Source organism: Moraxella lacunata (genome assembly GCF_900453205.1).
Classification (GTDB): domain Bacteria; phylum Pseudomonadota; class Gammaproteobacteria; order Pseudomonadales; family Moraxellaceae; genus Moraxella; species Moraxella lacunata_B.
Genome location: NZ_UGQU01000001.1, coordinates 165,004 through 222,674, shown reverse-complemented (window position 1 = coordinate 222,674; position 57,671 = coordinate 165,004). Strand labels below are relative to the sequence as shown.

Here is a 57,671-nt window from a genome sequence, read left to right as displayed (position 1 = left end):
TTGTCTTGCAACGTTTTTAACTCTGTTTGCTCTTTTGAAGTATCATCAGATTTAACAGAGTCTAAAACTTCATCATCGGTATTAGCTGTTTGCACTTCATCAGCTTGTCTATTTGTTCCAACTTGCCAACCTGCTTTGTTCCAACTGTTAATCGTCCATGCGATTAAAACAAATAATATACCAATACCCCACTTCAACTTTTTAGGTATTTGGGTTTTCATGTTGTGTTCAGCACTTGACTTATAATACTGACCGTATTTTTTACCAAGACTGATAAAAAATTGGTCATCTGCCTTTGCCTTGATTGCCGATGATTGTGGGGATTTTTGAGCCTTATTATATTTGAACACATTTGCCTGCGGTAAATTTAAAGCACGTTCTACATAATAATGGGGGCTTGCCAAATCAAATAGATGACTATGGATATAATTGGGTGATTGTGTAATCAAATAGATATCAAGACCAGCATGTCTATGTTCTTCCATGCTACGCACTCTTATATCATTTGACAAAGCACCGCTTTTTTGTTTAATCCAATCGACCTTTTGGCATTCGTCGTACATAAAGACCGAGCCAATAGGCGGAACAAAATAACCATCTGGTGGGGGGGGTCGTCGGGATTATCTTGTTTACCGAAAAATATTTTTTCGCTTGGAATTGGCAAAACGTCTTTAAGCGGTGTTGCACCATCTTGATTTATGCCATGGATATTTGCATAAATTTGGCGACGTGGTTTACCCTGCTTCTCCAATTTATCATTTTCATCTTGTAATCTTAAAATCTCTCTAATTGCAAATTGCCCTTTTCCGTGACCATTTGCACCAGTAACTAATATAATAGGCATTATCTTATTCACTTATTGGATAGTTTTAATCTTTTGGGCGTCCCCTATCGGGTCGGGCTTTACGCTACAATCTTTGTTAGCTAATCAATTTATTTACTAACACTCTTTTCATTCTTTCTGCCGAGAAATAAAAATATTGTAATTAACTAATATTGATTATTAACAAAGTATTTCCACTTCAATCCCTGACGCATTCCATAATAATAAAATTTAAAAAGCAAAATTTTATTATTATGTAATAAAAAATGTGGTTACTTAACAAGTAACCACATGAATATTAAAGTGGCTATAACTTGTAACCAATTTAATATGTTCGGTTCGTTCATTATCTACCTTTACGCCAAAGCATGCCAACAATGAAACTGAATACCACAATACCAACAATCACGGTAATAAAAGTATTACCGACGGCATCAGTAGAAGTGGAAATGCCCTTAATGGCTTCGATTGCCTGCGTGGTATCAGGTCCAGCAGCCAAAGCCATTGGAGATGTTAGAGCAACTGCACCAACAACAGCAGATTGTTTTGCATATTTGCCAAGTTTGGCGATTTCAAATTTACGAGCATTCATATTTCAACCTTAATAACGTCGTCCAAGTATTAAGTTTGCAATGGCTCTAAAATGAAAGCCACTGACAAACACCAAAATCAAGCACAGACAAATTAAATTTGCCTGCTCTTGTGTAATGGCAAGCATGTCAATAGAATTTGAATACTCCTGCCATTGCTGACAGGTGTTTCCAACCAATTCTACACAAACATACTTAGCCATTAATCTTTTAAAACCTTATCTATATTGTGCTGACCATGTTTTTTGTAATATTCCACAAATTCTGGAACAGTAACACCAAACAATGGCAACCAACTAATATGAGACCTAAAAACATCATGAATATGATTATCAAGCGTGACAACCCACATAGCGAGTTTACGCTCTTTATCTATATTCATTGTGGGTTTGCTTTCTTGATAGGCTTAATATCAATAACGCAAACCTTTGGATTACCGAAGTTATCAAATCCTTGGGCAATTTCAATTTCACACTCCATGGGTAACTGCCCTTTTAGCTTGTCAAGACCTAGTTTATAATAATTACCTGCACTTGGCTTTTCGCCAACCTGATAAACAATGTCTTTAAAGCCAAAAGCAACCGTGCTATTGTCTTTTTCAGATTTCTCATCTTCAAAAGGTACATCAGCGATAATGTTTGTGGCATCAATATGCCACTCCTTACCACTGTCTTTATTTACGCCCTTGCGGTCGATACTTTCAATACGTTTAATAACAATTTTCATAAAATCACCTTATCGGCTTAAAGTTAAGCCACAAACCGCAATGGGGGCGGTTGTGGCGTGGGGTAAATGAATTTGTCAAACTCATAAAAGCTTGCAAATTCATCATCAAAATCTTTGTAATTGGGGTTCGGGTGCTGATTGGTAAAATCGACATTAATCAATCTGAATACTGGTATCTCATTATCAGCTTGAGTATCAATATTCTGTAAAAGAGCCTTTGGAATGCCTAAATCAACCAATGATTTGACATTAATCTCAAATGCTCTACGGTTGTAATCGTCCTTGACAGATTGCCAACCGCTCTGCTTTAAACGCATGTAAAAGTTATAGGCATTCTTAGCCTTGGTATGGCTAATCTTGCCCTTTTTGGTAATAGTAAACAACTTTTCGTAGCAAAGTTTCTTAATATGTTCGTCATCATTTAGGTGCATAACCTGCCCTTCCATCGCTTTTAAGATTGGATTAAACCAGTATCGCCACAAGGCTTTTAAAACATTCGGATTATTCTTTTGATAGCGTATGAACGCCCACAAATTTGTGGGAATACCCATCTTTTCTAAAAGCCTTGCTTTTGTTCGGCTTTCAAAACGGAGCAAGCCTTTTGAGTACTCCAAAAGTTCGTCATAAAAGATACTCTCCAAGTACTCGTATGACTTTTGGCAACCATTATTTGAGCGTTTAACCAAATCTTTATAATGCTCTTTTAGGTCGTTATGCTTACCATAAGCAACAGCAGTACCATGCCTTGACGTTGCACCACCCCAATAGACGGTATTGTAAAAATCTCGTCTATCGGTGTCCTTACGTCTAAAACCACTTGATACATTCCGCAAGAAATCTAGGGTTTTCGCAACTAAACTCTCATCGGCAAGACGAGCGGAGTAAGTGGCATCAATCCTTGATATCCTTGCCTTTGGAATGTCCAAAAAGCAATAAAAAACGGGGTAACATTCTTTGAGTTTTGCTATCATCTCACAAGCGAGCTTTTGGACACTTTCAGAGCCAAAAACATTGTGACCTTGGATGAACTTAGCGGACGCTTTTAACGCCACATAGGGCAAAGTATTTGCCACATTGTGGGATAAAAACTTAAACGCCATGCCACCAAATGATGACGGCAAACTCTCATAAGCATGCTTTTGGTCGCCTATCGGTTTTAACATTTTAGTTTCAATGTCAAACACGATAGCCCCATACCCTGTCAATCCATAGTGTGCGACTTCGCCGACAATATTCCACAGCTTACCGCCATTTTGATAACAAAACTGCGGTTGCATGGGAATATGGATTTCTAGGGTATCAAGCATTACTTATCCACATTGCAACGTACAAAGAGCTAAATGCAAAGCGAGATTTAGGCTTTACATAAAAAGGAATTCGGACGATAACATGGTCAATCATAGGTTGCCCCGTTAGTGTTCAAGGCACGCAGGGGCGGAAGATTTGCCATAAAAATCTGTTATGGCTTTAAAATTGGCATCGTTTATAAGTCTAGCAACATCATAATCTTGCACATCATGAACACGACCGCTATTGTTAGCGGTTAGAACACGGGCGATATATAACGACTGTTCAATGGTTAGTGTGATAGTAACTGGGAAACTTGGTTTTGTTTCTAACGTCTCGTCATCATCTGGACAACCAAATTCAACGTAGCCATTTTCAAAATCAATGGCGGTAACGTTTGGATTATCTAGAAATTCTTGAAAAGTCATCATGGGTTGCTCCTTGAAAGCAGTTACTATAAAAATTCTATAGAATTTAATATAATTCTATAGAATTATAGAATTATAGTCAAGTAAATTCTATAAAAATTTTATAGAATGTAGCAAAAACCATAAGGAGCAAAATAATGGCTCAAAGCGTTGCATTGAACGAATGGGAACAGCAAGCACTCTACCGAAAAATGGTAGAGTTAAACAACAAGCTCGCAGATAAAGACATGCGGGGAATATCAAAAGAAAGTACTTTGGTACACAGAATAATAGAATTATCGTTACCAAAGTTGGACGTATCAGAGAGCGGAACAATAATTTTGAAAGACTGACCAAAAACCCAAAAATGCGAAAAATTTTTCGCTAAAGTACACTACTAAAGTATGTGTACTCGCTCGCCCAATCAGTCGCCGAAAAGTCGCCTTCATGGGCGAGCTTGGGCAAATTTTAGGTGTGATATGCTAAACATATTTTGGTATTGTTAAATAAAGATAGATTTTAAGGTTTTCCGTTCGGACTGAGCTTGTCGAAGTCTAGGAAAACCGTTATGGTTCGACAAGCTCACCACGAACGGCTTTCTAGAAAAGTATACTCAATTAACAATACCATATTTTTGACCTACTTGCTTTGCATTTTCGTGATTTTTGGTGTTTGGATGATTGCCGAGATACGCTCAATCATCAAACTAAAAAAAGCACTGGAAAAAGACCAAGACAAGATAGAGAAGTGGTTTAGAGACTTGTTTAATAGATAAAACTTCGCATAATGCGACGTTATGTATAAATACGCCCATGCGATACGGAATATTATCGCATGGGCGTATTTTCGCAAGCTAACATAACGTAGGTATTATGCGAAGTTTTAAAAGGAATAAAAAAAGTAACTACAACAAGAAGTTATCCACAAGACCGCCCAAACACGCCCCAACAGACCCTAGCCAAAAGCCGACATGCGTTAGGGGGTTCGCTCGACTTTTGGGGGTCTGTAAGGGGCGTGGGCGTTCATGTGGATAACTTCATCACTTACGGACAAAGATAAGTTTAAGGCTCTTGTACGTGCCGACAAACACAAGTGAACCTATCATTACACTAATGCAGTCATCTACCCTAGCGATGTTAAGGTAGGCTGATACATCAGGATGTAATGCTGTGTTCATTTGCGTTATGGAGCGTACAAGATACGCATCTATCACGTGATTGATAAAACTTGCGGTTGCTAAGCCAAAACCTATGCTTGCAAGGATACGCCAGACGAGACCGCTAACAATAAAACCAATAACAGCTATAAGAGCTAAGGGCATTATAAATTCCTAATTACAAAAAAGCCTGCGGAAAGATAAGAAAATGCAAGCAACCAAGGGGCAATCTGTTCAAGCAAATTACAGAAATGATGAGTCGGTATAGGCTCTATAATCTGCTTGCCATTGATTGCAAATTTAAGTTCATGTTTCGGGCATTGTCCATCAAACTGTACTCGCTGTTTAAACAGCTCGTTTTCGTCCAACCCCAAATCAGATAAATTTGCCTTGGGTACTTGCTCTGGCGGTGGCGGTTCTGGCGGTTCTTGCTTTACCCAATCGATAAACTCACAGACTTTTGAAGCCCAGTCACAAAAGGCAGGGAGTTCAAAAGGCTTAGCATCCGTATTGTCAGGCTCACGACCAATGGGGGCTACATCGGGGGGCGTTGGCTGTGGCTGTGTTTCGGGGCTTGGACTGTCATCGGGTTGACTGACATTGCGAAGTGCTGTGTCAATGTCGTTATCATGTTCACCTTTTTCAATTTGTTCTATGATTGTTTCGTTTACTGTGTTGTAGTAATTGTTAGTGATGACGTTAGTTGTGCTATTGTCTTCGTTATTGATAACGTGATTTGCGATTGTGTCAAGTGGCATTGACTGTTCTTTCGTTGTTCCAATACGCTGAATGGAAGGAGCTGTAGTAATTGAAGGATTATCAGATGATATATATACATCATAAACAGAATCATTGTATGATGATTGCTTAATTGATGTGACAGATTTGCAAAGATTATTAGCCATAATCTGACAATTATAATTAGCGGCAGATTCTTTACTAGGATGAATTTTTTGGTGGTGGTCGAGCCAAAGATAACCATCGGGATGATAATATTTAATAGAATTATTATTTGGGTCAAGAACCCAATCTATTCCGTCGCCAAGCAAATCTACAACAGCATAAGCTAATGCAGCTGAATTGATACCACGAGCAAAACGCCCTGCTAATGTTTTAGCATTTGCTTTAATGTTAAAGGTGGATTGTTTTTTGACATTTGGGTGATTTGGGTCGTAAGGGACAACAGGGTAATTTTTAGCGACTGTGACAGTTGCACCGCCTGATTGTCTTTGTGTTGTTGTTGTCACGCCCCTTTTGTCAATATCTTTTTGTATTTTATTTAGCCTGTCATTTACATGTTCAGTAAATATCTTAAAATCTTCATTGGCATGAGCAAGCACGCTACACAGTGACAACAGGGCAAGCAGTGTGATGATGATTGTGCGGTTATAGTTCATAGCCTAGTACACCTGCGATGATGGCTATCCACATAAGTAATGCGGGTATGTAGATGATGATAATGCGTAGTATTGCTTGTAGCATGGGAGTTCCTTTTAGGTTGGGGTTTGTTTTTCTGGGCGTCCCCTTCGGGTCGGGCTTTACGCTTCAATCCTTTTTAGCTAATCAATTTATTTACTAACACTCTTTTCATTCTTTCTGCCGAGAAATAAAAATATTGTAATTAACTAATATTGATTATTAAAAAGATATTTCCGCTTCAATCCCTGACGCATTCCCAAATTCAAGTTTAGTTTTGAATTTGGGAATTTTCGTTTGGCATGGCTTTATGAACCCTGCCAACTTGATTTAGATAATATTCACATTCTTGTAATGTTAATATTATCAAATCGCCGTAGGTGTTATAAGCACTGCATGTAGCACCCATTTTCATTACTCCACGAACCTGTAAAGCAGGTTCTGATTTAATAACTTCATAATCGGGGGGTAATTGTTTATCAATTAGATAAATACGTCTATTATATTGTTCTAACGCCCTTTTGTCTTGCAACGTTTTTAACTCTGTTTGCTCTTTTGAAGTATCATCAGATTTAACAGAGTCTAAAACTTCATCATCGGTATTAGCTGTTTGCACTTCATCAGCTTGTCTATTTGTTCCAACTTGCCAACCTGCTTTGTTCCAACTGTTAATCGTCCATGCGATTAAAACAAATAATATACCAATACCCCACTTCAACTTTTTAGGTATTTGGGTTTTCATGTTGTGTTCAGCACTTGACTTATAATACTGACCGTATTTTTTACCAAGACTGATAAAAAATTGGTCATCTGCCTTTGCCTTGATTGCCGATGATTGTGGGGATTTTTGAGCCTTATTATATTTGAACACATTTGCCTGCGGTAAATTTAAAGCACGTTCTACATAATAATGGGGGCTTGCCAAATCAAATAGATGACTATGGATATAATTGGGTGATTGTGTAATCAAATAGATATCAAGACCAGCATGTCTATGTTCTTCCATGCTACGCACTCTTATATCATTTGACAAAGCACCGCTTTTTTGTTTAATCCAATCGACCTTTTGGCATTCGTCGTACATAAAGACCGAGCCAATAGGCGGAACAAAATAACCATCTGGTGGGGGGGGTCGTCGGGATTATCTTGTTTACCGAAAAATATTTTTTCGCTTGGAATTGGCAAAACGTCTTTAAGCGGTGTTGCACCATCTTGATTTATGCCATGGATATTTGCATAAATTTGGCGACGTGGTTTACCCTGCTTCTCCAATTTATCATTTTCATCTTGTAATCTTAAAATCTCTCTAATTGCAAATTGCCCTTTTCCGTGACCATTTGCACCAGTAACTAATATAATAGGCATTATCTTATTCACTTATTGGATAGTTTTAATCTTTTGGGCGTCCCCTATCGGGTCGGGCTTTACGCTACAATCTTTGTTAGCTAATCAATTTATTTACTAACACTCTTTTCATTCTTTCTGCCGAGAAATAAAAATATTGTAATTAACTAATATTGATTATTAACAAAGTATTTCCACTTCAATCCCTGACGCATTCCATAATAATAAAATTTAAAAAGCAAAATTTTATTATTATGTAATAAAAAATGTGGTTACTTAACAAGTAACCACATGAATATTAAAGTGGCTATAACTTGTAACCAATTTAATATGTTCGGTTCGTTCATTATCTACCTTTACGCCAAAGCATGCCAACAATGAAACTGAATACCACAATACCAACAATCACGGTAATAAAAGTATTACCGACGGCATCAGTAGAAGTGGAAATGCCCTTAATGGCTTCGATTGCCTGCGTGGTATCAGGTCCAGCAGCCAAAGCCATTGGAGATGTTAGAGCAACTGCACCAACAACAGCAGATTGTTTTGCATATTTGCCAAGTTTGGCGATTTCAAATTTACGAGCATTCATATTTCAACCTTAATAACGTCGTCCAAGTATTAAGTTTGCAATGGCTCTAAAATGAAAGCCACTGACAAACACCAAAATCAAGCACAGACAAATTAAATTTGCCTGCTCTTGTGTAATGGCAAGCATGTCAATAGAATTTGAATACTCCTGCCATTGCTGACAGGTGTTTCCAACCAATTCTACACAAACATACTTAGCCATTAATCTTTTAAAACCTTATCTATATTGTGCTGACCATGTTTTTTGTAATATTCCACAAATTCTGGAACAGTAACACCAAACAATGGCAACCAACTAATATGAGACCTAAAAACATCATGAATATGATTATCAAGCGTGACAACCCACATAGCGAGTTTACGCTCTTTATCTATATTCATTGTGGGTTTGCTTTCTTGATAGGCTTAATATCAATAACGCAAACCTTTGGATTACCGAAGTTATCAAATCCTTGGGCAATTTCAATTTCACACTCCATGGGTAACTGCCCTTTTAGCTTGTCAAGACCTAGTTTATAATAATTACCTGCACTTGGCTTTTCGCCAACCTGATAAACAATGTCTTTAAAGCCAAAAGCAACCGTGCTATTGTCTTTTTCAGATTTCTCATCTTCAAAAGGTACATCAGCGATAATGTTTGTGGCATCAATATGCCACTCCTTACCACTGTCTTTATTTACGCCCTTGCGGTCGATACTTTCAATACGTTTAATAACAATTTTCATAAAATCACCTTATCGGCTTAAAGTTAAGCCACAAACCGCAATGGGGGCGGTTGTGGCGTGGGGTAAATGAATTTGTCAAACTCATAAAAGCTTGCAAATTCATCATCAAAATCTTTGTAATTGGGGTTCGGGTGCTGATTGGTAAAATCGACATTAATCAATCTGAATACTGGTATCTCATTATCAGCTTGAGTATCAATATTCTGTAAAAGAGCCTTTGGAATGCCTAAATCAACCAATGATTTGACATTAATCTCAAATGCTCTACGGTTGTAATCGTCCTTGACAGATTGCCAACCGCTCTGCTTTAAACGCATGTAAAAGTTATAGGCATTCTTAGCCTTGGTATGGCTAATCTTGCCCTTTTTGGTAATAGTAAACAACTTTTCGTAGCAAAGTTTCTTAATATGTTCGTCATCATTTAGGTGCATAACCTGCCCTTCCATCGCTTTTAAGATTGGATTAAACCAGTATCGCCACAAGGCTTTTAAAACATTCGGATTATTCTTTTGATAGCGTATGAACGCCCACAAATTTGTGGGAATACCCATCTTTTCTAAAAGCCTTGCTTTTGTTCGGCTTTCAAAACGGAGCAAGCCTTTTGAGTACTCCAAAAGTTCGTCATAAAAGATACTCTCCAAGTACTCGTATGACTTTTGGCAACCATTATTTGAGCGTTTAACCAAATCTTTATAATGCTCTTTTAGGTCGTTATGCTTACCATAAGCAACAGCAGTACCATGCCTTGACGTTGCACCACCCCAATAGACGGTATTGTAAAAATCTCGTCTATCGGTGTCCTTACGTCTAAAACCACTTGATACATTCCGCAAGAAATCTAGGGTTTTCGCAACTAAACTCTCATCGGCAAGACGAGCGGAGTAAGTGGCATCAATCCTTGATATCCTTGCCTTTGGAATGTCCAAAAAGCAATAAAAAACGGGGTAACATTCTTTGAGTTTTGCTATCATCTCACAAGCGAGCTTTTGGACACTTTCAGAGCCAAAAACATTGTGACCTTGGATGAACTTAGCGGACGCTTTTAACGCCACATAGGGCAAAGTATTTGCCACATTGTGGGATAAAAACTTAAACGCCATGCCACCAAATGATGACGGCAAACTCTCATAAGCATGCTTTTGGTCGCCTATCGGTTTTAACATTTTAGTTTCAATGTCAAACACGATAGCCCCATACCCTGTCAATCCATAGTGTGCGACTTCGCCGACAATATTCCACAGCTTACCGCCATTTTGATAACAAAACTGCGGTTGCATGGGAATATGGATTTCTAGGGTATCAAGCATTACTTATCCACATTGCAACGTACAAAGAGCTAAATGCAAAGCGAGATTTAGGCTTTACATAAAAAGGAATTCGGACGATAACATGGTCAATCATAGGTTGCCCCGTTAGTGTTCAAGGCACGCAGGGGCGGAAGATTTGCCATAAAAATCTGTTATGGCTTTAAAATTGGCATCGTTTATAAGTCTAGCAACATCATAATCTTGCACATCATGAACACGACCGCTATTGTTAGCGGTTAGAACACGGGCGATATATAACGACTGTTCAATGGTTAGTGTGATAGTAACTGGGAAACTTGGTTTTGTTTCTAACGTCTCGTCATCATCTGGACAACCAAATTCAACGTAGCCATTTTCAAAATCAATGGCGGTAACGTTTGGATTATCTAGAAATTCTTGAAAAGTCATCATGGGTTGCTCCTTGAAAGCAGTTACTATAAAAATTCTATAGAATTTAATATAATTCTATAGAATTATAGAATTATAGTCAAGTAAATTCTATAAAAATTTTATAGAATGTAGCAAAAACCATAAGGAGCAAAATAATGGCTCAAAGCGTTGCATTGAACGAATGGGAACAGCAAGCACTCTACCGAAAAATGGTAGAGTTAAACAACAAGCTCGCAGATAAAGACATGCGGGGAATATCAAAAGAAAGTACTTTGGTACACAGAATAATAGAATTATCGTTACCAAAGTTGGACGTATCAGAGAGCGGAACAATAATTTTGAAAGACTGACCAAAAACCCAAAAATGCGAAAAATTTTTCGCTAAAGTACACTACTAAAGTATGTGTACTCGCTCGCCCAATCAGTCGCCGAAAAGTCGCCTTCATGGGCGAGCTTGGGCAAATTTTAGGTGTGATATGCTAAACATATTTTGGTATTGTTAAATAAAGATAGATTTTAAGGTTTTCCGTTCGGACTGAGCTTGTCGAAGTCTAGGAAAACCGTTATGGTTCGACAAGCTCACCACGAACGGCTTTCTAGAAAAGTATACTCAATTAACAATACCATATTTTTGACCTACTTGCTTTGCATTTTCGTGATTTTTGGTGTTTGGATGATTGCCGAGATACGCTCAATCATCAAACTAAAAAAAGCACTGGAAAAAGACCAAGACAAGATAGAGAAGTGGTTTAGAGACTTGTTTAATAGATAAAACTTCGCATAATGCGACGTTATGTATAAATACGCCCATGCGATACGGAATATTATCGCATGGGCGTATTTTCGCAAGCTAACATAACGTAGCATTATGCGAAGTAAAATATCGCTAATTATAGCATAGATTCACCCAAATTTCCATGCTGTTATTTTTGCCAAATCTTACGCTTTTTATCTATATCAAAACTCGCACATTTTTAATTATGTACGAGTTTAACTCAAAAAAGCAGGTGGTGTTTACCGCAAACTCTTAATCACGTGCATGACCACCCCCACAACCATCATATGGTCGCCATCTTTAAAACTAAAATTGGGATGTGGGTCAGCTTCGTTTTCTGAATGTAGCTCCAGTCGCCCATCTTTAAACTTGTGCAAGCGTTTAATGGTAAATTCACTGCCCAAATCTGCCATCACAATGTCAAAATGCTTTGGTTCTACCGAGCGGTCAATGATGAGCAAATCATCCTTATCAATGCCAGCATCCAACATTGAATAGCCCCCACATCGCACCACAAACGTATCACTCTGACGTCCGACCAGATTAATCTCTTCGCTTTGCCCGTCATTATAAGCAGGCAACCCTGCTGGTACCTTGGCAAGGCTCATCAGCACCGACATATCCGTGTCATCATTGGCGGGTATCATGGCATCAAGTGGCACATTAGGGCTTTTGATGACCGCTGAATTTGCCAATGTCTGCATCATGTTCTCAGTCATCTTATCAATCATCGGCACCAAAATACTCGGCACCCGTTTGACGACCGTCTTGATGGCAGATGGCTTTCGCCCTGCCCCTTTTCGCTTACCACCATGAGAGTTTTCGCTCGCCCCTTTGTCTTTGACATTGTTATTTGGCGTGGGGTCTGGGACGGTTTTTAAGATTTGGTCATTTTTGCTCATAAAATTGCTTGTCTTTTAAAAATTTTGTGGTATTATATCATCATCTTGATTTTTGTAACAGTATTCAAATAAAATTTTAGCCGATTTTTGTATACTTTCAAGATAATTCGTCAGTTTGTCCCACAGCATTAAACTGACGTCCTTTTTTGTATTTGATAGTGAGATTAGCGATGAGTACATCTTATGACATGGTTAATTATGACGCCACTCAGCACGTGGCACATTCACAGGGCAAAAAATCTTTACGCCCCATAAGAAATTATATCATACAACTAATTTGCCATTTATTGCAAGTCGTTATTGTCATTTGTCAGCAATTAGAAATGCTTTATCAAGACATTCGACAGTCGCTATTACATATCAAACAAGACATCACAGGTAATAATGTGGTATTTTACCATAAGAGCAGTGTTAAAAACATTCGCATAAAAACGCCCAAATTTTACCAAGTCAAACAAGGATTGCCCTTGGTTTATCAAGCGTTTAGCCTAACCTTGTTTGTCATGATAATATCCAGCGTGGCACTGATGTTTGTCAAAGCTGGGTTTTAAATTTACCCTTTTCAATGTCATTTCTTTTTAAATTAAAACTTTAACAATTCAAGCTTGTATAAAAAGGCGATGAACATTCATTGCCTTTTTGTTTTGCATCACTCATCTTAATTTACGTGAATTTGTTGGAAAAATAAAATTCACCTTGTATTACAAACACCAAAAATGGTACATTTTCAAAGCAGGCACGACCTAAGTTTGTATTTTTGCTGTTTTTAGACAATACCATTTTATTCAATATATCTCAAAAATCATTCACTTTTCTCATTGTATGAAATATGTTATCTTATTTAACCATACCTTATACCTTTGTTGATTTATAGATTTTTGTTATTTGAGAATAAACATGACAACAGCCGAACAAAGCATATCGCCACAAACCAATGCACAAACACAAAAACTCACTTGGAAAGCCTTCGGGCCTGGCATTCTTATGGCGTCCGCCGCCATTGGCGGTTCGCACCTTGTGTCGTCCACCCAAGCTGGGGCGTTATACGGTTGGCAACTTGCCATTATGATTGTGCTTGCCAACTTTTTTAAATACCCCTTTTACCGCTTTGGCACAGAATACGCCTACAAGACAGGCGACAGTCTCGTGGCAGGTTATGCCAAAAAATCCAAAGCCTATCTTTGGGCATTTTTTGGCTTATCTGTCGTGTCAGGCGTGATTACCACAGGGGCAGTCACTCTGCTCTGTGCGACTATCCTAGGCTTTATCTTGCCTTTTGAGCTAAACCCGCTTATCCTGTCCATCATTGTAATGACCGTCTCATGGGGGCTACTCATTGCAGGACATTATAAAGTTTTGGATAATATCTCAAAGTGGATTATTCTGGCATTGACGGTTGCCACCATTTTGGCGGTCATCATCGCAGGTATGTCGCCAAAAGAAGTCGCCCCTGATTTTGTGCCAATGTCGCCTTGGAATTTGGCATCTTTGGGCTTTATCATCGCTCTTATGGGCTGGATGCCCGCTCCGCTTGAATTTTCGGTCATTACGTCTGTGTGGACGTCCAAAAAAATCCGTACCGACAATCCAACCCCACGCCAAGGCATGATTGACTTTAACGTGGGTTATTTTACATCAGCAATTTTGGCATTATTTTTCTTAACGCTTGGCGTGTTTGTGCAATACGGCACAGGCGAAGAGATTGCTACCAAAGGCGGAGCTTACATCGGTCAGCTTGTACAAATGTATACAGAAACAATCGGTAGTTGGTCAAAAATTCTCGTGGCATTCATCGCTTTTTTGTGTATGTTTGGCACGGTCATCACGAGTGCAGACGGCTATGGGCGTACCAATGCCGAGAGTCTGTCGCTCATCAAAACAGGCACGACCGAGCTTACCGAAAAATACGTCATGCGTTGGACGACCGCTATGGTCATTGGTGGATTTATCTTGATTAATGCGTTTGCAGGACAAATGGCAAGCCTACTCAAATTTGCGATGATTAGCTCCTTTGTGTCCGCTCCGATTTTTGCCTACTTGAACTATTCTTTGGCAAAATCTGAGAATCTACTCACCCCAAAAATGAACATCTACGCCCTGCTTGGCATTGCTTTTTTGGCGGGATTTGCAGGCTTGTTTTTATTACAGTTTTTCGGGATTATTGGTTAAAACTTGCAAAAAAAACACATCAAAAAGGGCGACATCAATCGCCCTTTGTTTTTGCAAATACCCTGCTCTATTCCGTGCCAAACTCCTTACGCTTATTGGCAAAAAATCTATCTAGCCTATCCATCGCATCTTCTAAATCTATCAAATTGGGTAAAAATACAACCCTAAAATGATCAGGCTTATCCCAATTAAAGCCCGTGCCTTGCACCATCAGCACCTTTTCTTGGATAAGCAAATCCATCATAAAATTCATATCATTTTCAATGGGATAAACCTCTCTATCAATCTTAGCAAAGCAATAAAATGCCCCTTGCGGTTTGGTGCAACTGATACCCTTAATGGCATTTAAGCGATTCACCGCCATTTCACGTTGTTTGTACAATCGCCCTGTCGGTGCGGTCAGAGCTTGCATGGACTGATAACCACCCATTGCCGTCTGTATGGCGTATTGGGCTGGCACATTGGCACACAGTCGCATACTGGCAAGCATGGTCAAGCCTTCAATAAAATCGCCAGCATGGTCTTTTTTGCCCGACAGCATGACCCAGCCCGAGCGATAACCTGCAATGCGGTGTGATTTTGACAAGCCATTAAAGGTCAAAACCAGCGTCTTATCGGTAATCGTACACATCGGCGTATGCACGGCATCATCGTACAAAATGCGGTCATAAATCTCGTCCGCCATGATAACCAAGCCATGCTTGACTGCCAAATCAGCAATCTTTTGCAAGATTTCCTTGCTATACAATGCCCCCGTGGGGTTATTGGGGTTGATGATGACAATGGCTTTGGTTTTGTCGGTGATTTTGCTTTCAATGTCCACCAAATCGGGGTGCCAGTTGTCTTCTTCTACACAGCGATAATGCACCGCCCTACCCCCAGCTAGGTTGGCGGACGCTGTCCATAGCGGATAATCAGGCATGGGGATAAGCACTTCATCGCCGTCATCAAGCAGGGCTTGCAAGGTCATGACAATCAGCTCCGACACGCCATTACCAATATATACGTCATTAACATCGGTTGCCGACAGCAGTCCTTTGGCTTGATAATATTGCAAAATCGCCTTACGAGCCGAAAAAATCCCCTTAGAATCAGAGTAGCCAGACGCATTTTGCAAGTTCATCGCCACGTCTTGCACTATCTCATCGGGGGGCAACAGCCCAAAGGGTTCAGGATTGCCAATGTTGAGTTTGATGATGCGTTGCCCTTCGGCTTCCATGCGGTTGGCAGTTTGCAGAAGTTCGCCACGAATGTCATAGCAGACGTTGGCAAGTTTGGCGGATTTTTTTAAAGGCTTCATGGGGGCTACCTTGTGAGAATGGTTGTGTGAATTTGATAAATTATCTTGTAAATCAATATCTTGACTGGCATTATTAGCGGTTGTATTTGCCGATACATTGCCTGTCAAAAGATAATTTTCGGTCGTGCCTAGTACTTGGGCGACAATGGGGAGCTTACTACTTGTAATGCCGTTTTTATCGCATTCCCAATTGGCAATCGCCCCACGACTGACAGACGCACCGTGGGCGTTTAACTTATCGGCTAGGGCTTGGGCGGATAATCCTAAGGATTTTCTAAGCTGTTTTAGGCGTTCGCCCTGCGTGGTGGGCGTATTTGGTGGGTGGGTGTCGGTGGTCATAGTGGTCATTGCAAGTAAAAGTTGCAATTATCATACGCCTGTTTGGGGGATTTTGCAAGAGGTTTTAACAGCTGTTACAAAAAGCCAATTTGCCACCATATCAAATTATGCTACACTTGCCTTTTTAATTAGGAAAAACCATGCTATCTGATAACGTTTTAACCCCCGATGAAATCGCACAACTGACCGAACAAGATTGGCAAAACCGCCTAAGCCCTGATGAATACTACGTCCTACGCCAAAAAGGCACCGAGCGAGCTTTTACTGGTCTTTATACCGATGTGTTTGATAAGGGCGTATATCGCTGTAAGGGCTGTAATGCCAAGCTGTTTGACAGCGATAACAAATACCACTCAGGCTGTGGCTGGCCAAGTTTTGACAAAACAATCAGCGACACCGCCCTAACCGAAACGCTGGATTTATCGCACGGCATGAGACGCATTGAAGTGACTTGCACCAACTGTGGCGGACATTTGGGGCACGTTTTCCCAGATGGACCAAGAGAGACCACAGGCATGAGATATTGTATTAACTCAGCGTCCATTCATCTTGAAAATCAATAATTTTTTATAATTATCAATAATTTAGGAAAAGCTATGACAACCATTTACACCTTTACCGCCACCGATATTCGTGGCAATGTGGTTAATTTTGCCGATTTTAAAGACAAAGTGCTACTGATTGTCAACACCGCCAGCAAATGCGGATTTACGCCACAGCTTGCAGGTTTGCAAGAATTACACGCAAAATACCACGACAAAGGCTTGGTTGTCATCGGCTTTCCTTGCAATCAGTTTGGCGGACAAGAACCCGATGACGAAAATGGCATTGCAAGTTTTTGTGAGATGAACTACGGCGTGGACTTTTTGATGATGAGTAAGGTTGATGTCAATGGCGACAACGCCCACCCGATTTTTGAGTTTTTAAAAAACGAGCAAGGCGGAATTTTGACCGATGCAATCAAGTGGAACTTCACCAAATTTTTGGTCGGTCGTCATGGTAAGGTGCTAGACCGCTACGCCCCCGCCACCAAGCCTGAGAGCTTGGAAGATGACATCATCAAGGCATTGGCATAACAAGCAAATTTTATAGATTTTAATTTAATAAAAATCAAATACTTATAAAAAATTTTAAAATTTTTTGCAAAAAGTGTTTGACACCCACCAAAAAATCCATATAATACGCACCACAACGAACGACATACATAACAAATAAACATGGTTTAAATTGTTTATTAAAACAGTTAAGTAAGTTAAGTTCGGGCGGTTAGCTCAGTTGGTAGAGCGTCTGCCTTACAAGCAGAGGGTCAGCGGTTCGAATCCGTTACCGCCCACCATTTTAAATCTTTTATAGTAAAAAAGATTAGCGACCTTAGCAGCGGTAGTTCAGTTGGTTAGAATACCGGCCTGTCACGCCGGGGGTCGCGGGTTCGAGTCCCGTCCGCTGCGCCATTTTTAACTGGTTTTTCCAGTTTATCCCCTAAGTCTCCCCTGACTTGGGGATTTTTTTATGTCTTTTGCGTGTCTACTTATCAATCCTTTACCAATAAATTTTCAATAAAATCTTTCAAAAATCTAGGGCGTGCCTACCTTTGGTATTTGCAATGAAAAATGAGAAAAATCGCACGTTTTTCAAGAAAAACGCAGACTGATTGTCATTCTATCGGATTTTCATGCAAAAATTGGTTACAACATTAAATTTTTATCATTATTTCTAAAAATGTTATCAATGCTCAACATTCCCTATCATTTATTTTTTTACAAAATTTATCATAAATAACTTACTCTTTTGATAAAAATAGCATAAAATAGGCGGATATTTGTCCACTTTTTTGTGCTATTTTATCATGCGACATCGTACCCTTGACCCCTTTTTTCGCCGAATACTGATTGTTCTGTTTTGGGTGGTTTTTCTGTATGCCCTATATCTCATGCGTGCGGTGATTTTGCCTTTTGTGGCGGCGTTTATTTTGGCGTACATGCTAAACCCTTTGGTAACACGATTGGCTCGTTACATGAATCGCATGCTTGCCATTGTGGTGGTGTATTTTGCCAGCATTCTACTGACGGGGGCGTTGGTTGTGTGGTTTGTGCCCGTATTGTGGCAACAAATTACTTTGGCGTGGGAGTCGCTACCCTTGCTTGTAGAGTGGTATAACACCACAGCAAGAACATGGATAAGTCAGCACATGGGCGGACGTCCCATGCCGCTTGAAGTTGATGCCATCTCAAATACACTCATTGAATACGCTCAGAAAAATTATCAGGTGGCGGATGCTCAGTCGCTCATCAAGCAGGTGCTAAACTCAGGCATAATGGTGGCGAATAACATCGGCATACTTGTGATGGTGCCGATATTGACGTTTTATTTTCTCATCGGCTGGCAAAAACGTCTGGATGTGTGGCTACATGCCATGCCAAAACCGTCTCAGCCTAAGGTACTAGCCATTGCCAAAGACTGCGATACCACGCTCATGAACTTTATCAAGGGTCAGCTTAGCGTCATGTTGCTGCTTGGGGCGATTTATGCCATACAACTACAACTCATCGGACTAAAATTCGGACTGCTCATCGGTATCGGGGCAGGCGTGGCAAGTTTTGTGCCATATTTAGGTTTTGCGGTGGGGATTATTGCGGCGATTGTCGTGGGACTGTTCCAATTTGGTTTTGACCCCATTTATATCGGTCTTATCATTGGGGCGTTTATGGTCGGTCAAGCGATGGAAGGCTATGTATTACAACCCCTACTGCTTGGCGATAAAATTGGACTGTCGCCATTGTGGGTGATTTTCTCGGTATTGGCAGGAGCGTCCTTGTTTGGTTTTGTTGGTATGCTTATCGCCCTGCCCGTATCGGCAATTTTAAATGTCCTATTTCATCATGCGTACTGTGCTTATCTGGACAGTGATTGGTATAAAGGACAAAAACAGCTGACGTTGTGGTAAATTTTTAAACCACCATCGATTTTTAAAAAATAAATAATGGCAGGGTTTGTCTTTGCCATTATTTTTTGGGCGGTTATTTGGGTTTGGGTGGCAGATACGCTATAATAGGCGGTTTTTGCTACTGTACTGACTTAACTGATGAATATTTTTAACCACTTTACCAAAGACCAATGGTTCTCAAACGTCCGTGGCGATGTGCTGTCAGGGCTTGTGGTCGCCCTTGCTCTCATTCCCGAAGCGATTGCCTTTTCTATCATTGCAGGGGTTGACCCCAAAGTGGGGCTGTATGCGTCCTTTTGCATTGCGGTGGTGATTAGCTTTTTTGGTGGTCGTCCCGCCATGATTTCAGCAGCCACAGGGGCGATGGCACTTGTTTTGGCAAGTCTTGTCAAAAATCATGGACTAGAATATATGCTTGCCGCCACGCTACTGACAGGCGTGATACAAATCATTTTTGGCTTTTTAAAAGTCGGATATCTTATGAAGTTTGTCGCCCGTGCGGTGGTCGTGGGCTTTGTCAATGCGTTGGCGATACTGATTTTTATGGCTCAACTGCCTGAGATTTTGGGACGTGGCATGACAACTTATGCCTTGATTGCACTCGGGCTTGGGATTATTTATGCCTTTCCTTATGTTCCCAAACTTGGCAAAATCCTGCCATCGCCCCTTGTTACCATTGTCGCCTTGACCGTCATCAGCGTGATGATGGGGCTTGATGTACGGACGGTGGGCGACATGGGTGAGTTGCCTGATACGTTGCCTGTGTTTTTATTGCCTGACATTCCTTTAAATTTGGACACGCTGTGGATTATTTTGCCTTATGCGTTAAGCCTATCAGCGGTGGGTCTGCTTGAATCCTTGATGACGGCAACCATCGTGGACGAGATGACCGACACCACAAGCGACAAAAACCAAGAATGCAAAGGGCAAGGGGTTGCCAACATCGTAGCAGGGTTTTTTGGCGGTATGGCAGGCTGTGCGATGATTGGGCAGTCGGTCATCAACGTAAAATCAGGCGGTCGCACACGGCTATCCACGTTGTTAGCGGGTGTGATTTTGCTGATCATGGTCGTATTTTTGAGCGATGTACTAAGTGTCATTCCCATGCCAGCACTCGTGGCGGTGATGATTATGGTGTCCATCGGCACGTTTAATTGGCAGTCGGTCAAAGAGCTAAAAACGCACCCCTTGGGCTTTAATGTTGTCATGATTGCCACGGTCGCCATCGTGCTATATACCCACAACTTAGCCCTTGGCGTGGGGGCAGGCGTGCTACTTGCGTCTTTGTTTTTTGCCAACAAAATCGGTCGCTTTATGTCGGTGCAATCCTTGCCCACGCCAGATGAGACCACGCTTGCCTATGGCGTGGTGGGGCAGGTATTTTTTGCCAGTGCTGACCGATTTGTCGCTCAGTTTGATTTTGATAAGCCTGCTGAAGCGGTGAGCATTGATTTGACTTATGCTCATTTTTGGGACGTAACAGCCGTATCCGCCCTTGACAAAATCGTCATGAAATACCGCAAAAAAGGCGTATCGGTAGAAGTCCTTGGGCTAAATGAAGCCAGCAAAACCTTGGTGGATAAATTTGGCGTGCATGACAAACATGATGGCAAGGATATTATTTTTGAGCATTAGGGCGATATGACTTGCAAAACCGCTAAAAATTTGGTATATATAGCACATTTTTAAATCAGTTGAAAACCGCTGAGCGACTCTAGCAGACTTTGGGATACCAAGCTTAATGACCGACCTTTTTCAGTCCGCCCTAGACCTTGATGTACAAGAGGAATCTCGGCTTTCGGATTTTACGTCCGTGGGCTATCAAGCAGTCATTATCGCCACCCAAAAGCTCTGCCAAGGTGAGTTGCCTGAAATCTTTATTTATGGTAAAAAAGGCTCTGGCAAATCCCATCTCGCTCTCGCCATTTATAACGAATACACCAAAACAGGCAAAACCGCCATCAGTCTATCGCTTGACAAGATGATAGAGAGCGAGGGCGATGACGCGTCCGCCCTACAAGGCTTACAGCTGTTCGACCTTGTGATACTAGACGATGTCGAGGCGGTAGCACGCAGTCATGAATGGCAAGAGGGACTATTTCATCTGATTAATGAAGTCAGACGTGAACAAAAACAGCTCGTGTTCCTAGCCAACGACCCTGCTCGTGAGCTGGACATTAACCTGCTTGACCTACTCACACGGCTGTCGCTTGCCCCTGCCTTTAAACTGCCCGATGGCGACAACCCTGCCGACCGTGAGGCGATGTTAAAGTCCATTCTAAGACGTAAAAACTGGCGACTGCCCCCTGTTATTTTTGAGTATCTGGTCAGCGATGGTCCTTATAATGCCACAGACATGATGAGCGTGCTGGACAGTATCTCGCCCCTGCTCACACGATTGGCACGCACGCCCGTGAGCAAAAAAACCTTAGAAGACACCAAAAAAATCATCGATAAAGAAACTCTACTTTTGGAGTTGGGCGACTACATCGATGACATGGATGGCTAATTTTGCTTTACCGATTTTAAATAATTAGCATTTTCTCACTTTCTCCAACCCCACCCAATAGGAAATACCATGAAAAAATTAAGCCTACTGCTCGCTCTCGCACTTGCCATCCCTGCTTTTGCTGAGGTACGCCTGAACGTGGATGAGCACATCAAAGTGACCGCCATCAACGGGCAAGAGATTAAACACGGGGCTTTGCAACCACTCAAACGTGAGTTTACCCTTGACGCTGGTCGCCATGTCATTACTGCTCGCTATGACCGCTTATTTGACTTGCCCCGTGGCGAGCATGACTACCTAAAATCAGGTAACGTTACCATCACCGCCGACCTAGCGGACAACCAAACTTATCAGCTGGTCATGCCAAATCAGCCAAGCAACTACCGTGACGCCAAAGAATACGCCAAAGCCCCTACCCTTGCCATCAGCCAAAATGGCAAAGTGTTGGCTTCTGAGCAGACCGTAGAGAGTCGCACGGGCATTTTATCAACACTGGGCGACAGCATTGGTGGACTGTTCGGTCGTGATGATGCTACCCGAGCCAACCAAAAAGCCATCGCTGCCCTTAACCAAGCCCCCACGCAGCCCACCACCCCAACCATGGTCGCCCCCAAGGACAACCTAGACGGCTTTATGCAACTGTGGCTTAATGCCACCCCCGAAGAACGTGAAAAAATCCGCCAATGGGTTGAAAAATGATTTAGGTATTGTAAAAAAGCTGTCTTTGGACGGCTTTTTTGTTGGCTATCAACTGCATACGCCAAGGAGATGATTTTGAAATTAAGCAAAAAAACAATTCTCCATGGTTAAAGATGTAATGATTAACTTGATGTGAATTTTTATTCTAAATAAATAATTTAAAAAGGATTATGTTAAATAAAATAATTTCCACACCGCTTTAAAAGTTTGTTAAAATACAAAATATGTTATATTATGATGTAGCCATATCATGTCTGTTTATCAATTAAAAACTGCGTTTCAAAACAAACTTCGCCCCATCAGTAACACGCTGGTCAAACAAGGCTTCACCGCCAATCAAATCACCCTATCGGCGGTGATATTAAGCCTTATCATGGCTCATCTGATTGCCCGTCACGCAAAACACCATAAGGCTTATTGGTATCTGCTACCCACAGGGCTGTTTGTCCGCATGGCAATGAATGCCATCGATGGCATGATGGCAAAAGAACACGGACAAGCCAGTACGCTCGGGGCATGGCTCAATGAAAGTGGCGATATGGTCTCAGACACCGCACTCTTTTTGGGGCTATTGCCACACACCAATCACCCTGCCCATCTTGTCTCCATCACCGCCCTATCGCTAGCAACAGAGCTAACCGCCATCATGGCAACCCTGCTCACGGGCGAGCGTGCCAATCATGGACCCTTGGGAAAAAGCGACCGTGCCTTGGCACTTGGGATATTTGGACTGATAAAGGGGCTGGATAAAGAGCTAAGCCATGAACGCCTAATCCTTATCATCGCCCAATTGTTACTTATCAAAACCATCATCAATCGTGGCCAAGCCATCATTTGCCATCGCCCCACAAATCAACAGTAGTTTTGCAAGACCAACAAAGTTAATAAGGATTTATCATGCAACCCATCAGCACAGCAAATATTCATGAATATCACAGCACGTTTAATAGCTATGACGGCACGGCCATGTTCTATCGCTACTGGCTCACCGACAAGTCAGAGCATGTCTATGACCATGATGACGACCGTGATGACCTAAAAATCATCGTCATGCTCCATCGTGGGCATGAACACTCACAAAGGCTGACCGACATGGCTCATGCCTTCGTCAAACAGGGCTATCAAGTCTTTGCATGGGACGCACGGGGTAACGGACGTTCAGGCGGTGAGCGAGACCATGCCGAGAGCTTTGGGCAATTGGTGCGTGATTTAGATGAATTTTTAAAAGCCATCAAAGCCCAAACGCACGCCAATGATGAGCAGATTGTGCTCATCGCCAGTAGTTTGGGAGCGGTCATTGCCAGTGCTTATGTACATGACTACGCCCCCAACATTCGTGGCATGATACTCGGCACGCCTGCCCTTGCCATTCGTCTGTATGTCCCCTTTGCCCTGCCAGCACTCAAAGTCGCCAAAAAACTCGGGGTCATGTCTCGTGTGTCAAGCTACGTCAAAGCCCAAGTACTCACACACGACAAAGAAGCCCAAAGCCAATACCACGCTGACAAACTCATCTCATCAAGTATCTCTCGTGACCTGCTCATCGACTCCCTACAAACAGGGGCACGCCTGCTCGATGATGCAGGTGCCATCACCACACCAACCATGATACTGTGTGCAGGTCAGGATTATGTCGTGGACAAAGAAGCAATACGCACCTTTTATGACCGCATTCGTTCGCCCATTAAGCGTTGGGCGTATTATCCCAAAAGTTTTCATGCCATTTTTCATGAAGTCAATAAACAAGACGTCTTTGCCGACTGTTTGGCATTTACCGATGAGCTTTTTGCCAGTCCGCCCCAAACTGTGGACTTGACATCTGCCCACAACCCAACCACACACGCCCAAAGTTTTAGTAAAGACAAAGTCGATACACTCATGGCAAAAGGCTTTAACCCCAGTTTTGCCATGACCAAATTCATGATAGAACGCTTTGGACATGTCAGTGACGGAGTATCAGCGGGGGTAACACATGGCTTTGATTCGGGCGTGTCGCTAGATAAGGTTTATCAAAATGAACCACGTGGTAAGTTCGGTGTGGGCAAGCTCATTGATAATTTTTATTTAAATAACATCGGTTGGCGTGGCATTCGCATTCGCAAAGCTCATCTGTTAGAATTGGCAGAGATTGCCATTGACAAACACCTTAACGCACACCCCGACAAACAGCCCATCAAACTGTTGGACGTCGCCAGTGGTAATGGTTATTATGCGTTTGAACTTCTGCATAAATATCCCACACTGACCGCCACGCTACGAGATTATGATTCGCACAATGTCAGCGTCATGAAGGATAAAGCTGTCAAACAAGGTCTGTCATCACGAGCGACCATCAGCCAGCAAGACGCTTTTTGTGCTGACAGCTACCACTCATCTGATAACGACATCGCCATCGTCTCAGGGCTGTTTGAATTGTTCTCGGATAACACCCTTATCCAAACCGCTCTAAGTGGTATGCACCGAGAATTATCAGACGGCGGTTATCTGCTATACACCAATCAGCCGTGGCACCCCGAACAAGAATTCATCGGCAAGACCCTAAACAGCCATCAAGGCACAGATTGGGTCATGCGATGTCGCTCACAAGCCGAAATTGACCAATTGGTTGCACAGGCAGGCTTTAAAAAGATTGATATGCGAATTGATGCGTTTGGTATTTTTAGCGTGTCTTTGGCAATCAAGCTCCCGACTGACTAACCATGACCACAAGCACCACACCGCCCCTTACAAAGCCCCTTTACCGCCGAGCCTTACTCATGGCAGGCGGAGGGTTACGCTTTGGTTATTATTTGGGGATTTATCAGGCGTTGTGTGATACAGGCAGGCGACCTGATTTGGTGATTGGCAACTGTGGCGGAGCAATGGCAACCGCCCTGTTGTTAGAAGCCCTGTCCGATTCACCAGAGACAAGTCGGCAGTCGCTTATCACTGTGATGAACAGTCGCTTGCTTTATGAAAGTATCGGTAGCATTACTGACAAACGCTCTGATGGTTATGGGCAGTATCTCATGCCTGCCCTAAAACGTTGGTGTGGTTATCAACTCTCTCATCTACTTAACCGTCCTATCCGCCACACTCATCTGACGGACAAACTCATCGGCAACCTCACCCATCACGCCATCGGTCATGTGGACGGCGAAACACACACGCCCTGTTGGCGTTTTGATGAGCCCATCTCCAGGCCGTCCGCCACACACGTTCTGATTCTCGCCAGTCAGCTGAATCGTATTCACGCCCATCATCAATGGCAAGGACTACTGTGGACGTCAAACCCCCTGCTTTGGCAAGCCCTTGAAGAGCTAACCCCAACCAACATCATGGCACGCTACTCACCGCTCATTTGTGCCGATTATCATTTGACCAATCTGCCCTTGTCCGTCATGGTGCGTGCGTCCATCACAGACATGTATTATTTACCGCCCCTATGTCATGATGACCGCTGTCTTATGGGCGGAGTCATCGATTTGACGCCCATTGAGCTTGCCTGTCAGCTTGCCGATGTGGTGTATGCCGAACCAAAATCTCCCTTTGACCGTGTACTTGCCGAACCTGCCATTCATCACGTCTTTGGCTTTTCGCCCAATGCTCGCCTGCAAGATGTGCATGATTATATGGCAAATAACCCCCAAATACGCCATTTAGATACCAAAGATTATCGCCGTGTCCGCCCTTTATTTGACAAAAAACCCAGTCTTGGACAAGGGCGTATTTTGGCATATCATCATGATTTTACTACTTTTGTCCAAATCACTGCCGAGCAGTTTGCCTATGGCTATGATGTGGGACTGCGTTGTGATGAGTGAATTGAGTAATTATTTTAAGAGAAAGTTAAATTTTACTCTATAAATCAATTATTTATATTAAATTAAAAGGCATAAATAAATGAACACCCCCCAAACCATAATCATCTTTGGCGGTACGAGCGGTATTGGTCTTGCCCTTGCCAAATGGCACGCCCGTCAAGGCAATCTGGTTACGGTCATTGGTAGCAATCCCCACAAAGTACAAGCCATCTTAGAGCTTGACAACATCACCGCCATCTGCTGTGATGTCCGCTGTCGTACTCAGCGAGATGAACTCTTGAAACGGCTAGATACGCCTTTTTCTCAGCTGATTTATAGCATTGGTAAATATTATCCCGAACGCAAACAAGCCCTTAGTGCCAATGAAAGCCATGATATGCTCATGCTAAATTTGCAAGCCTTTCAAGCGGTGTTTGCTTGGGCAAGTGAGCGTCTGATTCACGAAAAACAGGTTCAAGCAAAACAAACCATTCATCACACCACGCCTGCCACGCCCACAAGCTTGGTTGCCATCTCATCTGTGGCAGGGCTATTTGATTTTCAAGGGGCAAGCCTATACGCTCACTGCAAGCGTGCGATGATACAAGACACGCTTGCCTATCGCATGGCACTTGCTCCATTGGGCATACAAGTCATCGCCATCGCTTGTGGTTATGTGGATACAGCGACATTAAGGCAGTTGCATGGCGGACGAGCGGATAAGCCCTTTTTAATCAGCGAACAAGAAACCGTCCATCAAATCATTCACGCCATCCATAACGACATCGCCCTACACATCTTTCCCAGACCCATGAAAGCCATCGTCAAGCTCCTGACCACCCTGCCTCGCCCCTTACTTGCCAAAATCATGCAATTACAGTACCACCATCAAGACCGCAAATAGTGGCACGCTCACCAATAGGCTGTCCATTCTATCTAAAAGTCCGCCATGCCCTGCCAGCCACGCCCCCATGTCCTTGACCTGATGACGGCGTTTGACGCTCGATTCTAACAAATCGCCAACAATACCGCACGCCCCAAGCGACACCGCCGGTAGTACCAACTGACCCATGCCAAAATCAGTCAAAACTCGCCCCACAGGCAGGCTTAGCACCATCATCAACAGCACGCCAAACACTGCCCCTTCAATGGTCTTATTAGGGCTAAGATTGGGGGCAAGTTTACTGGCAAACAGGCGATGACCAAAGGCTCGCCCCATGAGATATTGGCACACATCACAAACCTGCACCGCAAATAGGACAAACAACAGCACAGATAAAGGCTTGACAGTCAAGGCGAGCCACACCCACGCCAGCCCAAACAGTCCGACACAGCCCACAAATAGCCCATCACGCCATGTCCACACCTTAATCACTCGCCACAGCTCCCACAGGGCGATACCACTCATCAGCATGCCCAATGTCGCCACGCCATATCGCCCAAGCATAAAGGCAAGCCACAGCACTGCCAACAGCCAAAACCATGACCGCACTGTTTGATAAACTCCCTGACATTTGCCCAAGCATTTGATAAACAACATGATAAGCAAGACAACCGCCATTAAAAGTAATAATAAATATTCGCTCATGCCAATAACCTCCAAGCACGGTGCTTGCCATAGGACGACAGCACAGAATCCATCATCTCCTTATCCTGCACGGACAGCCGATGTGGACAAATGCCCTGTTGCAAGGCAAGCAGACATATCATCACCGCCACACTCCTAGATTGCCCCATCGCACATTGGCAGATAATGAGCGTATTAGGCTCGCCTGCTTGCTTGATACCATCATGTAATGCCTTGATATGATTCATGATAGAGTCATCAAAATACTGCAAATCCATCACGCCAAGATTGATATATTGCCATCTTGTTGCCATCTCATTATCCGCCAATAGCCTAGCATGGGCAAAATCAGACGCCATCTCCGCACAGACATCTATCCACAGTACCTGCCGATATCGCCCAGCGTGTTGGCTTAACTCATCTAACACATCATCAGGCAGATGACCGATTGCCATAATGGTAAACGCTTGGGTGTGAATCACTCGCCTGCCAATGTCGTGACACACAAAATGACACGCCCACGCCAGTCGCCACATGAGCTGATAAATGATGATAATGGGCAAACCCAACCCATACGCACTGGGGCGAAACGCACCAACATGATGTTTATCCGTCTCTTTGGCTAATAGAATAGTTATCCATGACGGCTTGGCATAGAGCCACGCCACCGAGAACAGACCCAAACAGCCATACATGCCCATAAGTTTTGCCATCATCGCCCACGCTGTACCTTGATAACCTGCCAAGACAGGCACGACTGCCCACCCCAAAAACCACAGCACCCCAAGCGTGATAAACTTCATCATCGCTCGCCCTGTGGTGTGTGGCAAGGCATGAAGCCATCGCTCCGCCACCAATGCCGCCACCGCAAGCCCAAGTCCTGCGACCACGTCCGCCACGTGATGTTGCCAAGTAAAAAGCGTTGCTCCTGCTATCGCTACACAGATAAGGCTTAGTCCCACACGATACAGACCACGCCACCGCCCTTGCACCACATGCCATAAACTCACCCCAAACAGCAGTGCATAGCAGGCGTGCAAGGATGGCAGTTGATTATAAGGCTTATCCACGAGCGACAACAGCTCATACGACCACCGCCACTGCTCCGACATGACAGGTCTATCATAGGCAAACATCAAAGGATAAGCATAAAAGCACAGGCACGCCACCAACGTCCCAAACACCAAACGGTGCAACAGCCGAGACAGCATGGCAGACGACACCACATAAAAACTCAGCACAAACAGTACAAAGGATAAACTATAAGGCACTATCGCCCACGCCACAAATGGCACGACATCATAGCGACTTGCCACCGTCCCCACCGCTGTTGGTGTGTGCGACATCAAAGCGTGCGTATAGGCATTGGTTAGGGGGTATGCCAGTCCAAATACCACCAATGCCTTGACAAGTGCCATCGTTCGCTGTTTTAGGTCATCATTCATGATTGCCAAATGTGTACAAATAAACTGCATTAAATGCCAAATTCATCCCAAAGTCAAGTAAAAATAGTCCAAGTAAAAACAAATCCATACCCATTGATACACCTATTTTACCCTATTTTAAAAAAATCCGACTGGTTGGTTTTTTATAATTTTTATAAAATTTACCAAAAATCTGACAATCATCTGTCCGACAAATTGATGAAAATTTGCCCAATTTCTTTACAAAATTTTCTTAAAAATTTTTATCCATCTCTTGACAAGCCTCAAAGCCTTATCCTGTCTTTTCTGTACGTTTTTCAAGTTTGGTTAAAATGACAAAATCACAGATTGGCACAAAATACAAGCTAGTATTTTAAAAATTTTTAGGCTATATTGTGCTACCTTAGAAATGCATTACTACATCTAGTGGTTAATTTTTAAATAGAAAAATCGCTAAGTCATTGAGATTTGGTAATTTTTTACAATTTACAACAAAACGGGTGATTTTATGACACACATCGACCAAATCAAAGTCAAAAAAAGAGACGGTACCTTTGAACCCATCAATCTTGACAAGATTCACAAGGTCATCACATGGGCATCCAAAGGACTTGATAATGTCTCTGTGTCGCAAGTGGAACTAAAATCCCACATTCAGTTTTATGATGGCATTGCCACCCGTGACATTCATGAAACCATCATCAAGGCGGCGGCAGACTTGATTTCAGCCGAAACGCCTGATTATCAATATCTGGCGGCTCGTCTTGCCATTTTTCATCTACGTAAGATTGCCTATGGCGACTATGAACCGCCACATCTATACGACCATGTCGCTCGCTTGACCGAAATGGGCAAATACGACAAGCATATTTTGGCAGATTATGACCGTGCCGAATTTGATGAACTAAACGCCTACATCGACCACGAACGTGACATGAACCTTGCCTATGCGGCGGTTGAGCAGATGATGGGCAAATATCTCGTCCAAGACCGTGTCACCAAAAAAGTCTATGAAAGCCCCCAGTTTTTGTACATTTTGGTCGGCATGTGCCTATTTGCCAGCTATGATAAAGCGGTGCGACTGGACTACGTCAAGCGTTTTTATGACGCTACATCCAACTTCTACATCTCACTGCCTACCCCCATTATGGCAGGCGTGCGCACCCCCACCCGTCAGTTTAGCTCATGCGTACTCATCGAATGTGGCGACAACCTAGACAGCATCAACGCCACCACGTCCGCCATCGTCCGCTATGTCTCACAGCGTGCGGGTATTGGCGTGAATGCAGGGGCGATTCGTGCGTTAGGCTCACCCATTCGTGGCGGTGAAGCTCAGCACACGGGCTGTATTCCCTTTTTTAAAATGTTCCAAGCGGCGGTTAAGTCCTGCTCACAAGGCGGCGTGCGTGGCGGGGCAGCGACTTTGTTTTATCCACTTTGGCATTTAGAAGTGGAAAGTCTGCTTGTCCTAAAAAACAACCGTGGCGTCGAGGACAACCGCGTCCGTCACATGGATTATGGCGTACAGATTAACAAAACACTCTACACCCGACTCATCAAAAACGAAGACATCACCCTATTCTCCCCATCTGATGTGGCAGGGCTTTACGACGCATTTTTTGCTGACCAAGCCGAATTTGAACGTCTCTACACCCTATATGAAAATGACGAGAGCGTTCGCAAACGCAAAATCCCTGCCCGTGAGCTGTTTAGTCTCATGCTCCAAGAGCGTGCTAGCACGGGGCGTATCTATGTTCAGAACGTAGACCACTGCAACACGCACAGCCCCTTTGACCCATCTGTCGCCCCTGTTCGCCAATCCAACCTATGCATGGAAATCGCCCTACCCACCAAACCGCTTGACAATATCAATGATAAGCATGGCGAGATTGCCCTATGTACGTTGTCCGCCATCAATCTAGGCAAGATTGACAAGCTAGAAGAGATGAGGGAGCCTGCCGAACTGATTGTGCGTGCCTTGGACGCTTTGCTTGACTATCAAGACTATCCTGTCATCGCCGCCAAAAATGGTAGCATGAACCGTCGTACACTCGGTGTGGGTGTGATTAACTACGCTTACTATCTTGCCAAAAACGGCACACGCTACTCGGACATGGGGGCGATTGGGCTAACCCACCGTACTTTTGAAGCGTTCCAGTATTATCTGCTAGAAGCATCCAACAAACTTGCCCAAGAAAAAGGGGCTTGCCCTGCCTTCGGCGAGACGACATACAGCCAAGGTATTTTGCCGATTGATACCTATAAGGCGGATTTGGATAACATCTGCAATGAGCCACTACACCTAGACTGGGAAGCTCTGCGTGCCAACATCAAACAGCACGGTCTGCGTAACTCCACCTTGTCGGCTCTCATGCCATCTGAGACATCTAGCCAGATTGCCAACGCCACCAACGGTATCGAACCGCCACGGGGCTTGGTGTCGGTCAAGCAGTCCAAAGACGGCATTTTAAAACAAGTCGTACCTGACATTGAGAATTTGGCAAATAAATACGAGCTGTTATGGCAAATGCCTGACAATAACGGCTACCTAAAACTCGTTGGCATCATGCAAAAATTCATCGACCAGTCCATCTCTGCCAACACCAACTATGACCCCAGTAAGTTTGAAGGCGGAAAAGTCCCCATGAAAATCATGATTCAAGACCTGCTTACCGCTTATAAACTGGGCGTAAAAACCCTATATTATCACAATACCCGAGACGGAGCAGACGACAGCCAAGGCGAGTTAGATGACGGCTGTGCAGGCGGGGCGTGTAAGTTGTGATTTTAAAATCAAGCCTATTAATTGATAGGCTTGATTTTTGGCTTTTTATAAAAAATGGACTCTGGTCTAAAAAGTATGCTAAACCCAACCATAGTTAATATAATGAAACACCAACTCAAATGCTTTGAAATGGTTTTCTAGCTTTTTAGAAAAACAGCAAGTTCTCCTAAATGCTCGCCTGACGAAGGTTCTCAGTCTGGTGTTATTGCCTTCAATACCCACAGTAAAGCGTTTACCAACTTGTTTTAAAGAGTGCTTAAAGGCAGTTAAAAAGCTATCCCAATCATCACAAGCAATTTTGTTGAAAGTAATGCCTAGTTGGGTAAGTTGTATTTTGAGTTTTTTGGCAGTAGCAAGGTTTCGTTTGCCCCACACAAAAGCAACAATCTCACCTGTGCCTTTGTCATAAGCATAGATGAGCCAAACTTTGTTTTTCTTGTTACCAACATAAGTCCAAAACTCATCTACTTCTAAGGTGTCGTAATGTTGTTGTTTGGGTTTGATTTTGTGGTTGCTGTTTGTGAGTACACTTAGCACCTTTGCTTTGCTCACTTGTTCAATTACCACAATATCTGCAATGCTACCACGAGCAAGCATTAAGCGTATTTTGTTGTCTATGTGCGAATAACAGCCCTTGTAGCTTAGTTCTGACTGTTGGACAAACTGTCTGTGGCAATTTTTACAAAAATAATTTTGTTTGCCATAGCTTTTTACGCCATTTTTCTTTATACTATGACATAGGCAACTTGGGCAAGTAATGGTAATTGTCGTCTTCATAACCGTAAATTACCACTGTTTGGTTAAGTTGTCTTTTTAGTTTTTGTTACAGCATACTTTTTGAACCACTGCCGAAAAATGAAAGATGTAGATACACTCCCATTATTTATAATACCCAAGATAAATACCGCAAATAAACCTATATAAAAACTAAAAGACTGCTCACCACAAGAATAAGCAGTCTATTACTCTTATGAGTGGTTAGGCTTTTTATATTAATACGGAGAAAATATAATGAAATTTATTATTATAGCAATATTAATGACTTCATTGTTATCTTGCGGTTATGATAAAACGGAGCATCATGTCACTTCAAAAATTAATGCTACTAATAAAGACGAGTACGACCGTTATGTCATACAAAAAATAAATGACATCGCAATAAATGGCGTCATTGATGATGACGAAAAAACGAAAAGACTGTTGTTGGACTTGGTGCCAGAAGCAGATCGCATGAATGATGAGAATGAAAAGTACAAAGCATTATTGCAAATATATACATTAACAGATGTTCATAAAGCCATAGATTTTATTGATGAAGTTCTTAGGAAAAACCCCGATCATTGGTTACTTATTTATAAATGCCAACTTATGAAAATCAATAATTACGACAATGATAAGGTAACAAATTGCTTTTCTTATATTGCCAAAAAAGCAAAAGAAGAAATTAAGAAAAATAACTATAACAAAAAAGACAATACCAAAGAAATTTTGTCTTACTATCTGTCTGAAATAGATGCTGGAAATATGGAGTATATTCAAAAATCAAGAGATTTATTAGATAAAATACCAGACCCAAAAAAAGAAAGATGAGTTGTATCAAATTTTTAATAGCCAAATAGATATTGAAAATTAACATTTGGTATTGTTCAATAAAGATATATGGTATTGTTAATTAATTATACCTTTGGATAAATTTGTAGGGGCAAATTACATTTGCCCTGTGATAAAGTGTTGATTTTTGGGCGAATGTGATTCGCCCCTACACGTCCAAATTTTAAAATATATTTTTATTTAACAATGCCAGATATATTTTTAAAATTTGGACGTATGGGACAAATTGCAATTCACCCAAAAGTCAATACTTATCACAGAGCGAATGTGATTTGCTAATAATAATTCCATCAGCCCAATGGCAGGCACACCCTAATTAGCAGGCTTAATTTTTAGCTTTTTATAAAGGGCTGGTGATTTATCTATAAATAAAAACAGGTCTTATCCGTCAAGACCTGTTTTTACAAACCATTGATTTATTCCATGATCCCTGTAATGTCCACAGGGTTATTTGCCACTTGCTGTTTTTTGGCACCGTCATTGCGTTTGGCTTGTAGCTCTTGTAAGTACTCTTCGGTAATCTGCCCCGCCACATAACAGCCGTCAAACACCGAGCAGTCAAAGCCATCAACACGACTATATTTAGTGTTATTCACCGCCTCCACCAAATCATCCAAATCTTGGAAAATCAATCGGTCAGCCCCGATAATCTCACGCACTTCATCAACCGTACGCCCCGATGAAATCAGCTCACTCCGCACTGGCATGTCAATGCCATAGACATTCGGGAAAATCACTGGTGGGGCAACAGACGCAAAAAAGACGTTTTTCGCCCCAGCATCTCGTGCCATCTGAATAATCTCATGGCAGGTCGTCCCACGCACGATAGAATCATCCACCAATAGGACGTTTTTGTTTTTAAATTCCAAAGGAATGGCATTTAGCTTTTGGCGGACGCTCTTTTTACGCATGGACTGCCCAGGCATGATAAAGGTACGCCCGATATAGCGGTTTTTGTTAAAGCCCTCACGGTATTTCACGCCCAAATGAGTGGCACATTCTAGTGCCGAGTTGCGAGATGTATCAGGAATGGGAATGACCACGTCAATGCCATGCTCATCACCCCATTCTGCGATGATTTTTTGGGCAAGCTTTTCGCCCATCCGCATGCGAGCCTTATGCACCGAGATATTATCGATGATACTGTCAGGACGGGCAAAATAGACATATTCAAAGATACAAGGCGTGTGCTTGATTTTGTCGGTGCATTGTTTGGTATACAGGTTATAATTTAAATCAATGAAAATCGCTTCACCGGGGTTGATGTCTCGCACCACTTCAAAGCCCAACGCAGTCAGTGCCACCGACTCCGACGCCACCATGTACTCCACGCCAGCGGGGGTCAGACGGCGACCATAGACCAGTGGGCGAATGCCGTTAGGGTCTCTAAACGCCAGCATGCCATGCCCTGCTATCATTGCCACCACGCCATACGCCCCTTGACAGCGGTCATAGACAGCTTGTAAGGCGGTAAAAATGTCATCGGGGGCAAGTTTGGTTTTAGTGAATTTTTGCAATTCATGAGCAAAAATGTTAAGTAGCACTTCCGAGTCCGAATCGGTGTTCAAATGACGGCGGTCATGCTCATAGACTTCTTTGGCAAGGGTTTCGGCATTGGTTAGGTTGCCGTTGTGTGCCAAGGCAATGCCATAGGGAGAATTGACGTATAAAGGCTGAGCTTCTGCCGTGCTTGATGTACCTGCGGTCGGATAGCGAACATGCCCGATACCAAAATTCCCCACCAAACGCACCATATGCTTATTTAAAAACACATCTCGCACCATGCCGTTGTCTTTACGCAGATACAGGCGGTCATCTTTTAGGGTTACTATCCCTGCCGCGTCCTGCCCTCGATGTTGTAACATGGTCAAGCCATCATATAACATCTGACCCACAGGCTCATGGGCACACACACCAATCACACCACACATAGTTGTTCACTCCAAAAGTTTGGCAACACGCCAATTAGGTTAAAAAGATTTAATGCTGATACAGATTTTTAACAAATTTTTTGCATTAAAAAATCCGCCCTATTGATACGGATTTTCTACTTGATTCCATGCTTCACCAAGCACTTCGGTCAATAACGCCTGTGCCACAGGGGCAAGGGGAAGTAAGTTTTGGGCGAGAATGGATTCTTGCCATTGGGGTAGTTTAATAAGCAAGGGGGATGCAATACTTAGGATAATCAGCACTTTTAACACGCCCTTACCTGCCCCCAAGATACCACCCAAAATGTTATCCAAAAAGCCCAATTTTAAAAATTTTAAGGTTTTTAATGCCAGCCACGAGATAACGTGCGTGATACTCACAATAATCAGCACAATCACCAAAAATGCCAGCGAAATCTGCAAGACTTCGTTATCAACCACACCCACGAACAAAGGCGAGAACTCTTTGGCAAGCGCTGACGCCACAATGAGTGCGACAAACCACGCCACCAGTGACATCGCTGTCTTAATCGCCCCTGCTTGAAAACCACGCCACAGTCCAACAAACACCATAAAGGCGATACCAATATCAAGAATACTCATGCTTTATTCGGCTCACCCGAAGTATTTTTGTCCAAGTCGTTATCATTCACGTCTTTATCTAAATCATCAGATTTATCCACCACAACCAAGGCACGCTCTTTGTAGTTGGCAATGCTTTGCACGCAGTCCTGCACGAGCGAAGGACCTTTATAAACCAGTCCTGAGTACAGCTGTACGGCGGTCGCTCCTGCACTCAGCTTACGCACCGCCAAATCGCCCGTGTCAATACCGCCCACCCCAATCAAATCCACCTTGCCCGACAGTCGCTCAGCAAATGCCGTTAGCACCAACGTGCTTTGATGACTAAGCGGTCTACCTGACAACCCACCATCTTCATGGGCATGCTCTTGGTCTTCGACACCCACCCGTGATAACGTGGTATTCGTGGCAATCAGCCCATCAATGTCAAAGTTGGTGAGATTTTTAGCGATGTCATCTATTTGGCTCTCGTTCAAATCAGGGGCGATTTTTAGGGCAAGTGGCACATAGTAGCCATGCTCGTTTGCCAGTTTTGTATGGCAAGTCTTGATGCCATCTAACAGATGAGCCAGCTCGGATGCCCCTTGTAGGCTTCGCAAATTGGCGGTGTTGGGGCTAGAAATGTTAATGGTGATATAACTGGCGTACGGATAAACCCGCTCCAAGCAGTACACATAATCATCCAAGGCATTCTCAACAGGCGTGGTCGCATTTTTGCCGATGTTAATACCAAGCACGCCTTTGTATTTGGCACGCTCAATATTGGCAATCATCTTATCCACGCCATCGTTATTAAAGCCCATGCGATTGATAATCGCCCCACTGTCCGCCAAACGGAACATTCTCGGGCGTGGATTGCCCGCCTGCGGTTGTGGCGTGACTGTACCAATCTCCAAAAAACCAAAGCCAAGCTCAGCCAAGGCGTCAATATACTCGCCATTCTTATCAAGCCCTGCCGCCAGTCCCACAGGGTTCATCAGGCTAATGCCCATGCAGTTGGTCGGCATTGACTGGCGTGGATAAGCAAACCCAAGCAGATGTGCTTTGTGCAATCGCTCTAAATTTTCAAGCGTCCATTCGTGAGCTTTTTCAGGTTGCATGGAAAATAGATAAGGGCGAAGTAAGCTATATGACATGGGTTTCTCAAAATGGATAAATACATCTTTTGACATTATAACACATTCTGTTAAAAGATTGAATATCACTCATGATTGACTTTCGACCGCCTTTTTACCATTAAAAACCGCCACCCAAATAAGTAGCGGTTATGTTATCAGTCCATCAAGGTTGCACAGGCGAGAATCTCTCACTTTGACGTGCTAGACCTTGGGCGATGACATCGGCTGTCATGACCCGATATTCCGCCAAGTCAAACATCGGCGGTGGCAAGCCATCTGCGTCCAAATGGGCGACCATACGAGCGACTATTGGCATGTGGCACACCACCGCTATCGTCTTGTCATGCTCATGTCCATAGTGTGATGTAACAATTCGCTCAATGTCCGCCACGCCTGCCACAGGATCATCATCAGGAGTAATGCTACCTAGCGTGATGAACGTGGGGCTTTGCCCTTGGCCAGTTGCGGTATTTTGCAAGATTTTGGCGGTTTGGTCGGCACGATTAAAGGGACTGGCGACAATCATGTCAAGGCTATATCGCTCGGTGAGATGCATGGCAGTCTGGCTTGCCTGAGCTTGCCCAAATTCGGTCAAATTACGCCCCGCGTCATCAGCACAATAGGCGGTTGCTTGTCCGTGTCGGATAAAGATAAGTTTCATGGTAAATCCTTCTTTTAGTATAGGGTAAATTGCAATTTGCCCCTATACATTTAGTTAAATTTTTTCAAAGGTACATTGTAAGAATACAGCCCAATTTAACAATCACGACCTATTTATCATCTTTGTCATCGATAGCTTCATCATCTTTGGGCTTATTCTCTTTACTTGCTTTTAATACCTTATCAAACTCTTTTGACAGCTTTTCATTGCTCTCATCATGGGGCATGACAAATTCCACATCACTTCGAAACCCTGTTTCCATAAGGTTGACCGCCACACTCAGAGCTGATTTATTTTCATATAATACCGCATATAGAGCATGAGTGATTGGCATATAGATGCCTAATTTTTTGGCTTGTTCTTCTACCTGAGCAATGGTGTTCACCCCTTCGGCGGTTTGTCCCAATTTTTTAATGGCATTATCCAGTGTAATACCCTTACCAAGCATGTTGCCGATTTGATAATTGCGACTTAGGGTAGAATTACAAGTGGCATACAAATCACCCACACCCGATAAGCCTAAGAACGTCAAGGGGTTTGCCCCCACCGCCACGCCAAATCGGCTCATCTCCGCCAACGCCCGAGTCAGTAGCATGGCTTTGGTGTTCTCGCCCACGCCATAGGCATTTGCCATACCCATTGCCACAGCATAGATGTTTTTTAAGGCTCCGCCAAGCTCCACGCCTTTGACATCATCGGAGGCAAACACCCGAAAAAACGCACTGTGTAGTGCCGTCTGTACCGCCACTCTGAGCGGTTCGGATAGGCTGGCAATCACGCTGGCGGACGGCATATTATTCATGATTTCAAGGGCAAGGTTTGGCCCACTCATCACGCCAAAATTCACCTGTGGCAATTCGTCCTTGATGATATCACTCATCAGGGCAAACGTGCCTTTTTCTATGCCCTTGGTCAAAGACACCACTGCTTGATGTGTGATGTGTGGGCGGATTTTTTGTAAGGTCTCACGCACCGCCGAGCTTGGCACCGCCACAAAGATAATGTCTTTGTTTTTGACCGATTCTGCCAAATCATGACTAAACGCCAAACGGCTATCTAGCACATGATTGGGTAGGTATTTTTTGTTAATGCGAGTTTTTTGTAGGGCTTTGACCGTCTTTCTATCACGCACCCACAGGGTCGTCTCACAGCCATTTTTGGCGGACAAATTTGCCATTGCCGTCCCAAAACTACCCCCACCGAGTACCACGATACGCAGGGGTGTATCCATTTGCCTATCCACATGAATGCCAAATGTATCAGTCTTAGGCTCTTTTTTGCGTTTTTTGGCAAGATGAGCAAGGTTTGCCAAAATTCCGCCTTCGGCTTCGGATTTTTCTAAGAGATGTCGGGCTTCTTCTAAGCCTTGATTGATACTTTGGCTTGCCACATCGACAATTTTTTTGACTTTGGGGTTATCTTTTGGCAATTTCATGGGCTTATCCTTTTACATGGATTTTTTGCATATCCAAATTGTTAAAACATTCAATGAAACAATGGTTTTTAACTTTTCAATTTTTTTATCATTGTTTTATCAAGGACAAATTGTAATTTGCCCCTGCCATTCAAAAACAATCAAAATCGTTGAGATTGATAATTTATTGATAAAAATAAACAAATTCTGCCAAATCCACTTCTTCACGCTCAGGCATGACAATATCGCTTGACCCAACATAAACAAATCCGCACACGGTATTGTCATCGCTAACCCCAAAATGGGCTTTGACGGCAGGCTCATTACACAAATCGCCTGTCCGCCATACCGTGCGATAGCCCATGCTTTGTAGTGCCAACAGCAGGTTTTGCACCACCGCCCCCACGCACAGAAGTTGCTCAAACTCTGGCACTTTTGGGTGCTGTTTGTAGTCGGTTGCCACCGTGATAATCATCGGAGCCCGTTTTGGCATATTGATGAGCTTGGTGCGTGCGGTGTCGTCTAGGCTCTCGCCGTCTGCTTCAGCTTTGGCAAGCCCTGCTTGGAGCAATACCTGCCCAAACTCATCAAGAGCCTTGCCTGTCATCACGCCAAACCGATAGGGGCGTAACACCTTATGGTCGGGGGCGGTCATCGCACACGCAAAAGCGGTGTTTAGCTCATCATGGCTTGGCATGGGTAGGCAAAGTTTACCAATGCTACGGCGAGCATGGATAAGGGAGATTAGGTCGTTCATGGTTTTTCTCGTTTGATTTTGCTTTTAATCGGTTTGCAATATGAATATATAGGGATAATTTATTTGCCCAAAAATCAAGGTTTTTTATACAAGACAAATGTAATTCACCCATTATCGAGTGTGGAAAACACGCCCCTACAAGGCATTTTTCAAAATTTAGCATTGGTACAAATTGGGGTTAATTTGCTACAAGCCCCTATTCCACCCGATGTTCTTCCGACAGATATTCCTCAGACTGCATTTCTAAGAGGCGTGAACGTGTCCGCTCAATCTCAAAGGCGAGTTTTTCGCCTTGATACAGCTCCAAAATGGACTGCTCGGCACGCACGAGCAATTTGACACGGCGGTCATAAAACTCGTCCACCAAATAAATAAATCGTCTGGTCGGGTCCATAAACGTATCCGTCAAGGCAGGGACATTATCCACCATAACCGTATCAAAATCACTGGCAATCTCAATAAAATCAGATGCCGAACGGGGTTGCATACACAAATCCCTAAAACTTGCCAAAAGCATGGTCTCGGTACGCTTAATGATAGCAATCTTGCGCCCACCGATGACAATGGGGTCGGTTACCACTTTTTGACCGCCCGCCAGCGTATCAAACCGCTCGGACAGCCAGTCTTTGGTGTCGTCCGTTAGGGGCGATGAGTAGAGTTTGGCTTGTTTTAACAATCTTAGCCGATAATCCGTCCCAGAGTCAATATTCATCACGGTCGTGTGCTTTTCGACCTGCTCAATGGCGGGCAAAAAGCGGTCTCTGTGAATGCCATTTTTATAAAGTCCAGACGGCTCAATGTTGGACGTCGCTACAAGCGTAATGCCACGCTCAAAGAGCATACTAAACAAATCGCCCAAAATCATGGCGTCCGACACGTTGGAAACAAAAAACTCATCAAAACAAATGACAACCGCCTCGGCATGGATAATGTCCGCCACTTTTTGTAGGGGATTGACTTGCCCTTGCAATTTGACAAGCTCGGACTGTACTCGCTTCATAAAATGATGAAAATGCAGTCGCATTTTTCGCTCTATCGGCAAGCTGTCATAAAACATATCCATAAGCCACGTCTTGCCACGTCCGACACCGCCCCACATATACAAGCCTTTGGGGGGCGTGGGTTTGGATTTGAACAGACTGGCAAAAAAGCCTTGATTGGTATTTTGGCTTGCCATGATTTCATGGTGCAGTTTGTCAAGATAGGCAACCGCCTTTGCCTGTACGTCATCGTGGCTAAAATTGCCTGTGGCTAGGGCTTCATCATAGCGTTTTTGGGGGGATAAATTGGTCATTATTTTTCCTTAATTTAAGCTCATTTTGTGAATGTTTTTCGGCAACCAAATAAGAATGTATGATTTTATAAATGGTCAAAAATAACAACGAACACGTACACACAATTATCATAAATACCGAATGCCAATGGCTTGGCACGCCACGTTGTAACTCATGTTTAAATAAATTGATGTGCGGTTTGTCTTTTAAATAATACACTTCGACAGTATCGCCCAACGGCTTGCCACAAAACATTCCAACAGATTTGATATAACTTTTACCATTTACATCAAAACGATAAAATCTTGTAGCGTTCTTTCCGCAATTTTCACGGTAGGACGTGGCTAATATCAATACGCCATTGTCTTTTAATAACTCATGTTTCTTTATGGTTTTTTGCTGATTGTGATAAGCAATCCCACAAAGCACGGCAATTATCAAAGCAGTAATCAAAACCACCACCCAACATAACGCTTTATTGCTTGTTATCAGGGCAAACACTTCGCCGAGACTGACTTTATTTGGGTCTTGTGATTTTGACATGGTTTATTTTTCAATCAATTCTTTTAACTCGCCAAGTCGCCCATGAAAAAAGTGGCTCGCCCCTGTCATCACTTTACTGCGTATGCCAAACTCATCGGCAAAATCCGCCATACTGCTTGGGCGGACAAATTCATCTTGGTCGCCATAAATCATAAGCGTATCGGTCGGCAAGGTTAGCCCTGTTGGGTCGTTTTTTTCAATGGACGGGGCGATGAGCGTGAGTTTTTGTAGATTGACATCGTAATCCGCCAACACCTTATCCGCCACACGGCACGCAATAAATCCCCCAAAAGAAAATCCCGCCAGACAGAGTGTCTTGGCATTCGTCTGCTGCAGTGCCCAATCAAGCACGCATAGGCTGTCCAAATACTCGCCATTGCCATACTCAATCTCACCGCTTGAGAGCCCCACGCCCCGATAATTAAACCGCACGGTATCCATGCCATTTTCTTTACAAAAGCGGTATAGGGTCGTAACGACCTTATTATTCATTGTCCCGCCTGCTTTGGGATTGGGGTGCAAAATGACGGCAAGCACGTCCGAGTTCGCCCAATGTGCGTCCACTTCAAGCAGGGCATTATCGCCCATGTGTGGGGCAGGGATTAGGGTTGTGGGTTTTAAATTTTTCATGTTTTTAAAAGTATAAAATTAGCCATTATAGCATAAAATCAGACTTATACAGGTGTTTTTGTGGCGGGTTTTTATGATGAAATTTTGGGATTTCTTTGTAAAATAGGGATAAATAATTAGGATTATGTTAAATAAATTTTTAAAATAAAAAGGGAGATTTGCCCAATCAAGATGATTTTTAAAAATGGGGCGTGTCAAACGTGTCAAATATGGGGCAAATTGCCATTTACCCCAATAAATACACCAATTATAATGACTGCCTTTGCATTATCACACCCCAAACCTTGCCCAAATCGGTGCATGGTCGGACGGTTTTTCTAGCCCACGAATGTCATAGCTAATCCCTGCACCCACGCAGTCTTGGATAAGTTTGTCCGTACACAGAATATGGTCAATTCTAAGCCCCCGTTTTGGCGTATCCTCAAAGCCTTTTGAGCGGTAATCAAACCAGCTAAACTCATCGGCACTGTCAGGCTTAAACTTACGGTAAGTGTCATATAAATCACGACTCATCAGCTCATCATACCATTCACGCTCTTCGGGCAAAAATGAACAAGTGCCATTTTTTAGCCAGCGTTTGGCATTTGACTCGCCAATCCCCACATCATTATCATGGGGCGAGATGTTCATATCGCCCATGATGACAAGCTCACGCCCCTGCCCTTTTAGCTCGTCAATGTAGCGGTTTAGGTCGGCATAAAAGGCACGTTTCATGGGAAATTTGGTCTCATGCTCACGGTTTTCGCCCTGGGGGAAATAGCCGTTGATGACATCAATCTCACGTCCATTGACATCAAATCTGGCATGAATCAGCCGTCTTTGGGCATCCACATCGGCAAAAGGAAAGCCTTTTTGTACAAAAATCGGCTCAAATTTGGACAAAATCGCCACGCCATAATGCGACTTTTGTCCAAAAAATTCCACATGATAGCCAAGGCTCTCCACGTCTTTTAAGGGAAAGGCTTCATCATGAACTTTGGTTTCTTGCAAACCGATAATATCCGCCCCAAGCGTATCACGCACGGCAAGAAGTTGGTGTGGTCTGGCACGCAGTCCGTTGATATTAAAACTGACAAAAGTAGTCATTGCAATATTCTCTTAAAAAAATAATGGCATATTATAAGGGCAAAACCACAAATATAAAGGGCATAATAATTTCTGCATAATATAAATTATTAATCATAAAAAATTATAAAACAATAAGCTATAGTATGTTAATATCACAAAACTTTATTTTTATTATTGGGGCAATTATGGCTAATCGCATTAACTGGAGAGCCTTTGGACCGGGCATCTTGATTGCATCTGCTGCCATTGGTGGGTCGCATTTGGTCGCATCAACACAAGCAGGGGCGTTGTATGGTTGGCAACTTGTCATCATCATCTTATTGGCAAACTTTTTTAAATACCCCTTTTTTCGCTTTGCCACTGACTATGCTTATGAGACAGGCGACAGTCTCATCACAGGCTACGCCAAAAAATCCAAATTTTATCTTTGGGCGTTTTTTATCCTGTCCATCTTATCAGGCATGATTAGCACGGGGGCGGTGGCACTGCTGACGGCGGTGATTTTAAGCTACATGCTCCCCTTTGAACTATCTACCATTGCTTTATCAGGCTTAGTTATGGTTACTTCTTGGGTACTGCTTATCTTTGGGCATTTTCGAGTGCTTGATAATGTCACCAAATGGATCATCATTCTTTTGACCGCAACGACCGTCTTAGCAGTGATGGTCGCAGGAGCAAAAGCCACCCCGCCTGCTCCTGACTTTGTGGCGGTCTCGCCCTTTAATATGGCAGGACTTGCCTTTATCATCGCTTTGATGGGCTGGATGCCAACGCCATTAGAATTCTCTGTCATCTCATCAATATGGACTGCCAAAAAAATCCGTGACGACCACCCCACGCACAAGCAAGGCTTGCTTGACTTTAATGTTGGCTATCTTACTTCTACCATCTTGGCGTTATTTTTCTTGGCATTGGGGGTGTTTGTCCAGTATGGCACAGGGCAAGAGATTGCCATGCAAGGTGGTGCCTACATCGGGCAGTTGATTAACATGTACACCAACACCATCGGCGAATGGGCAAGGAGCTTGGTGACGTTCATTGCCTTTTTGTGCATGTTTGGCACCATCATCACCTGCGTGGATGGCTATGGTCGTGCCAACGCCGAATGTTTTACGCTCATCAGCGGACACGAACCATCAGGCAAGACCACGCTGTTTTGGACGACTGTCACCACCATCACAGGTTTTGGGCTTATCACGTTCTTTATGGGACAGATGGCAACTTTGCTCAAATTTGCCATGATTTCCGCCTTTGTTACCGCACCTATTTTTGCCTATTTGAACTACTCACTCATCAAGAGCCGTGGCAAAAAACTCTCGCCTTTGATGAATGTCTATGCCATCTGCGGGATTGTGTTTTTGACAGGGTTTACAGGGCTGTTTTTGTTGCAGTTTTTTGGGATTATTGGATAAACTTACACCACACCACGATAAAAAACCAGTCGCTTGACTGGTTTTTTGTTGGGTGGGGTACTCTATTCTCAACTTGTATAAGCGATTGATTTATCAAGGGCGAATTGCAATTCGCCCCTACAACCTGAAAAATAATCATTAAAAAATCAATAATTTGTAAATTTAAGTTGGGATTGAAGTATAGAGTAAAATAAATCAAGACAAACTAAGACAAATTAGACGCTTGCACCAACAGCTGGGTGTACTCATGTTTTGGCTCTTCAAAAATCTGTCTTGCTGTCCCCATCTCCACCACTTCGCCCCCACTCATCACAATCACACGGTCAGAGAGTGCTTTAACCACCGACAAATCATGACTGATAAAGATATAGCTTAGTCCATATTTCTTTTGTAGGTCGTTTAAAAGCTCGACCACCATGATTTGGGTGGAGCGGTCAAGGGCAGAAGTCGGCTCATCAAGCAGGACAAATTTCGGCTCTAAGATAATCGCTCGGGCGATGGCGATACGCTGACGCTGACCGCCTGAGAACTCATGCGGATAGCGGTTTATCATGGTAGGCGACAGATTGACTTCTTTTAAAATCTTCACCACCTTTTGCCGACGCTCTTCTTTGGTCATCTGTGGAAAATGCACGGTCAAGCCTTCTTCGATAATCTCACGCACAGTCAGGCGGGGCGAGAGCGAGTTAAAAGGGTCTTGAAAGACGATTTGCATGTCACGGCGTAGGGCTTGGCGTTTGTCGCCCTTTGTGTCAATGATTTTTTCGCCATTAAAACGAATGTCGCCCGTGGACGTCACAATCTGCATGATGGCACGCCCTAGCGTGGATTTGCCCGAACCTGACTCGCCCACAATACCAAGCGTCTCGCCCACTTTTAGGTCAAGCGTAATACCTTTGACCGCATTAAAGGTCTTGGTCGGCTTGCCAAAAAAGTTGCGTGCGACGACATAGTCCACCTTGACATTGTCCGCTGTGATGAGTTTGGGGGCAGATTCATCAAGGATGGGTTTGTGGTTATTAGGAATGGGGGTCAAAAGCTCCACCGTATAAGGGTGCTGTGGGTTATTAAAGACGTCTTGGGTTGTGCCACGCTCGATAATCACACCATGTTGCATGACACACACTTGGTCGCTGTACTTTTTCACCAGTCGCAAATCATGGGAGATTAAAATAATCGCCATGCCCAAATCACGCTGTAACTCTAGCATCAAATCCAAAATCTCCGCCTGCGTGGTCACATCAAGTGCCGTCGTCGGCTCATCAGCGATGAGTAGGTCGGGCTTATTGATAATCGCCATCGCAATCATGATGCGTTGGAGCTGACCGCCTGAGAACTCATGCGGATATGCCGTCATTTTTTTGTCGGCATTGGGGATTTTGACCTTTTGTAAGGTGTCAAGTGCCAGCTTGGTCGCTTCGGATTTGCTCACGCTCGGGTTGTGAATGCTGACCGCTTCTGCCACTTGTTTGCCAATAGGGACAAATGGGTTTAGGGAAGTCATGGGCTCTTGGAAAATCATGGCAATCTTATCACCACGAATGGCACGCATCTCACGCTCAGACAAGCTAAGTAGCTCTTTGCCATCAAAGAGCACCGATGAGTCTTTACCAAAACTGGCGATGTTTTTTGGCAACAGTTGCATAATCGCCATTGACGTGACCGATTTGCCCGAACCTGACTCGCCTACGATGGCAAGCGTCTGTCCTTTTTCTACGGTAAATGATGAATCTTTGACCGCATGGACAAGCTCTTCATCGGTTTTTAAAAATACGTCCAGATTTTTTACTTGTAATAATGTCATATCATCTATCCTTTGGGTCTAGGGCATCACGCAAGCCATCGCCGATAAAGTTAAAACAAAACAGTGTAACCACCAAAAAGGTAGATGGTACAAGCAGTTGCCAAGGAGCGACTTGCATGGTCTGAGCCCCTTCTTGGAGCAGTGCCCCCCAACTGGTTCTCGGCTCTTGCACGCCCAGCCCCAAAAAGCTCAAAAATGACTCAAACAAAATCATGCCCGGCACGATAAGAGATGCATAAATCACGACCACGCCGAGCACATTTGGGACGATATGACGGGTCACGATTTGCCAGTTATTCACGCCTGTGACTCGGGCGGCTTCAATAAATTCCTTGTTTTTTAGGCTTAATGTCTGACCACGCACGATACGAGCCACGTCAAGCCATGATACCAGACCGATTGCCACAAAAATCAAAATGATATTACGCCCAAACAGGGTTACCAATAAAATCACAAAAAACATAAAAGGAAAGGCACTTAGGATTTCTAAAAATCGCATCATGACCATGTCCACTTTACCACCCAAAAAGCCAGAGACAGCACCATAGACCGTCCCCACCAACACCGCCACCAACGCACCAGCAATCCCCACCATGAGTGAGATTTGTCCACCGACAGCTGTCCGCACGAGCAAGTCTCGCCCTAGGGTATCCGTACCAAAATAGTGCTTGGTTTCCATAGATGGGGCGATACCCATGTTACTCCAATCTGTGTCAGCATAGCCAAATGGCGACAGCATGGGGGCGACAATCACAAATACCGTGATAAGAAGCAACACCACACCACTTGCCATGGCGGCTTTGTTACGGCGAAAACGTCGCCATGCATCTTGCCACAGACTTCGTCCTTTTACCACAGGCTCTACGGCTTGCACTGTTTCGCTTGCATTCATAGACATACACATTCCTTTTAGTATTTAATTTTCGGGTCAATCACGGCATACAAAATATCAACAATGGCATTAAACAGGATTGTCAATACCCCCACCAAAATCGTCAAACTCAGCACAAGGCTATAGTCACGGTTTAACGCACCGTTCACAAACAGCTGACCGATACCGGGCAGACCAAAAATCGTCTCAATCACGATAGAGCCTGTGATAATCCCCACAAACGCAGGCCCTAAATACGAGATGATGGGCAACATGGCAGGACGCAAGGCATGTTTAAAGACAATGTGCGATAAGGGCAAGCCTTTTGCCTTGGCGGTGCGGATATAAGGGCTGTTCATCACTTCAATCATCGACCCCCTTGTGATACGAGCGATACTCGCCACATAGCCTATCGCCAATGCTGTCACAGGTAGCACCAAATTCATGAATGCCCCACCATTCCAGCCCCCTGCTGGAAACCATTTTAAAATGACCGCAAAAATCAGCACAAGTAGCGGTGCTTTGACAAAGCTTGGCATGACCACGCCCGTCATCGCCAATGTCATCAACACATAATCAAGCCAGCTGTTTTGTTTTAGGGCGGCGATAACCCCAAGACCAATACCCAAAACCACCGCAATGATGAACGCATACAAGCCAATCTCCACCGAGACAGGCAAGGCTTGGGCAAGCAGTTCATTGATGGTGTAATCCTTGTACTTAAAAGATGGGCCAAAATCCCCTTGAGCAAGCTGTTTTAGATAATTTAAAAACTGAAGCCATATCGGGTCATTTAAATGATATTTCGCCTCGATGTTGGCAAGTACCGCAGGGGGTAGATTACGCTCGCCCGTAAAAGGACTACCAGGGGCAAGTCGCATCATAAAAAATGAAATGGTAATCAAAAAGAGCATGGTTGGAATGGCTTCTAACACACGCTTAAAAATGAGTTTAAACATAAGCACTCTCTTATTGTTGTTGCAAGTCCATGGCAACGTAGAAATCCTGCCAGTTTAACAAATGTAACGATGACGTATTATGTCCTTTTGTCATTACTTTTTACATTTATCATCATCTAACATTCTCTCTACTGATGAGTTTTATCTAGGGCGTGCCCGCCCTTTATAACGCATTTTAACATTTAGAAATTTCATAGAAATAAAATGGTGTTTTTGCATGAAAAATGGCTAAATCTTGTGGCTCGAAGTCAAAATCTCGTTTGATAGAACGACCATCAAACTTCACTTTTTCCTTGAAAAAACGGGCGATTTTTCGTGATTTTCATTGCAAATACAAAAGGCAGGCATGCCCTAAAGAATCGGTGGTTTATTGTAACATAAGCCATTATATACACCTATTAATTATTTTTGATAAAACATCAGTATTTAAAACTTTTATTAAAAAAATCTCATTGCAAAAAATTTGCATCAATCATAGGGCGTAATTTTTAAAAACAACAACACCTTACAAACAACTGCAAGGTGCTGTGATTAATGCCAATTATTTTAACGTCCAGTCCTTGATTTGCCAGTTACTGCTCGGGTCATTTAGTGACTCTGCTTCTAAATAGGGCTTTTTGAGACGAACCGAGATGGCAGTATAAATCGGCACCATCACCATATCCCTATCCAAAATCGCTTCGGCATTGTGGTAGATTTTCATACGCTCATCATCACTAATGTCTGCATTTAGGGTTGAATCCAACAGGCGGTCAAATTCTGCATTTTTGTATTGACCTGAATTGTTACTGTTGCCCGAGCGTAAGATATTTAGGAAGGTTGATGGCTCGTTATAGTCGGCACACCATCCTGCAAATGCTGTATCAAACTTACCTTGACGGCGAGTATCTAACATGGTTTTCCATTCTTGGTTGATGATGGATACATTGACACTACCGCCAAATGATTCATTGAGCATGGATGATGTGGCTGTGGCGATACGCTTGCCTGTTTCGCTCGTGCTATATAGCAGTTCAAACTTTAAAGGCTTGCTCGCTGAATAACCCGCCTCTTCGATGAGCTTTTTGGCTTGTGCTACTCGTGCTGATTTGTCAAGTTTCATCCACTCGTGGCTGACCTCACCCATGCCGTGAATGGCAGGCGGGGTAAACTGATAAGTTGCCTTCTCACCACGACCTAACACTTTTTCAGCAATCGTCTCACGGTCTAACGCCATGGCAATGGCTTGACGAGCTTTTACATCATTAAAAGGTGCTTTAGCATGATTATATTCTAAATAAAAAGTACACAATTTTGGCGAAGAATGCACCTCATCAGGCAACTCCTTTTTGATGCTTGCCAAATGCTCCGATGGAATGGCGGCAAGCTCAACCTCGCCTGCCTTATAGCGGTTAACTTCTGTGGAAGCTGATGTGATCGGCAGGAACGTGGCTTTATTGATATTACCCGTCACTTCGCCAAAATAGGCAGGATTTCGCTCTACGGTGATGTGACTATTAACCACCCAATCGGTCAATTTATACGCACCACTAACCACGATGTTGGCAGGGTCAAGCCATTTGTCACCATGAGCGTCGATGGCTTGCTTTGGCACGGCGTATGCCACAGGCAACACCAATAAGTCAGGCAAATAAGGCACAGGGTCAGTTAGTGTAATTTCAAGTGTTTTATCATCAATGGCCCTCACACCCAAGGCTTCCACATCTGCCTTGCCTTCGGCAATTTGACCTGCATTAACCACTTTGGCATCAACAAGATAACTAGAATATGGCGAAGCCGTTTTTGGGTCGGTCAGACGCTGAAAACTATACACAAAATCATGGGCGGTGATTGGCTTATCATCTGACCATTTGGCATCACGCAGTTTAAATGTCCACACTTTGCCATCATCACTACTCCACTGGGTTGCCAATGCGGGTATGGTCGCTCCTTTTTCATCAGCACTGACCAGTCCTACGAACATTTGACGCATGATGGCAAACGAACCCACGTCTGATGTCTTATGCAAATCCAGTGATTCAGGTTCTGCTCCATTGGGTATGGTAATGCTGTCCTTGGATGCACTGATACTGCTAGCACTACCTGCTTGGGTGGACGGCTTATCACCCCCACACCCTGTCAAAGTAACCGCTCCACATAAGGTAAGCATGGCTAGGTTTAATGTTGATAGTTTCATCTTAGCTCTCCATGATGATGAAGCTGGAGCATTCCGCTCCAGCGGTGTTAATGGTCTATTTTACCACTGACCAATATTTGGCTTGCCATTGGTCAAGCGGGTCTTTATTAGAATACCCTTGTACATAAGGCTTGACTAGACGGGCATTGGTATAATAAAAGATGTCAATATGAACCTCATCTTTGTCCAGCAGACTCTCAGCCTGATGATAGATTTTCACTCGCTCTTCATCGCTAAGCCCTGCCTATAATGAACTTGCCATAATGGCGTCATATTCGGCACTCTTATAGGCTGACCAGTTGTTGGTGTTATTTGATTTCATCAAGTTTAGGAACGTTGATGATTCGTTATAATCGCCACACCATCTGGCTCGCACCATTTGGTATTTGCCTAGACGGCGGGTTTCTAGGTAGCTCTTCCACTCTTCGTTCACAAGCTCTACATTTACACCCAAGGACTCTTTCCACAGGCTTGCCATTGCCACGGCGATTTTTTTGTGGCTTTCGTTGGTGTCATACAACAGCTTAAAGGTCAACGGGTTAGATTCATTATAACCTGCTTCATTCAGTAGCTTTTTAGCTTCCTCTAAACGCTTGGCTCTGTCCCATGATTGCCATTCTGGGGTGTATTTTAATCCCCCTTTGATGGCAGGCGGGGTAAATTGATAGGCAGGTACCTGTCCTTGTCCCATGACTTTCTCGGCAATCAACTCTCTGTCTGTCGCTAAGTTTAGAGCACGGCGAACCTTGATGTCATTAAAGGGGGCGTTATCAACATTGAGCTCATAATAATAGGTGCATAGCGTTGGGGCGGATTTAACCTCATCGCCTAAGGTTTGTTTTAGTGATGCAAACTGCTCAGATGGCAACTCACTGGCGGTAATGTCAATCTCGCCCGCCTGATAACGCTGTACATCCGTGGTCGCCTGCGGAATGGGTAGCATGGTCAGCTTATCTAGTTTGACATTAGCATGGTCATGATAGGCTGGGTTTTTCTCTAAGACAATTTTTTCATTGACTATCCATTCGGTCGGCTTATACGCCCCATTGACCACGATATTTTTAGGATTTGTCCATTTATCGCCATGAGCTTCCACGGTTGCCTTATGCACAGGCTGTACAGACGTATGAATCATCATGTCAGGCAAATAAGGTACCGCTTCTGACAAGGTAATCTCTAAGGTCTTATCATCAATGGCTCGTACGCCCAATGCATCCGTTGGCTTATTACCTAAGATAATCTCACTGGCATTGACCACTTTGGCATCTTCTAGATAACTGGCATACGATGACCCCGTTTTTGGGTCAACCAAACGTTGAAAACTATATACAAAATCATGAGCCGTTACAGGGTCGCCATTTGACCACTTGGCATCACGCAAGCTAAATGTCCATACTTTATTGTCAGTACTCTCCCACTTTTGTGCCATGCCTGCCACCAGATTACCATCATTATCTGTTGTCAGCAGTCCTTCTGAAAACTGACGAATCACGTTCGCCTCTTGTGCACCTTTGGCGACATGCGGATCAAGCGACTCAGGCTCGCTGGCGTTATTAATGGTAATGGCTTGCTCAGCAGTCGCTTGGGCATTGGTGCCAGTTTGGGTAGTATCGGTTGGCTTATCACCGCCACACGCTGTCAAACCAAACAAGACTGCCATGCTAAGCACAGCAGGACGAAAACGTGGCAATTGAGGCATAAAATGGGACATAATTTCTCCTATAATAAAGAAAACACAAACCACCCTAGGGCGATTTGTGCTGTTGTGATGTGTTAGTGTTTGGCGATTTTCCAATCTTTGACCTGCCATGTACTTTGCGGGTCGTTTTCTGCATAGCCTAGGACGTATGGTTTTACCAAACGGGGTGATACATAGTGATACACAAAGATGGTCGCACTGTCTTTGTCTAGCACCGCTTCGGCTTGACGATACAGCTCGGCACGCTGTTCTGCGGTAACATCCGCCCCTAATGTACTACTCATCAAACGGTCAAACTCTGGGCTGTTGTATTTACCATAGTTGCTCGAATCGGTTGAGATGAATGTATTTAGGAAAGTTGATGCTTCGTTGTAGTCAGCACACCACCCGCCACGAGAAACTTGATGTTTTTGAGTGCGTCGAGTTTCAAGGTAGGTTTTCCATTCTTGGTTATTTAGGCTCACTTCAACAAAGCCCAAAGAATCTTTCCAAAACGACGCTGCCGCCACCGCCAGTTTTTTGTGTGCCTCTGATGTATTATACAGCAGTTCAAACTTCAAAGGATTGGACTCATTATAACCTGCTTCACCCAGTAACTTTTTGGCTTCTTCAATACGCTTGGCTTTGTCCCACGCCTTCCATTCAGGCTCATAATCTTTCATGCCTGCGATAGAATTTGGCGTGAATTGATATGCCACGGTCTGACCTTGTGCCAAGATATTGTCAGTAATGATGTCACGGTCTAGTGCCAACGATAACGCTTTACGCACACGCACGTCATCAAATGGAGCTTTGGTATGGTTGAACTCATAATAATAAGTACATAGCTTCGGCTGAACCTTAACCTGCTCGCCCAACTCTGATTGGAGCTGTTTGAACTGCTCTGATGGCAGGGCATCTGCCGTAACATCGACCTCGCCCGCTTTGTAGCGAGTCACGTCGGTAACCTCCGACGGGATGGCCAGTAGCGTGACTGTATTGATGGTGGTCTTGGCGTCGTCATAATAACTGGCATTACGCTCTAGCACGATGCGTTCATTAACCTGCCAATCTTTTAGGTTGTAAGCACCATTCGCCACATAGTTACCCACTGCTGTCCATTTGTCGCCATGTTGCTCTACTGCTTTTTGGTTGACAGGCTTGACAGAAGTATGAATGAGCGTGTCAGGCAAATAAGGCACAGGCTCAGACAAGGTGATTTCAAGCGTCTTATCATCGATGGCTTTAACGCCCAGCGTATCAGGTTTTGCCTTGCCATCCACGATGTCCTGAGCATTTACCACTTTTACCGCCGCCAAATAGGTAGCATAAGGCGATGCTGTCTCAGGATTTACCAAACGCTGAAAACTATATACAAAATCCTGAGCCGTCACAGGGTCGCCATTTGACCATTTGGCATCACGAATTTTGAATGTCCATACCTTATTATCAGCACTCTCCCATGATTCTGCCATGCCCGCCACGGTATTGCCGTTTGCATCCGTTGATGTCAAACCAACCAATAGCTGACGAATGACGTTAGATTCTGGCACGCCTGATACTTTATGCGGGTCTAGCGACTCAGGTTCTGCACTGTTATTGATGGTCACTTCTTGTGTATCGGCAAGTTCGCCTGTAGCAACAGATGTGTTGTCTGCTGATGTTTGGGTTGACTCTTTATCGCCACCACAACCAAATAAAGCCAGGTTAAGTGAGACAAGCAGTGCTGATGGTACAAATTTTGTATTCATGAGTATGTCCTTATGTGAAAAACAGTAACGTATCGTTAGCATTGCGTTATTTGAACTTGCGTAATTACCACTTATTCAAATGACAACTAAATATAATCATTTTTTACCCCCAAAGTCAAGAATTTTTTAAAGATTATGGCAAAATAATGACAACAAAAAACCACTTATTGTAAAAATAAGTGGTTTTTATGTTAAAAAACATCACGCATCAAACGGGTCTCTTAGTACAATCGTCTCGGCTCTGTCCGCCCCTGTTGAGATGATATCCACAGGACAGCCCACAAGCTCTTCGATACGCTTGATATAGACTTTGGCATTCTCTGGCAAATCGTCAAACTTAGTGATGCCGATTGTGGATTCACTCCAACCTTTCAGGGTCTCATACACAGGCGTTACTTTGGCATAATACTCAGCATCATACGCACCCTGAATCTCGCCTTCTGGCAAGGTATAATCGGTGGCGATTTTAATCTCGCTAAGACCGTCTAGCACGTCAAGTTTGGTTAGGCAAATACCGCTCATGGAGTTTAGTACAACCGCTCGTCTAAGTGCCACTGCATCAAACCAACCGCAACGTCTGGCACGCCCTGTGGTCGCTCCAAACTCATGACCCACCGTTCCCAAATGCTCACCCACGTCATCAAACAGTTCGGTCGGGAAAGGCCCTGACCCCACACGGGTGGTGTAGGCTTTAGTGATGCCAAGCACGTAATCAAAATACAAAGGACCTAGACCTGTACCTGTCGCCGCGCCCCCTGCGGTGGTGTTTGAGCTGGTTACAAACGGATAAGTCCCGTGGTCGATATCAAGCAAGGTGCCTTGGGCTCCTTCAAACATGAGATTCTCGCCTGCCTGACGGCGTGTTTCTAGCTCGTCTGTGACGTCCACAACCAACTCTTTTAGTTCGCTTGCCCACTCTTGGCATAGGGCAAGGGTGGCATCATAATCAATCGCTTCTACTTTGTAGTACTGGGTCAAAGCAAAGTTGTGGTATTCTAGGATAGTTGCCAATTTATCCGCCAAATCACTGCGGAACAAATCAGCCACACGCAAGCCACGGCGAGCCACTTTGTCTTCATAAGCAGGGCCGATGCCACGACCTGTTGTGCCGATTTTGCCGTTACCACGCTTTAATTCACGGGCTTGGTCAAGGGCGGTGTGATAAGGCATGATAAGCGGACAGGCAGGCGAGATACGAAGTCTTTCACGCACAGGCACGCCTTTGTCGGTCAAGCCTTTCATCTCTTTTAATAAAGCATCAGGGGCAAGCACCACGCCATTGCCGATAAAGCAGGTTACGCCTTCACGCAAAATCCCAGATGGGATAAGGTGTAACACCGTCTTTTCGCCACCAACAACAAGCGTATGCCCTGCATTGTGTCCGCCTTGATAGCGTGCCACGGCAGTTGCTTTTTCGGTCAGCAAATCCACGATTTTGCCTTTACCTTCATCGCCCCATTGACTGCCAAGCACGACAACATTTTTACCCATGTCTTTCACCTTTTTTAAAGTTAAACCAATGCCAAATTTTGGCGTTTTTCCTATCTAGTTTAACACATAACCAAGGGGGAAAACTAGCTTAAGTTGAACAAATTTTTAAAATTTATCAAATCAATTCAAATTAGCAAAAACTTGCAAAATTTTGCCAAAGCCCTTAAAATTTTCGCCAAAATCATGTTACAATATCCTGTTAAAATTCATAATTAAAAAAAGGCTATCTCAATGTTCCAATTACATCCCACCCTTGCCAAAGACACATTTTTGGTTGGCGACTTACCCCTATGCACCGTGCGTTTGATGAACGACTGTCAATTCCCTTGGCTGATTTTGGTGCCACGTGTCTCAAACATCAAAGAAATCTATGAGTTATCTGACGCTGACCAAGTGCAATTTTTACGTGAATCAAGCTGGGTATCTAGCCAAATGGCAAAAATCTTTGGGGCAGACAAAATGAACGTCGCCGCCCTTGGTAATCAAGTGCCACAACTGCACTTTCATCATGTCGTCCGTTATCAAAATGACGCTCGCTGGCCCAACCCTGTTTGGGGTTGCCCTGCCATCGCCTACACGCCCGAAGTCTTGCAACACATGAAACAGACTCTTATGATGGCACTGCGTGGACATCATGAAATGCCCTTTGACTGGAAAATGTCAGTATAAATCGCTCATTGTCGCTAACTATCGCCAAAGCCCTGTAAAAACAGGGTTTTTTATTTTTTATTGTCGCTTAAAGTCGCTCATTGTCGCTTGTAATCGCTCTCTTTTTGTAGTATGCTTTGTAGTACGCCAACCAACATACTACAAAGATTATGAAAGTTATTAAACCCCTTACCATAAAACAGATTGACAACGCCAAGTCAAAAGATAAAGATTATCGACTTTATGACGGCGGTGGATTGTCGCTACTTGTAAAGTCCACCGCCAAAATTTGGCATTTTAATTATCAAAGACCCATCAGCAAAAAAAGAACAGTCATCTCATTTGGGGCTTATCCCATCGTCAGCCTTGCGGACGCACGAGCCAAAAGGGACGAGTATTTAGCATTGCTTGCCCAAAATATTGACCCACAAGAATACGCCAAGCGACAATTAACAGAACGTAAAGCCAACATCGACAATACATTTTACAAAATCAGTCAAGACTGGCTTGCACAGCAAAACTACAAGCCAAGCACTTTGGACGGTACTAAACGTTATTTGCAATATGCTTATCAGCACATCAAAGATAAACCTGTTGCCGACATTACCACTTTTGACATTTTGGACATCTGCCAAGCCGTCCACGGCACGCACGGCTCACTCATGGCAAGTGGTGTTAAGACCAAAATCGCCCAGGTCTTAGATTTTGCATTGTCAAGGCGTATGGTTACAAGCAACGTAGCAAGGGGGTTAAAAAATACCCATAAAAAACATAAAAAAGGGCATAATCCCGCCATTATTGACCCCAGAGACTTGGGCGAATTTTTAAATGCGGTGGATAATGCCGATAATTGCGGTGTGGTTGTCAAGACCTTTTTGCAAATCGCCCCCTATTTGTTCGTCCGCCCTACTGAGCTTGCTAGTATGCACAAAAAAGACATTGATTTTGACAAAAACGAATGGCGATACACCCCACCCAAAACAGAAAACAGCACCGAAACCCAAGTGATTGTTCCGCTTGCAAGTCAAGTAGTTGAAAAAATTAAATTTTTGCTTGACTGGCACGGACACGACTATGTTTTTTATTCAAATCGTGGCAAATACCGACATATCACACGCCAACGCCCTGCCGAGTGGCTTAGGGATAATGGTTTTGCTAGCAAACAAACAAACCACGGACTTCGTGCCACCGCCCGCACGATTTTGGAAGAAGAATTGGGCTATCCGCCCCATATCATAGAAATGCAATTAGGACATCAGACCAAAGACCCCAACGGCAACGCCTACAACCGCACCAAATTTTTAGAAAAAAGAAAGGCGATGATGCAGGATTGGG

General features: G+C 43.6%; 59 protein-coding genes, 2 tRNA genes and 1 pseudogene (2 of these 62 only partly in view). 21 read left to right on the top strand and 41 right to left on the bottom strand.

Annotation, left to right across the window (positions count from 1 at the left end; genetic code table 11):
• From DX073_RS01305 to DX073_RS01280, 8 genes are all read right to left on the bottom strand, one after another.
• Positions 1–563, bottom strand: the 5' portion of a protein-coding gene (locus tag DX073_RS01305; protein WP_115004828.1) for a zonular occludens toxin domain-containing protein. It extends 250 nt beyond the left edge of the window; only the first 563 of its 813 coding nucleotides appear in the window; it begins with the start codon at positions 561–563; the stop codon falls past the left edge of the window.
• Positions 497–844 (bottom strand): hypothetical protein, encoded by a 348-nt coding sequence (locus tag DX073_RS14045; protein WP_147279663.1) that lies wholly within the window; start codon positions 842–844, stop codon positions 497–499. Before DX073_RS14045 ends, DX073_RS01305 begins: the two co-directional genes overlap by 67 nt.
• 325 nt (positions 845–1,169) lie before the next feature.
• Complete coding sequence (locus DX073_RS01300) at positions 1,170–1,415, bottom strand: major capsid protein (protein WP_115004826.1); 246 nt, start codon at positions 1,413–1,415, stop codon at positions 1,170–1,172.
• A gap of 9 nt (positions 1,416–1,424) precedes the next feature.
• Positions 1,425–1,616 carry a hypothetical protein gene (locus DX073_RS14040; RefSeq protein ID WP_147279662.1) on the bottom strand — a complete coding sequence of 64 codons (192 nt, stop codon included), beginning with the start codon at positions 1,614–1,616 and terminating at the stop codon, positions 1,425–1,427.
• On the bottom strand, positions 1,616–1,795 hold the full coding sequence (locus tag DX073_RS01295) for a hypothetical protein (protein ID WP_115004824.1): 180 nt from the start codon (positions 1,793–1,795) through the stop codon (positions 1,616–1,618). Before DX073_RS01295 ends, DX073_RS14040 begins: the two co-directional genes overlap by 1 nt.
• Complete coding sequence (locus DX073_RS01290; protein WP_115004822.1) at positions 1,792–2,139, bottom strand: hypothetical protein; 348 nt, start codon at positions 2,137–2,139, stop codon at positions 1,792–1,794. Before DX073_RS01290 ends, DX073_RS01295 begins: the two co-directional genes overlap by 4 nt.
• Before the next feature lie 23 nt (positions 2,140–2,162).
• Positions 2,163–3,446: a phage/plasmid replication protein, II/X family gene (locus DX073_RS01285; RefSeq protein WP_115004820.1), complete on the bottom strand. Its 1,284-nt coding sequence runs from the start codon at positions 3,444–3,446 to the stop codon at positions 2,163–2,165.
• 105 nt (positions 3,447–3,551) lie between these two features.
• Positions 3,552–3,857 carry a hypothetical protein gene (locus DX073_RS01280; protein WP_115004818.1) on the bottom strand — a complete coding sequence of 102 codons (306 nt, stop codon included), beginning with the start codon at positions 3,855–3,857 and terminating at the stop codon, positions 3,552–3,554.
• 544 nt (positions 3,858–4,401) lie between these two features.
• Between DX073_RS01280 and DX073_RS01270 the strand changes: the two genes are divergently transcribed.
• Positions 4,402–4,608 carry a hypothetical protein gene (locus DX073_RS01270; RefSeq protein ID WP_115004814.1) on the top strand — a complete coding sequence of 69 codons (207 nt, stop codon included), beginning with the start codon at positions 4,402–4,404 and terminating at the stop codon, positions 4,606–4,608.
• Positions 4,609–4,872: 264 nt separating this feature from the next.
• Here DX073_RS01270 and DX073_RS14975 read toward each other — a convergent pair whose 3' ends face one another.
• The 10 genes from DX073_RS14975 to DX073_RS01230 form a co-directional block, all read right to left on the bottom strand.
• Positions 4,873–5,154 (bottom strand): DUF2523 family protein, encoded by a 282-nt coding sequence (locus DX073_RS14975; protein ID WP_115004832.1) that lies wholly within the window; start codon positions 5,152–5,154, stop codon positions 4,873–4,875.
• The gene (locus tag DX073_RS01260) at positions 5,154–6,386 is read right to left on the bottom strand and encodes a hypothetical protein (protein ID WP_115004830.1); all 1,233 of its coding nucleotides are present in this window, start codon (positions 6,384–6,386) and stop codon (positions 5,154–5,156) included. The genes DX073_RS14975 and DX073_RS01260 overlap by 1 nt, the downstream gene beginning before the upstream one ends.
• Positions 6,387–6,676: 290 nt before the next feature.
• On the bottom strand, positions 6,677–7,489 hold the full coding sequence (locus tag DX073_RS01255; protein WP_115004828.1) for a zonular occludens toxin domain-containing protein: 813 nt from the start codon (positions 7,487–7,489) through the stop codon (positions 6,677–6,679).
• Positions 7,423–7,770 carry a hypothetical protein gene (locus DX073_RS14035; protein WP_147279663.1) on the bottom strand — a complete coding sequence of 116 codons (348 nt, stop codon included), beginning with the start codon at positions 7,768–7,770 and terminating at the stop codon, positions 7,423–7,425. The genes DX073_RS01255 and DX073_RS14035 overlap by 67 nt, the downstream gene beginning before the upstream one ends.
• A 325-nt stretch (positions 7,771–8,095) precedes the next feature.
• Positions 8,096–8,341, bottom strand: coding sequence for a major capsid protein (locus DX073_RS01250; protein ID WP_115004826.1), 246 nt, complete (start codon positions 8,339–8,341; stop codon positions 8,096–8,098).
• Between the two features lie 9 nt (positions 8,342–8,350).
• Complete coding sequence (locus DX073_RS14030; RefSeq protein ID WP_147279662.1) at positions 8,351–8,542, bottom strand: hypothetical protein; 192 nt, start codon at positions 8,540–8,542, stop codon at positions 8,351–8,353.
• The gene (locus tag DX073_RS01245) at positions 8,542–8,721 is read right to left on the bottom strand and encodes a hypothetical protein (RefSeq protein WP_115004824.1); all 180 of its coding nucleotides are present in this window, start codon (positions 8,719–8,721) and stop codon (positions 8,542–8,544) included. Before DX073_RS01245 ends, DX073_RS14030 begins: the two co-directional genes overlap by 1 nt.
• Positions 8,718–9,065 (bottom strand): hypothetical protein, encoded by a 348-nt coding sequence (locus tag DX073_RS01240; RefSeq protein ID WP_115004822.1) that lies wholly within the window; start codon positions 9,063–9,065, stop codon positions 8,718–8,720. Before DX073_RS01240 ends, DX073_RS01245 begins: the two co-directional genes overlap by 4 nt.
• Before the next feature lie 23 nt (positions 9,066–9,088).
• On the bottom strand, positions 9,089–10,372 hold the full coding sequence (locus DX073_RS01235) for a phage/plasmid replication protein, II/X family (RefSeq protein ID WP_115004820.1): 1,284 nt from the start codon (positions 10,370–10,372) through the stop codon (positions 9,089–9,091).
• Positions 10,373–10,477: 105 nt separating this feature from the next.
• On the bottom strand, positions 10,478–10,783 hold the full coding sequence (locus DX073_RS01230) for a hypothetical protein (RefSeq protein WP_115004818.1): 306 nt from the start codon (positions 10,781–10,783) through the stop codon (positions 10,478–10,480).
• A 544-nt stretch (positions 10,784–11,327) separates the two neighbouring features.
• On the opposite strand from DX073_RS01230, the gene DX073_RS01220 reads away from it, so the two are divergent.
• Positions 11,328–11,534 (top strand): hypothetical protein, encoded by a 207-nt coding sequence (locus tag DX073_RS01220; protein WP_115004814.1) that lies wholly within the window; start codon positions 11,328–11,330, stop codon positions 11,532–11,534.
• Between the two features lie 242 nt (positions 11,535–11,776).
• On the opposite strand, the gene DX073_RS01215 is transcribed toward DX073_RS01220, so the two are convergent.
• Positions 11,777–12,439 (bottom strand): LexA family protein, encoded by a 663-nt coding sequence (locus DX073_RS01215; protein WP_115004813.1) that lies wholly within the window; start codon positions 12,437–12,439, stop codon positions 11,777–11,779.
• Positions 12,440–12,609: 170 nt separating this feature from the next.
• Between DX073_RS01215 and DX073_RS01210 the strand changes: the two genes are divergently transcribed.
• Together DX073_RS01210 and DX073_RS01205 are read left to right on the top strand one after the other, a co-directional pair.
• Positions 12,610–12,990 (top strand): hypothetical protein, encoded by a 381-nt coding sequence (locus tag DX073_RS01210; RefSeq protein ID WP_115004811.1) that lies wholly within the window; start codon positions 12,610–12,612, stop codon positions 12,988–12,990.
• A 346-nt stretch (positions 12,991–13,336) separates the two neighbouring features.
• A complete protein-coding gene (locus DX073_RS01205; RefSeq protein WP_115004809.1) occupies positions 13,337–14,608 on the top strand; it encodes an NRAMP family divalent metal transporter in 1,272 nt (423 codons plus the stop codon).
• A 67-nt stretch (positions 14,609–14,675) separates the two neighbouring features.
• Here the strand turns inward: DX073_RS01205 and DX073_RS01200 are convergent, their stop codons facing one another.
• Positions 14,676–16,247, bottom strand: coding sequence for an aminotransferase class I/II-fold pyridoxal phosphate-dependent enzyme (locus tag DX073_RS01200; RefSeq protein WP_404932905.1), 1,572 nt, complete (start codon positions 16,245–16,247; stop codon positions 14,676–14,678).
• A gap of 140 nt (positions 16,248–16,387) precedes the next feature.
• Between DX073_RS01200 and msrB the strand changes: the two genes are divergently transcribed.
• The 12 genes from msrB (at position 16,388) to DX073_RS01140 (ending at position 27,085) form a co-directional block, all read left to right on the top strand.
• Positions 16,388–16,810, top strand: a complete 423-nt coding sequence (msrB, locus tag DX073_RS01195) for a peptide-methionine (R)-S-oxide reductase MsrB (RefSeq protein ID WP_115004805.1) — start codon at positions 16,388–16,390, stop codon at positions 16,808–16,810.
• Between the two features lie 33 nt (positions 16,811–16,843).
• On the top strand, positions 16,844–17,323 hold the full coding sequence (locus DX073_RS01190; protein ID WP_115004803.1) for a glutathione peroxidase: 480 nt from the start codon (positions 16,844–16,846) through the stop codon (positions 17,321–17,323).
• A 184-nt stretch (positions 17,324–17,507) separates the two neighbouring features.
• Positions 17,508–17,583 (top strand) — tRNA-Val (locus DX073_RS01185).
• Between the two features lie 38 nt (positions 17,584–17,621).
• Positions 17,622–17,698 (top strand) — tRNA-Asp (locus DX073_RS01180).
• A 395-nt stretch (positions 17,699–18,093) separates the two neighbouring features.
• Complete coding sequence (locus DX073_RS01175) at positions 18,094–19,191, top strand: AI-2E family transporter (RefSeq protein WP_115004801.1); 1,098 nt, start codon at positions 18,094–18,096, stop codon at positions 19,189–19,191.
• A 138-nt stretch (positions 19,192–19,329) separates the two neighbouring features.
• The gene (locus DX073_RS01170; RefSeq protein WP_115004799.1) at positions 19,330–20,826 is read left to right on the top strand and encodes a SulP family inorganic anion transporter; all 1,497 of its coding nucleotides are present in this window, start codon (positions 19,330–19,332) and stop codon (positions 20,824–20,826) included.
• 106 nt (positions 20,827–20,932) lie between these two features.
• Positions 20,933–21,700: a DnaA ATPase domain-containing protein gene (locus DX073_RS01165; RefSeq protein ID WP_078274783.1), complete on the top strand. Its 768-nt coding sequence runs from the start codon at positions 20,933–20,935 to the stop codon at positions 21,698–21,700.
• A gap of 69 nt (positions 21,701–21,769) precedes the next feature.
• Positions 21,770–22,399, top strand: coding sequence for a DUF2057 domain-containing protein (locus DX073_RS01160; protein ID WP_115004797.1), 630 nt, complete (start codon positions 21,770–21,772; stop codon positions 22,397–22,399).
• A gap of 250 nt (positions 22,400–22,649) precedes the next feature.
• Entirely contained in the window at positions 22,650–23,261 is a 612-nt protein-coding gene (locus DX073_RS01155; protein WP_115004794.1) for a CDP-alcohol phosphatidyltransferase family protein, read from the top strand.
• Between the two features lie 35 nt (positions 23,262–23,296).
• On the top strand, positions 23,297–25,096 hold the full coding sequence (locus DX073_RS01150; RefSeq protein ID WP_115004793.1) for a bifunctional alpha/beta hydrolase/class I SAM-dependent methyltransferase: 1,800 nt from the start codon (positions 23,297–23,299) through the stop codon (positions 25,094–25,096).
• 2 nt (positions 25,097–25,098) lie between these two features.
• Entirely contained in the window at positions 25,099–26,202 is a 1,104-nt protein-coding gene (locus DX073_RS01145) for a patatin-like phospholipase family protein (RefSeq protein WP_115004791.1), read from the top strand.
• A gap of 79 nt (positions 26,203–26,281) precedes the next feature.
• Positions 26,282–27,085, top strand: coding sequence for an SDR family NAD(P)-dependent oxidoreductase (locus DX073_RS01140; protein ID WP_115004789.1), 804 nt, complete (start codon positions 26,282–26,284; stop codon positions 27,083–27,085).
• Here the strand turns inward: DX073_RS01140 and DX073_RS01135 are convergent.
• Together DX073_RS01135 and DX073_RS01130 are read right to left on the bottom strand one after the other, a co-directional pair.
• Positions 27,056–27,769, bottom strand: coding sequence for a phosphatidate cytidylyltransferase (locus tag DX073_RS01135; RefSeq protein ID WP_115004787.1), 714 nt, complete (start codon positions 27,767–27,769; stop codon positions 27,056–27,058). The two genes, DX073_RS01140 and DX073_RS01135, sit on opposite strands and share 30 nt — an antisense overlap.
• Positions 27,766–29,223, bottom strand: a complete 1,458-nt coding sequence (locus DX073_RS01130; protein WP_115004785.1) for a phosphatase PAP2 family protein — start codon at positions 29,221–29,223, stop codon at positions 27,766–27,768. Before DX073_RS01130 ends, DX073_RS01135 begins: the two co-directional genes overlap by 4 nt.
• 457 nt (positions 29,224–29,680) lie before the next feature.
• On the opposite strand from DX073_RS01130, the gene nrdA reads away from it, so the two are divergent.
• The gene (gene nrdA / locus DX073_RS01125; protein WP_115004783.1) at positions 29,681–31,957 is read left to right on the top strand and encodes a class 1a ribonucleoside-diphosphate reductase subunit alpha; all 2,277 of its coding nucleotides are present in this window, start codon (positions 29,681–29,683) and stop codon (positions 31,955–31,957) included.
• A 78-nt stretch (positions 31,958–32,035) separates the two neighbouring features.
• On the opposite strand, the gene DX073_RS01120 is transcribed toward nrdA, so the two are convergent.
• Positions 32,036–32,734, bottom strand: coding sequence for an IS1 family transposase (locus DX073_RS01120; protein ID WP_115004781.1), 699 nt, complete (start codon positions 32,732–32,734; stop codon positions 32,036–32,038).
• Between the two features lie 234 nt (positions 32,735–32,968).
• On the opposite strand from DX073_RS01120, the gene DX073_RS01115 reads away from it, so the two are divergent.
• Complete coding sequence (locus tag DX073_RS01115; protein ID WP_115004779.1) at positions 32,969–33,547, top strand: hypothetical protein; 579 nt, start codon at positions 32,969–32,971, stop codon at positions 33,545–33,547.
• 437 nt (positions 33,548–33,984) lie between these two features.
• On the opposite strand, the gene purF is transcribed toward DX073_RS01115, so the two are convergent.
• The 10 genes and pseudogenes from purF to xthA form a co-directional block, all read right to left on the bottom strand.
• Positions 33,985–35,499: an amidophosphoribosyltransferase gene (purF, locus tag DX073_RS01110; RefSeq protein ID WP_115004777.1), complete on the bottom strand. Its 1,515-nt coding sequence runs from the start codon at positions 35,497–35,499 to the stop codon at positions 33,985–33,987.
• A gap of 99 nt (positions 35,500–35,598) precedes the next feature.
• Complete coding sequence (locus tag DX073_RS01105; protein WP_115004775.1) at positions 35,599–36,102, bottom strand: CvpA family protein; 504 nt, start codon at positions 36,100–36,102, stop codon at positions 35,599–35,601.
• Positions 36,103–36,203: 101 nt separating this feature from the next.
• Positions 36,204–37,217 (bottom strand): annotated as a pseudogene (locus tag DX073_RS01100) (quinone-dependent dihydroorotate dehydrogenase); the annotation flags it as partial.
• Between the two features lie 145 nt (positions 37,218–37,362).
• On the bottom strand, positions 37,363–37,860 hold the full coding sequence (locus tag DX073_RS01095; RefSeq protein ID WP_115004773.1) for a SixA phosphatase family protein: 498 nt from the start codon (positions 37,858–37,860) through the stop codon (positions 37,363–37,365).
• Positions 37,861–37,969: 109 nt separating this feature from the next.
• Positions 37,970–39,295, bottom strand: coding sequence for an NAD(P)H-dependent glycerol-3-phosphate dehydrogenase (locus tag DX073_RS01090; RefSeq protein WP_115004772.1), 1,326 nt, complete (start codon positions 39,293–39,295; stop codon positions 37,970–37,972).
• 163 nt (positions 39,296–39,458) lie between these two features.
• Entirely contained in the window at positions 39,459–40,031 is a 573-nt protein-coding gene (locus DX073_RS01085) for a nitroreductase family protein (RefSeq protein ID WP_115004770.1), read from the bottom strand.
• 196 nt (positions 40,032–40,227) lie between these two features.
• Positions 40,228–41,325 carry a cell division protein ZapE gene (gene zapE, locus DX073_RS01080; protein WP_115004768.1) on the bottom strand — a complete coding sequence of 366 codons (1,098 nt, stop codon included), beginning with the start codon at positions 41,323–41,325 and terminating at the stop codon, positions 40,228–40,230.
• On the bottom strand, positions 41,294–41,848 hold the full coding sequence (locus tag DX073_RS01075) for a hypothetical protein (protein ID WP_115004766.1): 555 nt from the start codon (positions 41,846–41,848) through the stop codon (positions 41,294–41,296). Before DX073_RS01075 ends, zapE begins: the two co-directional genes overlap by 32 nt.
• A 3-nt stretch (positions 41,849–41,851) precedes the next feature.
• Positions 41,852–42,478: an alpha/beta hydrolase gene (locus DX073_RS01070; RefSeq protein ID WP_258556845.1), complete on the bottom strand. Its 627-nt coding sequence runs from the start codon at positions 42,476–42,478 to the stop codon at positions 41,852–41,854.
• A gap of 270 nt (positions 42,479–42,748) precedes the next feature.
• On the bottom strand, positions 42,749–43,564 hold the full coding sequence (xthA, locus tag DX073_RS01065; RefSeq protein WP_115004764.1) for an exodeoxyribonuclease III: 816 nt from the start codon (positions 43,562–43,564) through the stop codon (positions 42,749–42,751).
• 167 nt (positions 43,565–43,731) lie between these two features.
• Between xthA and DX073_RS01060 the strand changes: the two genes are divergently transcribed.
• Positions 43,732–44,958: an NRAMP family divalent metal transporter gene (locus DX073_RS01060; protein ID WP_115006294.1), complete on the top strand. Its 1,227-nt coding sequence runs from the start codon at positions 43,732–43,734 to the stop codon at positions 44,956–44,958.
• Positions 44,959–45,163: 205 nt separating this feature from the next.
• Here DX073_RS01060 and DX073_RS01055 read toward each other — a convergent pair whose 3' ends face one another.
• From DX073_RS01055 to DX073_RS01025, 8 genes are all read right to left on the bottom strand, one after another.
• Complete coding sequence (locus tag DX073_RS01055) at positions 45,164–46,762, bottom strand: ABC transporter ATP-binding protein (protein WP_115004762.1); 1,599 nt, start codon at positions 46,760–46,762, stop codon at positions 45,164–45,166.
• A gap of 1 nt (position 46,763) precedes the next feature.
• Entirely contained in the window at positions 46,764–47,660 is an 897-nt protein-coding gene (gene oppC / locus DX073_RS01050; protein ID WP_029102903.1) for an oligopeptide ABC transporter permease OppC, read from the bottom strand.
• An 11-nt stretch (positions 47,661–47,671) separates the two neighbouring features.
• A complete protein-coding gene (oppB, locus tag DX073_RS01045; protein WP_115004758.1) occupies positions 47,672–48,592 on the bottom strand; it encodes an oligopeptide ABC transporter permease OppB in 921 nt (306 codons plus the stop codon).
• 541 nt (positions 48,593–49,133) lie between these two features.
• A complete protein-coding gene (locus tag DX073_RS01040) occupies positions 49,134–50,768 on the bottom strand; it encodes a peptide ABC transporter substrate-binding protein (RefSeq protein WP_115004756.1) in 1,635 nt (544 codons plus the stop codon).
• A 55-nt stretch (positions 50,769–50,823) separates the two neighbouring features.
• Positions 50,824–50,988 (bottom strand): hypothetical protein, encoded by a 165-nt coding sequence (locus DX073_RS14630; RefSeq protein WP_258556844.1) that lies wholly within the window; start codon positions 50,986–50,988, stop codon positions 50,824–50,826.
• A 24-nt stretch (positions 50,989–51,012) separates the two neighbouring features.
• Positions 51,013–52,479: an ABC transporter substrate-binding protein gene (locus DX073_RS01035; protein WP_258556843.1), complete on the bottom strand. Its 1,467-nt coding sequence runs from the start codon at positions 52,477–52,479 to the stop codon at positions 51,013–51,015.
• A 62-nt stretch (positions 52,480–52,541) separates the two neighbouring features.
• On the bottom strand, positions 52,542–54,197 hold the full coding sequence (locus DX073_RS01030) for an ABC transporter substrate-binding protein (RefSeq protein WP_115004754.1): 1,656 nt from the start codon (positions 54,195–54,197) through the stop codon (positions 52,542–52,544).
• Positions 54,198–54,398: 201 nt separating this feature from the next.
• Positions 54,399–55,688: an adenylosuccinate synthase gene (locus tag DX073_RS01025; protein WP_115004752.1), complete on the bottom strand. Its 1,290-nt coding sequence runs from the start codon at positions 55,686–55,688 to the stop codon at positions 54,399–54,401.
• 231 nt (positions 55,689–55,919) lie between these two features.
• Between DX073_RS01025 and DX073_RS01020 the strand changes: the two genes are divergently transcribed.
• Positions 55,920–56,357, top strand: coding sequence for an HIT domain-containing protein (locus DX073_RS01020; protein WP_115004750.1), 438 nt, complete (start codon positions 55,920–55,922; stop codon positions 56,355–56,357).
• Between the two features lie 149 nt (positions 56,358–56,506).
• On the top strand, positions 56,507–57,671 hold the 5' portion of the coding sequence (locus tag DX073_RS14625; protein WP_258556842.1) for a tyrosine-type recombinase/integrase. Its footprint extends 26 nt past the window's final position; only the first 1,165 of its 1,191 coding nucleotides appear in the window; it begins with the start codon at positions 56,507–56,509; its stop codon lies beyond the right edge, outside the window.

Coding starts and splice junctions, on each gene's coding strand:
- DX073_RS14045 (WP_147279663.1), bottom strand. CDS start 844: ATGCCTATTATATTAGTTACTGGTGCAAATGGTCACGGAAAAGGGCAA.
- DX073_RS01300 (WP_115004826.1), bottom strand. CDS start 1,415: ATGAATGCTCGTAAATTTGAAATCGCCAAACTTGGCAAATATGCAAAA.
- DX073_RS14040 (WP_147279662.1), bottom strand. CDS start 1,616: ATGGCTAAGTATGTTTGTGTAGAATTGGTTGGAAACACCTGTCAGCAA.
- DX073_RS01295 (WP_115004824.1), bottom strand. CDS start 1,795: ATGAATATAGATAAAGAGCGTAAACTCGCTATGTGGGTTGTCACGCTT.
- DX073_RS01290 (WP_115004822.1), bottom strand. CDS start 2,139: ATGAAAATTGTTATTAAACGTATTGAAAGTATCGACCGCAAGGGCGTA.
- DX073_RS01285 (WP_115004820.1), bottom strand. CDS start 3,446: ATGCTTGATACCCTAGAAATCCATATTCCCATGCAACCGCAGTTTTGT.
- DX073_RS01280 (WP_115004818.1), bottom strand. CDS start 3,857: ATGATGACTTTTCAAGAATTTCTAGATAATCCAAACGTTACCGCCATT.
- DX073_RS01270 (WP_115004814.1), top strand. CDS start 4,402: ATGGTTCGACAAGCTCACCACGAACGGCTTTCTAGAAAAGTATACTCA.
- DX073_RS14975 (WP_115004832.1), bottom strand. CDS start 5,154: ATGCCCTTAGCTCTTATAGCTGTTATTGGTTTTATTGTTAGCGGTCTC.
- DX073_RS01260 (WP_115004830.1), bottom strand. CDS start 6,386: ATGAACTATAACCGCACAATCATCATCACACTGCTTGCCCTGTTGTCA.
- DX073_RS01255 (WP_115004828.1), bottom strand. CDS start 7,489: ATGTACGACGAATGCCAAAAGGTCGATTGGATTAAACAAAAAAGCGGT.
- DX073_RS14035 (WP_147279663.1), bottom strand. CDS start 7,770: ATGCCTATTATATTAGTTACTGGTGCAAATGGTCACGGAAAAGGGCAA.
- DX073_RS01250 (WP_115004826.1), bottom strand. CDS start 8,341: ATGAATGCTCGTAAATTTGAAATCGCCAAACTTGGCAAATATGCAAAA.
- DX073_RS14030 (WP_147279662.1), bottom strand. CDS start 8,542: ATGGCTAAGTATGTTTGTGTAGAATTGGTTGGAAACACCTGTCAGCAA.
- DX073_RS01245 (WP_115004824.1), bottom strand. CDS start 8,721: ATGAATATAGATAAAGAGCGTAAACTCGCTATGTGGGTTGTCACGCTT.
- DX073_RS01240 (WP_115004822.1), bottom strand. CDS start 9,065: ATGAAAATTGTTATTAAACGTATTGAAAGTATCGACCGCAAGGGCGTA.
- DX073_RS01235 (WP_115004820.1), bottom strand. CDS start 10,372: ATGCTTGATACCCTAGAAATCCATATTCCCATGCAACCGCAGTTTTGT.
- DX073_RS01230 (WP_115004818.1), bottom strand. CDS start 10,783: ATGATGACTTTTCAAGAATTTCTAGATAATCCAAACGTTACCGCCATT.
- DX073_RS01220 (WP_115004814.1), top strand. CDS start 11,328: ATGGTTCGACAAGCTCACCACGAACGGCTTTCTAGAAAAGTATACTCA.
- DX073_RS01215 (WP_115004813.1), bottom strand. CDS start 12,439: ATGAGCAAAAATGACCAAATCTTAAAAACCGTCCCAGACCCCACGCCA.
- DX073_RS01210 (WP_115004811.1), top strand. CDS start 12,610: ATGAGTACATCTTATGACATGGTTAATTATGACGCCACTCAGCACGTG.
- DX073_RS01205 (WP_115004809.1), top strand. CDS start 13,337: ATGACAACAGCCGAACAAAGCATATCGCCACAAACCAATGCACAAACA.
- DX073_RS01200 (WP_404932905.1), bottom strand. CDS start 16,247: ATGACCACCGACACCCACCCACCAAATACGCCCACCACGCAGGGCGAA.
- msrB (WP_115004805.1), top strand. CDS start 16,388: ATGCTATCTGATAACGTTTTAACCCCCGATGAAATCGCACAACTGACC.
- DX073_RS01190 (WP_115004803.1), top strand. CDS start 16,844: ATGACAACCATTTACACCTTTACCGCCACCGATATTCGTGGCAATGTG.
- DX073_RS01175 (WP_115004801.1), top strand. CDS start 18,094: ATGCGACATCGTACCCTTGACCCCTTTTTTCGCCGAATACTGATTGTT.
- DX073_RS01170 (WP_115004799.1), top strand. CDS start 19,330: ATGAATATTTTTAACCACTTTACCAAAGACCAATGGTTCTCAAACGTC.
- DX073_RS01165 (WP_078274783.1), top strand. CDS start 20,933: ATGACCGACCTTTTTCAGTCCGCCCTAGACCTTGATGTACAAGAGGAA.
- DX073_RS01160 (WP_115004797.1), top strand. CDS start 21,770: ATGAAAAAATTAAGCCTACTGCTCGCTCTCGCACTTGCCATCCCTGCT.
- DX073_RS01155 (WP_115004794.1), top strand. CDS start 22,650: ATGTCTGTTTATCAATTAAAAACTGCGTTTCAAAACAAACTTCGCCCC.
- DX073_RS01150 (WP_115004793.1), top strand. CDS start 23,297: ATGCAACCCATCAGCACAGCAAATATTCATGAATATCACAGCACGTTT.
- DX073_RS01145 (WP_115004791.1), top strand. CDS start 25,099: ATGACCACAAGCACCACACCGCCCCTTACAAAGCCCCTTTACCGCCGA.
- DX073_RS01140 (WP_115004789.1), top strand. CDS start 26,282: ATGAACACCCCCCAAACCATAATCATCTTTGGCGGTACGAGCGGTATT.
- DX073_RS01135 (WP_115004787.1), bottom strand. CDS start 27,769: ATGAGCGAATATTTATTATTACTTTTAATGGCGGTTGTCTTGCTTATC.
- DX073_RS01130 (WP_115004785.1), bottom strand. CDS start 29,223: ATGCAGTTTATTTGTACACATTTGGCAATCATGAATGATGACCTAAAA.
- nrdA (WP_115004783.1), top strand. CDS start 29,681: ATGACACACATCGACCAAATCAAAGTCAAAAAAAGAGACGGTACCTTT.
- DX073_RS01120 (WP_115004781.1), bottom strand. CDS start 32,734: ATGAAGACGACAATTACCATTACTTGCCCAAGTTGCCTATGTCATAGT.
- DX073_RS01115 (WP_115004779.1), top strand. CDS start 32,969: ATGAAATTTATTATTATAGCAATATTAATGACTTCATTGTTATCTTGC.
- purF (WP_115004777.1), bottom strand. CDS start 35,499: ATGTGTGGTGTGATTGGTGTGTGTGCCCATGAGCCTGTGGGTCAGATG.
- DX073_RS01105 (WP_115004775.1), bottom strand. CDS start 36,102: ATGAGTATTCTTGATATTGGTATCGCCTTTATGGTGTTTGTTGGACTG.
- DX073_RS01095 (WP_115004773.1), bottom strand. CDS start 37,860: ATGAAACTTATCTTTATCCGACACGGACAAGCAACCGCCTATTGTGCT.
- DX073_RS01090 (WP_115004772.1), bottom strand. CDS start 39,295: ATGAAATTGCCAAAAGATAACCCCAAAGTCAAAAAAATTGTCGATGTG.
- DX073_RS01085 (WP_115004770.1), bottom strand. CDS start 40,031: ATGAACGACCTAATCTCCCTTATCCATGCTCGCCGTAGCATTGGTAAA.
- zapE (WP_115004768.1), bottom strand. CDS start 41,325: ATGACCAATTTATCCCCCCAAAAACGCTATGATGAAGCCCTAGCCACA.
- DX073_RS01075 (WP_115004766.1), bottom strand. CDS start 41,848: ATGTCAAAATCACAAGACCCAAATAAAGTCAGTCTCGGCGAAGTGTTT.
- DX073_RS01070 (WP_258556845.1), bottom strand. CDS start 42,478: ATGAAAAATTTAAAACCCACAACCCTAATCCCTGCCCCACACATGGGC.
- xthA (WP_115004764.1), bottom strand. CDS start 43,564: ATGACTACTTTTGTCAGTTTTAATATCAACGGACTGCGTGCCAGACCA.
- DX073_RS01060 (WP_115006294.1), top strand. CDS start 43,732: ATGGCTAATCGCATTAACTGGAGAGCCTTTGGACCGGGCATCTTGATT.
- DX073_RS01055 (WP_115004762.1), bottom strand. CDS start 46,762: ATGACATTATTACAAGTAAAAAATCTGGACGTATTTTTAAAAACCGAT.
- oppC (WP_029102903.1), bottom strand. CDS start 47,660: ATGTCTATGAATGCAAGCGAAACAGTGCAAGCCGTAGAGCCTGTGGTA.
- oppB (WP_115004758.1), bottom strand. CDS start 48,592: ATGTTTAAACTCATTTTTAAGCGTGTGTTAGAAGCCATTCCAACCATG.
- DX073_RS01040 (WP_115004756.1), bottom strand. CDS start 50,768: ATGAAACTATCAACATTAAACCTAGCCATGCTTACCTTATGTGGAGCG.
- DX073_RS01035 (WP_258556843.1), bottom strand. CDS start 52,479: ATGTCCCATTTTATGCCTCAATTGCCACGTTTTCGTCCTGCTGTGCTT.
- DX073_RS01030 (WP_115004754.1), bottom strand. CDS start 54,197: ATGAATACAAAATTTGTACCATCAGCACTGCTTGTCTCACTTAACCTG.
- DX073_RS01025 (WP_115004752.1), bottom strand. CDS start 55,688: ATGGGTAAAAATGTTGTCGTGCTTGGCAGTCAATGGGGCGATGAAGGT.
- DX073_RS01020 (WP_115004750.1), top strand. CDS start 55,920: ATGTTCCAATTACATCCCACCCTTGCCAAAGACACATTTTTGGTTGGC.